This is a genomic window from Nocardia sp. NPDC020380, from assembly GCF_044386975.1.
GTDB lineage: Bacteria > Actinomycetota > Actinomycetes > Mycobacteriales > Mycobacteriaceae > Nocardia.
Genome location: NZ_JBIRVQ010000013.1, coordinates 1 through 57,671, shown reverse-complemented (window position 1 = coordinate 57,671; position 57,671 = coordinate 1). Strand labels below are relative to the sequence as shown.

Sequence of the window (57,671 nt, the reverse complement as noted above, 5' to 3'; positions counted from 1 at the left end):
CTGGGAAGTGCCGTCTTCGCCAGTGCGACCGCCGCGGCGGTGGCATTCTCGAGCGGTGTGGCGAACGCCGATCCGGCCGATACCGGCAGCGGTTCGGGCTCGGGCAGCGCGAGCTTCGCCAGCGATGCCATCGGCCCCGGCCCCGAGATGACCTCGTTCCTGGGCGCGTTCGCCTACGGCCTCGCCCATCCCGATGCCGCGCCGCCCGGCGCGAATGACTGGAATTGCAAGCCCAGCCCCGAACATCCGCAGCCCGTCGTGCTGGTGCACGGCACCTGGCTCAATACCTACGACAGTTTCGCCTACCTGTCCCCGCAGATCGCCCGCGCCGGATTCTGTGTATTCGCCTTCAATTTCGGCCGCGAGAACATTCTCAGCGGCGGGGGACTGGGCACCATCCTGCCGGGTCGCTACGGCGTCGGCCCGATGGAGGATTCCGCCGAGCAGCTCGCGCAATTCGTCGACCGCGTATTGGCGGCCACCGGCGCGCAGTCGGTGGATATCGTCGGCCATTCGCAGGGTGGCCCGGTCACGAGCCAATACCTGAAATTCGATGGCGGTCAGGGGAAGGTCGCCAAGGTCATCACCTTCGGCGCCACCAACCACGGCACCACGCTGCTGGGCATCGCCTCGCTGGGCCGGTTCATCGAGAACCTGGGCCTGGACATCATGGGCTTCGACGAACCGTTCATCGGGCAGGCCAATGTGGAGCAGGCCGTCGGCTCGCCGTTCTACGCCAAGCTGAACGCGGACGGCGACACCGTGCCCGGCGTCGACTACACCGCGGTCGGCACCGTGCACGACGAGATCTCCAATCCCTACGACTGGACCTTCCTGACCGCCGGTCCCGGCGCCACGGTCGACAACATCACCCTCCAACAGGATTGCGACCAGGACCTTTCCGACCACCTGACCATCATGTACTCGCCGCGGGCGGCCTCCATCGCCCTGCACGCCCTGGATCCGGCCGCACATCCGGATCTGCAATGCAGCTTCAACCCCTGGGTCATCGGCGGCAGCGGTCACCTCTGACCACCGCCCGGACCACCCTGTTCGAACCGTTGCGCACTGCCCGGAAAGGATCACGATGACGATCGGCGACTGCGTCGAAACCCTCGGTCTACCAGTGGATTCCGAGCCACCGAGCAGGAGGCCGCTGCTGCCGCACGACGACTCGTTCTATCACTCGCCGATCGCCCTCGAGAATGTCGAACCGGGCGCCATCCTGCGCACCCGCAGTGTGCGGCTCGGCCTGTTCGGCCTCATCCCGCAGCGGGTCCGCGCCTGGCAGCTGCTGTATCGCTCCACCGATCTGAACGGCCTGCCGGAAGCCGCGGTGACCACCGTGCTGCTGCCCTGGGACGCCGACCCCGCCGCCTCGCGCCCGCTGATCTCGTTCCAGTGCGCCATCGACGCCGTGGCCCCGAAGTGCTTCCCCTCCTACGCATTACGGCATCGCGCCCGGGCGCTGGGCGCCATTCCGCAGCTCGAACTCCCGCTCATCGCCGCCGCGCTGCGGCAGGGCTGGGCGGTCTCGGTACCCGATCACGAAGGGCTGCACGGCCATTTCGGCGCGGCCCGCGAACCCGGCTATCGCGCGCTCGACGGGCTCCGCGCGGCCCTGCGCTTCGAACCACTGGGGCTGGACCCGCGTACGAAGATCGGATTGTGGGGCTACTCCGGCGGCGGGCTGGCCACCGCCTGGGCCGCGGAGCTGGCCGCGAGCTATGCGCCGGAACTCGATATCGTCGGCGCGGTGGCGGGCTCACCGGTGGGTGATCCGGCGGCGGCGTTCGTGCGGCTCAACGGTTCTCCGTATGCGGGGTTCGCCATGGTCTTCACGGCCGGGCTGCGCCGCGCGTACCCGCGCCTGGACCATCAGCTGCGCACCCAGTTGTCCGCCGAATACATGGCGCTACTGCTGCGCGCCGAGACCACCGCGACGCTGCCGCTGCTGGCCCGCTTCGCCGGGCGGAATGCCAACCGCCACATCAAGGGTGGCGTCGGCGCCATGCTCACACGCCCGGAAATGCGGACGGTGCTCGCCGATATCGAGCCCGGCGCGCATACGCCCGCCATGCCGCTGTTCATCCTGCAGGGCGTGCACGACGAGGTGATCGCGGTGGCCGATGTGGACGCCCACGTCGAGCGCTACCTCGCGCGGGGCACGCATGTGCGGTATGTCCGGGACCGGCTCAGCACTCATCTCCCGCTGCAGTTCATCGGCATCCCCGCCATGGTCGGCTGGCTCGCCGACAGATTCGCCGATCGCCCGCTCCCGGCGGCCGGCGTCGAAACGGTGTGGTCGGTGGGATGGTCGCGCAGGGCGCTGTCCGGGCACGCCTCGTTCGCCGCACTGCTGGGATCCATGCTGTCGGGCCGGCCGATCTGCGTCCGCTCCGCGCGCCGGTAACTGCGGGCCACCAGCGCTGAACGTAAGTACCACAACCCGGACGGCTGCGCCGGATCGAATCCGGTGAGCTGTCCGATCCGCTTGAGCCGGTTGTCCACGGTATTGGTGTGCACTCCGAGCAGCCGTGCCGTGTGGCGCCGGCTCAGGTCGTTGCCGATATGGCGGCGCAGTGTTTCCAGGAGTTCCGGATGCTCCTCCAGTGGATCGAGGAGTGTCCCGAGGTATTCGCGGCCCGGTCCCGGCCGGGTCAGCTGGTATTCCATGGCCAGGTCGTCGAACCGGTAGAGGCCGGGCTCGCACTGCAGGCGCTGCACCATGTCCAGGAGTTCGTGCGCCTGCTCGGCGGCCTCGGGGATCCGCGGGGTCTCGGCGTGGATGTAGGTGGCGGTGATGAATACCTGTGCGGCCGTGGACAGTCCGTCGATCAGCTCGTCGAGGTCGGCGGCCACGGGTGCGCTCGCGGGGAGCAGCACCGTGCCGCCGTCCGCGCCGAGCAGGGACAGCGCCGCGCCGCCGCAGCGTGCGGCCAGTTCGGATTGGATGCGCCGCAGCTTGCGCCGGGCCACCACCTCGCCGTCCACGCTCGGATCGGATTCGCCCGGATGCGGTGGAACGCTCAGCGCCAGAATGTAATACGACTCGTCGATGGAAACCCCGCTGGCGCGGGCCATGGTCGCGGCCGAATGTCCGGACAGCAGAGCTGAAGTCACCGTGTGCACCGCCGTGTGATGCTCGGCCACCACGGCCCGGTGCTCGTGCACGTAGGCGACGGCGAAGGCCGAGTCCACCATGGCCAGGACCTCGAACAGGCGGCGCGCGGTCACGGCCAGCCGGGCGTAGTCCTCCGGTCCGGTCGCGTCGACGATGAGATCGAAACCGAGCGCGAACCCGTCGTGCACGGCGCGGTGGATGGTGCCGATGGGAATGCCCTCACGCGCCCAATCCGCGCCCGCGCGTTGCAGCCGTTCGATTTTCGCGGTCACATCCTGACCTTCGAGGACGCCGTGCGCGAGTTCCAGGCAGGTCCGGGTCACCGCGGTGACCTCCCCGCGCAGTGCGTCGCCGGGCAGTGTGCCGCAGCGCGCCACGTGCTCGGCGAAGTGCGCGACCAGCGTGCGCGAGAGGGTCCGGACATCTTGCAGCGGAAGGGAAATCGGAGCCGCGGTCGAGGCGGCACCCCGGATCGCCCCGGGGTTCGCGCCCGGGAGTGTCCCCGGAAGATTCTCGGATGGCGTTGATCTGATCATTGCGACTCCACCACAGCTCTCTAGGAACGCCGTAGTTCCTACTGGCCCGTAACTGTAGTGCCGGTCACGTTGCGCTGCAACAAGCTCCGATACCTTGTTCATGAATACATACGGCCGTATGCTTTATTTGTGGCCGCCATAGCGCACCCCCTGACCGAGTCCACCGACCCGCACTGCCTGCGTGAATCCGACGCCGCGGCACTGCTCTACGACGCGCCCTGGCGCCGCTTCGCTGCCATCGGCGACAGCCTGTCCCTGGGCGTGAGCGACCCCAGCCCCGGGTACGCGAACCTCGGCTGGGCCGAGCGGGTTTCGCGCATCCTGCGCCGGGTGCACCCGGATCTGGCCTACCTGAACACCGGCCGGATCGGCGCCACCACCGCCCAGGCGCTGACCGAGCAGTCGCGCGCGATTCTCGAATTCGGGCCCGACCTGCTCTATGTGCCCAGCGGGGCAAACGATCTCGTGCGACGGGAACCGGATTTCGCGGTGATCGAACACGACCTGACCCGCATGTACGAGCTCGCGGTGCGGGTCGGCGCGCAACCCCTGGCCTTCACGCTGGGCCGGGCGTACGTCGTGCCGGTCTTCCCGGATTGGCGGGACCGGGTCCGCCGCGTCAATGACATCACCCGGACCCTGGCCGCGAAGTACGACGCCGTGCTCGCGGACGTCTGGGACCACCCGCTCAACGATCGCGAGAACCTGTTGAGCGCGGACGGAATTCACTTCTCGACTTCGGGTCAAGCGGTCTTGGCGGCCGAGGTCGTCAAGCAATTGGCGTATCGGCTGGGCACGGCGTAGAGAGTACGATCGGCCGTATGGACAGTGCCGCGGGCGAGATCACCGACAAGCGCCTGCTGCGCGGCTCGCGGACCCGGCAGGCGGTGCTCACCAAGGCCGTCGACATCGCCTCCCTGGACAGCCTGGAAGGCTTGAGCTTCGGCCGCCTCGCCACCGAGACCGGACTCAGCAAGGCCGGCATCCAGACCCTGTTCCGCACCAAGGAAACCCTGCAACTGGCCACCATCGACCACGCGCGCACCGTCTTCATCGACTCGGTGACCGGGCCCGCCCGCGCGGAACCCCGTGGCGTGCAACGCTTGCGGGCCTTCATCGACCGCTGGCTCGACTATGTCGAGCAGCCGGTCTTCACCGGCGGCTGCTTCCAGGTGGCGAACCTCGCCGAATTCGACAGCCGGCCCGGGCCGGTGCGCGACGCGCTGTTCCGCAATCAGCGGGAATGGGTGGACCTGCTGGCCCGGGAACTGCGCCGCGCCGTCGAATACGGCGAGATCGCCGACCTGGACGCCGATCTCGTGGCCTTCCAGATCGACGCGGTACTGCGCTCGGGCAATACCGCCCTGCGGCTCGGGGACACCGAGGTGGTGTACAAGATCCGCAGGGTGGTGGACGGCCTCCTGGTTCCGCCGCGCGCTCAGTGAGTCAGCGCGCCGAAGAACTCGCGGATATCACCGGCCAGTAGCTCCGGCACCTCCAGCGCGGGGAAGTGGCCGCCGGAGTAGAACTCCGACCAGTGCACGATATTGTGCGCGCGCTCGGCGAAGCGGCGGATGGCGAAATCGGCCGTGGGGAACACCGCGACACCCGTCGGGACCGTACCCTTGGGCTTGGGCGCGAACATGCTCGCATCGTGGAAGCGCTCGTAGTAGTAATTTGACACGCTGCGGGCGGTATCGGTGAGCCAGTAGATGGTGACCGTGGTGAGAATCCGGTCGCGGTCGATGGCCTGCTCCGGCAGCTCGTGCGCGGCATCGGTCCATTCCTTGTACTTCTCCACGATCCAACCGAGCTGTCCCACCGGCGAATCCGCCAGCAACTGCGCCAGGGTGTCCGGGCGGGAACCGGCCAGCTGCATATACGCCGAACCGTTGTCCTGGAACTCCTTCATGGCCGCCAGCCGGCGGTGATCGGACTCGGAGAGCGCGGCCATATCGGCCGGATCGCCGGTCGGGAAGGTGACCAGGGCATTGGCGTGGACACCGATCACATGCTCGGCGTGCTCACGCGCCAGGCGCGGGCCGATGAACGCCCCGTGGTCGCCGCCCTGCACGCCGTAGCGGTCGTAGCCCAGGCGGGCCATGAGCTCGGCCAGCGCGCCCGCGACCTTGCCGTCGTGCCAGCCGGTTTCGGTCAAGGGACCGGAGAAACCGTGGCCCGGCAGGGTCGGGATGACCAGGTGGAAGGCCGGGGCCTGGGCGTCATCCGGGGCGGTGAGCGGGGCGATCAGGTCCAGGAAATCTGCCGGGGTGCCGGGCCAGCCGTGGATCAGCAGCAGCGGCGTGGCATCGGCGCGCTCGGAACGGATGTGCAGGAAGTGGATGTGCTGCCCGTCGATCTCGGTGGTGAACTGCGGGTGCTCGTTGAGGCTCGCTTCGATTGCGCGCCAATCGAACTTCTCGGCCCAGTGCGTGGCCAGCTCGCGCAGGTACGAGGTCGGTACGCCGCGCTCCCATCCGGCGCCGGGGACCTCGTCGACCCAGCGGGCGCGGGTCAGGCGGGCGCGGAGATCGTCCAGGTCGGCCTGCGGGATGTCGATGCGGAAGGGGTGGATGGCTGTTTCGCTCATGACTTCGATACTTCTGCTGAAGCCCAGGTCAGCACATCACGAGAATTCGTTATTTAGTGGCCGTGCTGCGCGCTTTACGTGCCACCCGGCATGATTTGCGGGTGGTGAGTTTTCCCGGGAGCAGCGCCCTGGTCGGGCGGGGCGCCGACCTGGCCGTACTGGTGGACGCGGTCGATGCGCGGCAGACCCATACCGTGCTGGTGGCGGGCGAGGCGGGGATCGGGAAGTCGCGGCTGGTGGGGGAGTTCACCGGGCGACTCGATCCGAAGACGCCGGTGCTGATCGGGCGGTGTCCCGAATTCGGTACCGGCGGTGTGGCTTTCGCGCCGTTTCTCGCGGTACTGCGGGGGCTGATCCGGCAGCTCGGCGTCGAAGGGGTTGCCGCGCTGCTGCCGCCGCGGCCCGCGCTGTCGAACTGGCTACCGCAGTTGGCGGTGCATACCGGCGGCGCCGCGGTGGACGCCGATCGGCTGCGCTTGTTCGGTGAGATCCTCACGCTGCTGGAACAACTCGCCGCGACCGGGCCCGTCGTGCTGATCCTGGAAGACCTGCACTGGGCCGACGAGGCCAGCCGCGAACTGCTGACCTTCCTCGTCGCCAACCTGACCGCGGGCGAAGTGCTGCTGGTCTGCACCTACCGGCCCGGGGATGCGGGCCCGCTGCGCGGTCTGGTCGCGGAACTACGCCGCGACCCTGGCGTACAGGTGCTGGACCTGCAACCGCTCACGCGCCACGAGGTCGGCCGGCAGCTCGCCGCGATCCTCGGTCGCGAACCGGAATCCATGCTCATCACCAAGGTGCATGAGCGCAGCGGCGGGAACCCGCTGTTCGTGGAGGCCCTCGGACAAGCGCCGGAGGCCGCGCCCGCGGATCTGACCGATCTGCTGCTGGGCTTCCAGAACGGCCTGTCCGCCGATGCCCGGACGGTATTGCGCGTCGGGGCCGTCATCGGCGCCCCGATCCGCCACGACCTACTCGATGCGGCAGTCGACCTCCCGCCCGACGCTCTCCACCCGGCCCTCCGTGACCTGGTCGACCGGCGGCTCTTGCTCACCACCGACACCGGCTACGAATTCCGGCACGTCCTCATCCGCCAAGCCATCTACGACGATCTCCTCCCGGCCGAACGCGTCCGCATACACGCCCACCTGGTGGAAGTCCTGGCGGCACAGCCCGATTCGTCTCCCGCCGACCTGGCCCACCATGCCGCCGCGGCAGGCGACCTGCCCTTGGCCCTGAGCTCCTATTGGCAGGCGGCGCCAGCGGTTCCAGCGGCGCACCCGGAGCGCCTCCGCCTGCTCGACCAGGTCCTCGACCTCTGGGATCACACCCCCGAGCCCGATCGGATCATCGGCACCACGAAACTCGCACTGCTGGAACAGATCGTCGAGACGGCCATGGCCAGTGGCGCGATCGAACGCGGAATCGCGGCCGCCACCGCCGCCCTCGCCCTGGCCGGCTACCTGGACTCTCCGCCCGCGGGCCCGCACGCGCCCGCTCCCACCTCCGCGTCCGGTGATATCGAGTCGCAACGGATGTCGGAGGCGGTGGGCCCCGTCCGTAGCGGGAGTACCTCGCGCGCTGGAGGATTCGGCGCCGGAGACGGAGACGTGGTGCCGAGCGCCGGCGGTGGCGGCGCCAGCGCGACACCGGATGCGGTCGAGCTCGAGCGCGTGGCACGGTTGTATCGGCAGCGGGGGTTTCTGCGGAGCAGTACCGGGGCCGGGCCGGGAACGGATCTGGCTCGGGCGCTGGAGTTGCTGCCCGAGGGGGAGGTGAGCCTCGAGCGCGGCGAGACGCTGGTGCAGGCGGCGCAAGTCCGGATATTCGGCGGGGACACGGCTGGCACCGCGCGGTTGGCCGGAGCAGCGCTCGAAGTGGGGGAGCAGTTGGGCGCGGGCGCCGTTGTCGCCCGGGCCAGCGCGATGCTGGGATTGGTTGCGGCCGACCGGATCGATACGGCGCGTGATCATTTCACGCGGGCTCATGCGGCTGCGGCGGCCGGCGGGGATGCGCGGGTGCTCTTGGATGTGGTCACCTGGGAGTCGGCCGTGCTGCACGGCGCCGGGCGATATCGTGAGGCCATCGCGGTCATTCAGCAGGGGCTGCGGGCGGCGCATGAAAGCTTCCGGTTCACCGAGGCGGCGCCGATTCTGCTCGTGAAATGGACGCAGTCGCTGGCCGCGCTGGGCCGATGGGGCGAGGCGCGGGCGGTCGTGGACGAGACGCAGTTCGACCAGCTGCCGCCACTCAGCCGGGCCGCGCTGCTGCTGTCGTACGCGAATATCTCGGTGGCGCAGGGGAATCCGGAGTCGGCCGAGCGGGAGGCGACGGTCGCCGAACACCTGCTGGGGGACAGTCGATGGGCGCAGCAGTATCGGTTGCAGTTGTACGCGCTGCGCTCACTGCTCGCCCTCGATCAGGGCGATGCGCGCGGTGCGGCTGCCGTGCTGGGAGTGGTCGACGCCCTCGACGGCATGGCGGCAACGCTTCTCGCGCATCCGCACGAGGCATGGCCGCTGGTGGTACTGGCGGCGCGGACTCCCGGTGCGCCGGCCGGACTGCTGGCGTTGGCCGAATCGCTGTCCCAGGCTTCGCCAGTGGATGTGGCGCAGCATGCCGTCTTCGCCGCCTACCGAGAAGACTCTGTGGCGCACTGGAAGACCGCCGCGGCGGCATGGCGGGAACTGGAGCAGCCCTTCGACGAGGCGCGGTGCCTGCTCGCGGCGGCCGAATCGGCTGTGGCGGTGCGGGATCGGAACAACGCGGCTACCGATCTTCGAGCGGCCATGGAGATCGCCGTCCGCCTGGGGGCCGAACCGCTGGCCGAGGCTGCTGCGCAGTTCGGGGCTCGCGCCGGGATTCTGAAGGAAGATCCGGCACGCGAGGACCCGAAACCACAGGGGAACGGTGAATTACGCACCTACGGCCTCACCACACGGGAGCGTGAGGTCTTGGGCCTGGTCGCCAAGGGGCTGAGCAATCGGGGGCTCGCGTCCGAGTTGTTCATCAGCGTGAACACCGCCGGTGTGCACGTCTCACGCATCCTCACCAAACTCGGCGTCGCCAGCCGCACCGAGGCCGCGGCCTTCGCTCGCGACCACGGCCTCGTCTAGGTGTGAATGTCACTGTGGCAGATGCGGTTGCAGTTCGAAGAGCGCGAAGATCTCGTCGTCCCGGTAGACGGTGTTGCGACTGATCCGGTCGCCGATGACGGTGAAGATCTGCAGCGTGTGCAGGGCATAGCCGCCCGCCGGATCGGCGACGTAGGCGGCGAAGGCGGGCTGGCCGTTCGCGCCCACCGGCAGGACTCGCCAATCCTCGCCGCTGGTCTCGAAAACGCGGGCCATGAAGCCGATGTAGTCGCGCCGGCCCAGGTACCAATTGAGGAAGGGCGGCATCTCCATCACGACGTCGTCGGCCAGAAGCTTCTCCAAGGCGTTGAGATCCGCTGCGCGGAATGCCGTCATATACCGGTCGACGACACTGCGCTGGTCGGGGCCCTCGGTGACATCGTCCTCTCGGATTCCACTCTGGCTCAGGGTTTTCCGCGCCCGCTGTAATGCGCTGTTGACCGCCGCCGGTGTCAGGTCCAGCGCCTCCGCGATCTGCGCGGCGGGCCAGTCGAGTGCCTCGCGCAGGACGAGAGCAGCCCGCTCGCGCGCCGAAAGTTGTTGCATGGCAGCCACCAAGGCCAGCCGCAACCGCCCCCGGGTCGCGATCACCTCGGCCGGATCGCCGATCAGCGCATCCGGAATGGGCTGCAGCCAAGCCGCTTCGCCACCGTGGACCAGCGCCTCGCGCGGATCGTCGTACGGTTCCCCGCCCAATCCGGCGGGCAGTGGCCGCCGGTTGCGTTGTTCGAGGGCGTTCAAGCAGGCATTGGTCGCGATGCGGTACAGCCAGGTCCGCATCGACGCCCGGCTCTCGTCGTAGCCGTCGCGGGCGCGCCAGGCGCGGAGCAGGGTTTCCTGTACCAGGTCCTCGGCGTCGTGGACCGAGCCCAGCATGCGGTAGCAGTGCGCCAGCAACTCCCGCCGATACGGCGCGGTGCGTACCGCGAAATCGTCGCTCACCACCATGGACGTGCTCCTCGTTCGGGTCCTGGGAACTTTTGTACGCCCCCGCGATGAATCCGGCAGCCTCCGCCGGTAGGTACTCGTGAGCCCGCCGACCTCCGGCGGATCGGACACAGGAGTACACCATGAGCGACACCATCGTGCGCACCCCCGAGGAGACCGCCGTGCTGAACATCATCGACGGCGTGTACCGATCCTGGGTGGCCAATGACGCGGACACCTTCGTCGCCGAATACGACCCGGACGCCACCACGGTGGGTCCGGGCAACTTCACCGTCGGCAGGGAGGCCGCGCGCCTCCGGATGGCGGCGGCCTTCGCGGGCCCGCTGCACGATTCGCACGTCCTCGACGAGGTGCAGAACATCCGTTTCCCCAACCCGGACACCGCAATCGTGGTGAGCCGCAGCGCCGTTGTCATGGCCGGCGAATCCGATGTTCCGGAAGACCGTTGGGGCGTTGCCACCTGGGTCATGATCCGTCGCGACGGCCGCTGGCTGCTCACCTCGCACCAGTACACCGCGGGCTGATCCGGAAAGAGCCGGGCCCGCCCAGCTTTCGCTGGGCGGGCCCGCATCTCGCTTGCCGCAGGTGACCTGCGGTTTACGGCACGACCTCGACCACGTCGCCGGGGTTGAGGTAGTTGAAGAACTCGCGTGCCCCGTCCGGCGTCATCCGGATGCAGCCGTGCGACTTCTTGTCCACCGGTCCGATGTGGAAGGCGATGTCGCCGTTGAAGAACACCGCGTACTCCATCGGAGCGTTGTGCATGGTGCTCCAGTGAAACGGCTCCTTGAACGCCACATGGAACACGCCCGGCGGCGTCTCGAAGCCGGGCATGCCGTGCGAGATCGGCGTCGCGCCGAAGATCACCTTGCCGTTGTCCATCAGCCAGGCCTCATTGGTGCCCAGCTTCAGGCAGGCGCGCGCCTGGTTCGAGCACGGTGCGCTCACGGCGTCCGGCGTGACGGTCTGCACGATCGCGGGCGTGCCGATATCGGGCCCGCCCGGCCACAACGGTTCTGCTTGCGCGGGCGCCGTCGCGAGTCCGGCGGTGGCGACGCCGGCCAGCGCCGCCCACCCGAGGGAACGCTTGCTCATCATCGAGTTCTGACCTCTCCTAGCCTTGGCCCGCCACCCTGGTGATACCGCCTGTCAGGGCGAAGGGACATCTCGTTGGCACAAGCATCGGGACCACTATGGAGGTACCGAAGATCATTCTGGCGGGTGCGATCGCGGATTCGCGGGATCGGCTCGCGACGGGCGCGCCGTCCGTGCGGCCGGGCGTGTCGGATGGCCTGGCAAACTTCCGGAAATCACCGGACGGGCAGCATTGTGCGCGCATTCGGGTCGGCTCCGGCCGGCATCTGCGCGCCATTGTTCGGCACGTCCGGGCGCGGCGCGTTCGACGAACCGCGGATCTGCTGTCCCGGCGGCGGATTCTCGCAGTAGTGCCAGCGGCCGAAGGTGCCGTCCTGCACCACGTATTGGGCCGTGGGCTTGGTGCTGTACTGGCAGAACGGGCGCGGCCAGATGTCCACGATGGTGTAGAACTCGTTGTCGTGCGCCGGAACTCCCATGGCGGAGGTGCCGACCACCAGCGCCGGGAACAGGGCGCTGATCGCGGGCAGCCGCACCAGCGCGGCCTTCACGATCGCGTCCATGGTGGTGGCCAGCTGCTGGATCGGATCCATATTGCGGTTGAGGATCCGGTCGAAGAGGGCGAGCTGGCCGGGCGCGCGGTCGAGTAGTTGCCGGAGCTCGGAATTGGCGGCGTCGGCCTGCTCGATGAGGGTCTGCGAATTGCGGGTCAGCGTGCCGAGATCGGGCTGGGCCATCGATGTGGTGCCGGCGATGGATTCCAGGCTGTGGATCAGGTTCACGGTCTGCGGCAGCAGATGATCCAGGCCCGCGGCGGCAATGCTGAGGCCGTTGATGAGGCCGCGCAATTGGTCTGGTCCGCCGCTCAGCGCGGTGTCGAGATTGCTGAGGATGGACTGGAACTTGTTGGGATCGATCTGTGCGATGAGGTCGTTCGTATTGGCCAGAGTGTCCCAGATCTGGGTGGGCGTGGTGATTTTGTCCGGATTGAACGGGATCACCTGGCCGTCACGCAGATACGGAGGCCGGTCGGTATTGGGCCGGAAGTCGAGGTACTGCTCACCGGCGGCCGACAGATTGCCGACATGCACGAGCGTATCGGCCGGGATCCGGTATTGATCATCGATCTGGGTGACCGCCTGGATCGCGGAGCCGTCGCCGGTGATCTGGATGGATTTGATCGCGCCGACCCGGAAACCGCGCCAGGTCACGTCATTACCCGGCTGCAGCCCGCCGGATTGGTCCAGTTGCACGGTCACCGTATAGGTGCCCGAGAACGGTTTCACGCGCGCCACATCCACCAGCAGATAGGCCGCGCCGACCAATAACAGAACAATGAGAGTGAGATTCGCGAACAGCGTCTTGTGCTCCCGCAAAATGCTCAAAAGGCCCGCCTTCACCGCCGATCACGGACAACAGATTCGAGGCATAGCAAACTCTTGGCGAAACTGCGGGCTATCTAACCACAGCCGTGATCGGGACGGCCGTCAGAGCTCGCGGGCGCGTCCCAGCAGACCGAGTTCGGCTGCGCGCATCCCGATTTGGAACCGGGTCTGCACGCCGAGCCGATCCATGAGATCGGCGACGTGCCGGCGGTAGGTGCGCAGCGACATGCCGAGGCGGCGGGCGGCGGCCTCATCGATGAGGCCGAGTTCGAGCGTGCGGAGCACCTTCCGGCCGGTCTCACCGAGCTCGGCGCGCAGCGGATTCAGGTGATCGGTGAGTCCGCCCGCGGACTGCCAGGCGAGTACGGCGAACTGGTGCAGTGCTCGTAGGAGTGCGGGATCGCGGATGAGATAGGCGTACGGCTGTTCGGCGCCGGCCCCGCTCCACAGCACCGCCACCCGGCGATCCAGGATCAGCGCATTGTGGAAGTCGTTGTCGGTGATCCGGATCTGCGCGCCCAGCGATGAATGCCGCAGCAGCGGTTGGCGATCCCGCGTCTCCAAGTAGCCGGGGGAGTACAACAGCCGCACCCGCTTGCCGTGCGCGAGCAGATCACCGACCACCAGCTGGCCGAGCCGCAGATGATCATCCGATCGGGTCGGATTCGAAACAGCCACGACCGCTTCGCTTCTCACATGTTGCAGCAGGACCTGCACGTCGCGGTCCCAGTGTCCGTCCTGGCTGAACCGTACGATGCCGTCTTGCCTCATCATGTTCCCCTGATCGTGACTGCGCCCCCGAGTGTCAGGCTGTTCTGCCCGCCTTGCGTTCGGCGGCGGCGCGGCGGCGGGCCAGTTCCTCGCGATCCAGCACCGTGGCCCGTTCCGGAGTCGGTGCGCTGCCGCCGAGTCGCGCGGGCACCCAGGGGGCGCCGGGCGGCAGTTCGTAGCCCTGCTGGGCGAGGGTCAGCAGATCCGCCATGCGCGTGTGCAGTTCGGCGGTCAGGGCATCGGCCGCGGGGGTGGTGACCTCGGCGGCGGGTACCGCGATGGGCTCGCCGATGCGGATGTGGATCGGGAAGTGATTGCGGCCGAGCTGTTTCGGGATGTCCTTGGTCCAGATGCGCTGGGCGCCCCAGATCGTCATGGGGACGATCGGCGCACCCGATTCGATGGCCATGCGGGCCGCGCCGGACTTGAATTCCTTGAGTTCGAAGCTGCGGCTGATGGTCGCCTCCGGGTAGACCACCACGATCTCGCCGTCGCGCAGGGCCGTCACCGCGCGCTCATAGGATTCCGCGCCGTGGCGGCGGTCCACGCCGATCGCCTTGCAGTGCTTCATGAGCCAGCCGACGATGCCGTGCTCGAGCTCGGCCTTCATCATGTAGCGGACGTTGCGGCCGGAGCGGCGGCCCACCAGGCCGACCTCCATGAAATCCAGGTACGCGGTGTGGTTCACGGCCAGCACGGCGCCGCCGGTGCGCGGAATATGCTCCTGCCCGGCGATATCGACCCGCAGGCCCTGCGCCCGGAAGACGCCGTGGACCAGCCCGGTCAGCACATCGAATACGGGTTCGCGCACCATGCTCACAACACTCCTGTAGATCCGCCTGCCGCAGCCGGAGCCTATCGCACCGATTGTCCGCATCGAGAGGATCGGTCGGTGGCTAGGCTCGATTACATGATCGAAACTCCTCGCCTTCCCGGACTCACGCTGGCCGATGCGGATCGGCTGGTGGCCTCCGCGCTGGAGGTTGCCGCCGAACGCCAGTTCCCGCCGCTGGCGGTGGCGGTGACCGATGTGAGCGGCGCGGTGATCGTGCTGCGCCGCGCGGACGGGGGGATGCCGATGACGAGCCGGATCGCGGTGGCCAAGGCGCGCAGCGCATTACTGACTCTGCGGCCATCCGGTGATCTCAAACTTCCCGGCCCGATCGTCGACAGCATCCAGCACCTGTACGACGGTGATTTCATTCCGTTCGCCGGCGGGGTCCTGGTCACCGAGAACGGGGTGATCCTCGGCGCGGCGGGGGCCTCCGGGGCTCACGCGCTCGAAGACGAGGAGGCCGTGCAGACCGCCGTGGATCGGTGGCGCGAAAGCCGTTCTCGCGCAGAGTGAACCGGCGTTACTCGGGCTCGATGAGGATCGCGACGCGTTCCGCCTCCCGCGAATACGGTCCGCCGATGTACTTCTCCGCGATCCGGTCGACGATCGCCCACCCCGCATCGCCGTCGATCCATTCGACGACCTTGCCCCGGATCATGATCGGCTGGAACGGATTGTCGGGCGCCACCAGCGACAAGGCGACCCGCGGATCCCGCCGCAGATTCCGCGCCTTCCGCGACTGCGGCCCGGTCAGCATCACAATTACCGCCACCACACCTGCAACCAAATCTCCACCCCCACCCTCCACTGCACTCATTGCCACCACCCCATGCACGCCACCAACATCGACCCCCTCCCCGGCCCCGGCGCCGCCCGCACCGCCCCCTGACGACGCCGGAGCTGTGGAGCGCGGTCAGGTCAGAGGGACTGCTACCAGGGGGGTGGTGGTGGGGGCGGGGGAGCCGCCGGTGGGTTCGACGGAGAGGGCTAGTTGGTGGGCGTTGCCTACTCGGAGGAGGAGGGGGGTGGTGGGGGTGGGGATTGTGGTGAGGAGGCCGGCGGGTTTGGGGGTGCCGTTCGGGGGGATGAGCCAGAGTTGGTAGGTGTGGGCGGTGGGGGGTTGGGGGAGGGCGGTGAAAGTTATTACGGTGGCGTCCAATTGGTGGGAGGTGTGGACTGTGATGGTGCCGCCGCCCGTCAGGGGGGTTGTTGATTCTGTGGCGTCGGCGTTTTTCAGGACCTGTTCGGCGGTGATTCCGGTGGGGTGGGATTGGTTGTGGTAGATGGCGATTCCGGCGCCGGCGCCTGCGAGGATGGCGGCCGCGGCTGCCGCCGCGAGCCAGCGGCGGGAACGGTTTGCGCCACGGGGTGCGGGGCGGGATTGGGCGGTTATGGCGCTGTCGAGTTTGGCTTCGAGGGTGGGTGGGGCGGGGACTTTGTCTACGACGGTCAGGGCGGCGAGGGTTTCTCGGAGGTCGTGGACTGTGGTGCGGAAGGCGGTGGCGGTGGGTTCGTCGGCTTGGGTGAGGAGGTGTTCGACTGCGCGGCGGTCCTGGTCGGAGAGCGCGTCGAGGGCGTAGGGGTAGGCGAGGTCGGGGAGGTCGGTGTGGGGGTGGATGTCAGGCATCGCGCATCGATCCTGTCAGGCAGTTCTGGAGTCGTTTGAGGCCGTCTCGGATGCGGGTTTTGACCGTATTGAGCGGGATGCCTAGGTGTTCGGCCACTTCGGCGTAGGTGCGGCCGCCGTAGTAGGCGAGGGCGACGGTTTCGCGCTGGGTGTCGGTGAGGGTGGCCAGGCATTCGACGACGGCGCGCTCGTCGGAGCGCTGGCCGACGGTTTCGGCGACGATGTCGTGGTCGCGGCCGAGCTGCCGGTGCCCGTAGGCGAGATCCCTGGTGATACTCGCGGAGTCGACGCGCGCCCGGTCGATGGACCGGCGATGGGTCAGCATCATGAGCCAGCCGATCGGACTGGCCAGCCGGACGTCGTACTGGGCCGCGGTATTCCACACATAGAGGTACACCTCCTGGGCGACCTCCTCCGCGCTGGCCGGCCGCCGCAGAATCCGCAGCGCCAGCCCGTACACGCGATCGTGCGTGGAGCGATAGAACTGGGTGAAGGCCTCACGATCACCCCCGGCGACGGCATGCAGCAATGCGGCGAGCCGGCGTGCCACCTCCGGGTCGGGTGTCGCCCGCTGCGCCGGACAAGCGTCCGGTTCGCCGACGCGCTCACCGCCGTGGTCGGACCCGACCGAAAGGAAGCGGCGTTCATCCGCCATAGCGCTGTGTCTCCGTAAGTAGGGGTACGAGCGGTAGCTGTGATGATCCGAATCGATGCCGGAGGCTGACTCGGAGACTAGTGCTGTTCGCCGAGTCATGAGAAGTACTTCGTGTTGCGGACGCGGGTCGGACTGCCCGAATTCGCCACTCATCTCGGCGGCCTCGGAAAGAACTGCGACGTCCGCGCCCGATACTCGCCGTACCCCGGCCGATCCCGCATCGAACGCTCGAGCAGCCGCGCCCCCGTCCCGCGAATCAGCAGATACGACATGATCAGCGGCGCGAACACGGTCAGCACCCCCGGCCAGGCGCTCGCCGCGATCAGCCACAACCCCCACCACACGCAGAAATCCCCGAAGTAGTTCGGATGCCGAGTCCATGCCCACAGCCCCCGATCCATGATGACGCCACGATTGGCTGGATCGGCCTTGAACCGAGCCAGCTGCCGATCACCCACCGATTCGAAGAGAAACCCGGTCAGCCACACCACCACGCCGGCCACGGCGGCGACCCACCCGAAGCCGCGCGTAGGCCCGGCTGCCGCCGACACCTGGATCGGCAGCGAGATCACCCACTGCGCGATCGCCTGCGTGAGGAAGATCCGCCGGATCACCACCCCCGGCGACCGCCCGTACCGATCCAGCAGCCGCGCATACCGCGGATCCTCACCGTGCCCGGCCGTCCGCCGCAGCAGATACCCGCCGAGCCGCACACCCCATACCGCCACCAGGGCGAGCAGCAGCCCGCGCCGCGCGACCGGCCCACTGCCCAGCAGCGCCGCGATCACGGCCACGAGCACGAACCCCGGACCCCACACGATGTCGACGACGTTGTACCGCCTCAGCCGCCGCCCCACCGTGAAGGTGACGCCCTGCAGCACGGCCAGCCCGCCCGCCGCCGCGAGCCAGATCTCCAGTTCCACTTGCCAATTCATGCCGATGACACCGTTCTCATTGCGCGAGGACCACGCGCTCCTCGTGACTGTGTTTCGTGACCGCGGCCCCCGGCCGCCGCAACAGGATCTGATCCACGCCCATCCGCCCCTGCTCGAAGGCGAGCGCCCCGCCCGCCAGATACAGCCGCCACGTGCGCGCCCCCTCGGCGCCGAGCAGCGCGACCGCATCGTCCCAGCGCTCTTCGAGCCGCCGCAGCCAGCCGTGCGCGGTCCACACGTAGTGCTCGCGCAGCGCCTGCACCCCGCGCAACTCCAGCCCGGCATCCTCCAATCGGGCGATGGTGTCGCCCACCGGCCGCATGGCCATATCGGGCGCGATGAACGATTCGATGAACGGCCCGCCGCCGGGATGCCGTCCGTGCCGCGACATCTGCTGGATCAGCACCGGCGCACCTGGTGCGGCGGCATCGTGCAGGGCGCGCGCATAACGGGAGTAATTGCGTTCTCCCACATGCTCACCCATCTCCAGCGAGGCGACCGCATCGAACCCCGATTCGGTGAGATCCCGATAGTCGAGCAGTTCCACCCGCACCCGATTCCCGAGCCCGCGCTGCGCGATCCGCCCGGTGATGTAGTCGCGTTGCGCCGCGGCAATAGTGATCCCGACGACCTCGGCCCCGTAATACTCCGCCGCGTGCAGACTCAGCGACCCCCACCCGCACCCGACATCCAACAGCCGTGACCCCGGCCGCAATTCGAGCTTGTCGCACACCAGATCCAGCTTGTCGCGCTGCGCCGCGGCGAGCCCGGAACCGTATTCGGCGGGCATGCCGTCCCGGAAGTAGCCGCACGAGTAAGCCATGGCCGGATCCAATAGCAGCGAGTAGAAGTCGTTGGACGTGTCGTAATGATGGCTGATGGCCGCCCGATCGCGCGGCTGTTCGTTGCGCCGTCCACGCAACCGCGCCTGGGTCACCGGCGCCGGCGGCGGCGTGCCGAGCGCACCCACCCGCGCGACGGCCAGCGCCAGCCGCGCCATATCGCGCGCCCGCACCCGCGGCAACCCGCGCTGAGACACGGTCCGCCAAGCGAGCGTCAGCGCCGCACCGAGATCGCCGTCGACATCGATCTCCCCGGTCACGTACGCCTGCGCGGCCCCGAGTTCGACCGGATGCCAAAGGATCCGGCGCAACGCCCGCGGACTGCTCAGCACGACCCGCGGCGCCTCCGCAGGCCCGGCGGTACTGCCGTCCCACGCGTCCAGCCGCACCGGTAACGGCCCGCGCAGCAGCGGCCGCAGTGCCGTCTCGAGTCGCGTCGCCACGTTCACCGCTGCTCCTCGGGCCGGTCGAGCACGATCTGCTGGACATCGAGATACCCGGACCGGAACCCGGCCTCGGAATAGGCGAGATAGAACTGCCACAGGCGCCGGAACGTCCCGTCGAACCCGAGCGCGGCGACATCGGCCGCGCGCGTGTCGAACCGTTCCCGCCAGAGCAGCAGCGTCTCGGCGTAATGCGCACCGAAGCACTGGCGTTCGCGCACCCGCAGCCGGGTCCGGCGCGCGGTCGACTCGATCGCCTCGGTGGACGGCAGGAATCCGCCGGGGAAGATGTACTTCTGAATCCAGGTGTAGGTCTTCCGTGTCGCCAGCATCCGATCGTGCGGCATCGTAATGGCCTGCAACACAATCCGGCCACGCGGCGCGAGCCGCTGATCCAGGCAGTCGAAATACACGGGCCAGTAACGATATCCGACGGCTTCGATCATCTCGATCGATACGATGGCGTCGTATTCCCCGCGCACATCGCGATAGTCGCGCAACTCGATACACACCGAATCGGCGAACCCCGCCGCCGTGACCCGCCGCCGAGCCAGTTCCAGCTGTCGGTTGGACAGCGTCACCGAATGCACGATCGCACCCCGCGCGGCCGCCCGGACACACAATTCGCCCCAGCCGGTACCGATTTCGAGTACCCGCGTGCCCGCCCGCACCCCGGCGGCGTCCAGTATCCGATCGATCTTTCGCCGCTGCGCAGCGGCCAGCACCCGCCACGAGGCGGCCGCCGGATCCTCGAACAGTGCGGCCGAGTAGGTCATGGTGTCGTCGAGGAACAGCTGGAACAGCTCGTTGGACAAGTCGTAATGATGCTCGATATTGCTGCGCGAGCTGGCCGCGGTACTGCCGTCCGCGGCAGGCGGGGCAGGCAGCATCGCACCCCGGAACCGTTGCAGCGCACCGGGAATCAGCCGGGTCACCTGCTGCGCCAGCACGGTCAGCACGGCCGTGGGATCCGGCGTTGTCCATTCTCCCGCGGTATAGGACTCACCGAACCCGATCAGCCCCTGTGACCCGACCCGCGCGAAGAACGCCTCCGGATCGCGAACGATCAAGCGCGGCAACGGCTCGGTCTCGGCGCCCGCGCCGAGAATAGTGCCGTCCGGGAGTTCGACTCGCAAGGGCAGCCGGGAAACCGCACGCCGGAACAGGAATTCGGCCCCGCCGGCGCGCCATCGCGCGCGCAGGCCGGTGGGTACGGGCGGCAGCAGGTCGCCGCCGGTGATGTCGAGGCAGGAGCTGGTCACGAGCTGATCCTTCGAGAGGTGAGGGCGTCCGGCCGTGGTTCGACGGGCATTCCCCGCGCCCACAGCGTGATTCCGTGTCTCCGGATCCGGGCCGAGGTCAGCCAGGGAGACAGTGGTGCGCGCACTTGCGCGCGCAGGACCGTACGAGCGGTGATCGGCGCGCGATGCCCGGTCACGGCGGCATGGAAGGGCGGCTGCCCGTCGCGTAGCAGGGTGATGCTCAGGTGCAGTGCGCCCGTCGGCTCGGGTAGCCGCAGCACGTACCGGCCGTCGACGCGGTTGAACGGTGACACATAGAACTCCTTGTCGACTTCGGCGCGGCCCTGATCGTCCGGCCGCACCACATAGGAGTGCCGCTCGCCGTAGGTGTTGTGCACCTCGGCGATGACGCAGCGCACCCGGCGATCGCGGCCGTGACACCAGAACACGGTGAGCGGATCGAACACGTATCCGAGGGCCCGCGCGCTCATCAGCGCGGTGACCTGCCCGCCCGCACAGTCGATCCCGTGCTGCGCGAGCAGATCGTCCACGCGCGCACGCAGATTCACGCCCGGCCCGTCGAGATGATCACCGGCGCGGAAGTACGCCAAGGGCCGCAGCGGCAGCGGCAGTCGCGGCGCCGCGTCCAGGTCGAAGAACCAGCTGTAGCCGCGATAGTCGAACTCGTGCCGCACCGGCGCCTTGCGCGCGTGATGAATCCGCGTGAAGTAGAGGTACGGCGTCATGGGTTCGCTCATCGCACCGCCACCTGCCGCGGTCCCGTGCCCGTGGGACGGGACCAGAATCCGCCGAGCCGTTCGGCGGCGCGCACCCCGGACAGCGCGCCGTCCTCGTGGAATCCCCACCCGTGGTAGGCCCCGGCGAAGGCCACCCGATCGGTATCGATGGTGGGCAGAAGTCGTTGCGCCGCCACGGATTCGGGCGTGTAGATCGGATGCTCATAGGTCATCTCCGCGATCACCCGCGCCGGATCGATCAACCGCGCACCACCCAGCGTGACGAGGAACCGCCGATCGGCTACCTGGTCCAGCCCCATCAACCGGGTGAGGTCGTAGGTGACGGTCACCCCGGTGGGCTCGCCGGTCTGCGGCGGCACCAGATAGTTCCAGGACGCGCGTGCCCGCCGCGCCCGCGGCAGCACGGTCTCATCGGTATGCAACTGCGCGTGATTCACCGAATACGGCATGGACCCGAGCACCGCGCTCGTGAGCGGATCCGGCTCGACCAGCATGGCCAGGGCCTGCCAGGGATGAGTGGCGATCACGACGGCATCGAAGCGCCGCGCACTCCCGCCCGCGGTGATCATCACCCCGTCGTCCCGCTCCGCCACCGCGAGCACTCTTGTCCCGGTGTGGATCTCGTCGATGCGAGCGGCGACTTTCTCCACATAGCGCGCGGAACCGCCGACAACGGTCCGCCAGGTCGGTGATCCGTACACGGTCAGCATCCCGTGATGCTCGAGAAACCGGAACAGATACTGCGCCGGATACTCTCCGGCCAGTCGCGCCTCACACGACCACACCGCCGCCACCAGCGGATCGAGAAAGTACTCGGTGAAGTAGTCGCTGAACCGCTGCTGCCTGCTGAATTCGGCGAGCGTGATCTCGGAGTCCGCTTCCTGCAACAGCTTTCGCGCGGCCCGGTGAAAGCGAGGGATCTCGCCCAGCATGCGCAGATACCGCGGCCGGGCCAGCATGCGCGGGGCGGGGAACAGTCCCGGCAGCCCCTTGGCTCCCGCATATTCGAGTCCGGCGGCATCGGCGCGAACCGACATCGACATATCCGTGGCCCGGGTCTGCACGCCGAGTTCCGCGAACAGCCGCAGCAGAGTGGGGTAGGTGCGGTCGTTGTGCACGATGAACCCGGCATCGACGCACACCCGTTGCCCGGGCGCGAACTCCACCTCGTGGGTGTGCGCATGCCCGCCGAGCCGCCCGTCCTGTTCGTAGAGCGTCACGTGATCGCGCATGGCCAGGACGTAGGCGGCCGTGAGCCCCGCGACGCCGCTGCCGATGACCGCGACTTCCCGTCGACCGCGTTCCATATCTCGATTTCGATGTGCCGCCGGGCCGGGTTTGGTCCCCGCGGGGTGTGAATCGAGGGGATCTTGCCGTGCCTAGGGTGGGCCCATGGCCGTTTCGATCGTGTTGTTCACGCGGGATCTGCGAGTTCACGACAATCCGGCATTGACCGGGGCGTTCCGGGAAGCCGAGCAGGTGGTGCCGCTGTTCGTCCTCGATACCGAGCTGTTGACCAAGGTCCGGCAGGCGCCCAACCGGGTGCGTTTCCTGATCGCGGCACTGAGCGAACTCGATGCCGAGCTACGGGCACGAGGTGGTCGGTTGATCATCAGGCACGGACGGGTAGCGGACGAGGTGGAACAGGTGGCGCGGCAGGCGGGCGCACAGAGCGTGCACATGGCCGCCGACGTCACCACCTACAGCTCCGGCCGCGAGTCGGCACTGCGGCAACGGCTTTCGACCCTCGATTGCCACCTGCACACCCACACCGCCTCGATCACCGCCGTGGATCCCGGCGCGGTGCTGCCCGATACCGGTCGCAGCCACTACGCGATCTTCACGCCGTACTTCCGGCGCTGGCTGGACACGCCGATGCGGCGTCCGCTGCCGCCACCCGACCGGCTGACCGTGCCGCGGGTCGACAGCCTGCCCCTGCCCGATCCGGCCGAATTGTGCGATGGTCCGGGTTCGCCCCAATTGTCGGTCGGTGGCGAGAGCACCGGCCGAAAATTGCTGGAACACTGGCTTTCCGGTCCGGTGACCCACTACGAGCGGACCAAGGACCTGCCCGCCGCCGACGGTACGTCCGGATTGTCGCCGTATCTGCACTTCGGTTGCCTGTCCCCGGCGGAGGTGGTGGCGCGCACCGATGCCTCCGATGCCGGCGGGCACGCCTTCGTCCGTCAGGTGGCCTGGCGCGATTTCTACCACCAGGTGCTGGCGGATCGGCCGGAAGTCGCCGATGTCGATTATCGGGCCGCCTACGAGCCGTGGCGGACCGATCCGCATGCCGTGGCGGCCTGGCGGGCGGGGCGCACCGGCTATCCGATGGTCGACGCGGGCATGCGGCAGTTGCTGGCGGAGGGCTGGATGCCCGGCCGGGCCCGGCTCGTTGCCGCGAGTTTCCTGGTCAAGACGCTGCGCGTGGACTGGCGCGGTGGAGCCCGGCATTTCGAGCGCTGGCTGGTGGATGCCGATATCGCGAACAATCGGATGAATTGGCAGTGGATGGCGGGCACGGGCACCGACACGCGATCGAGTCGGGTGCTGAATCCGCTGCGGCAGGCCGACCGTTTCGACCCGGAGGGCGAGTACGTGCGGCGCTGGCTGCCTGAACTCGCGGAATTGCCGGGCGCGGAAATCCATCGGCCGTGGCGGGCGGGCATGCTCGCCGGCGACTATCCGCCGCCGATAGTCGAATTTAACGGAATGTGAGGACGATTTGCGCACGGCAGCGAGAGACCCTGCCGTGCACGGATTTTGGAAATCCCCGGAAAGAACTTCGCCCCGCCACCAATCCGGCTGCCGGACCGCGACGAATCCCATTGTCCTCGACTCTGTTTCACACCCGTGTGCGACGCTCGTTTCACATAACTCTCGTTCGTCCGGGGAAACACGCCGTGTAACGTTCTAGTGGTAGTCAGTCGCTATCGGTACGGTCGAGAGCTATGGGTACGCCAACGTCGACAGGCAGGTTCGGTCCAGTTCTGTTGTGTGCGATCCGCCTTGCCGTGGAGCGGCCCGTAATCCCGGGTGCTTCGGGCGGTTCGTGCCCGGTGTAACCGTGCGGCCCGAATGGGCCAGGTGTCCCATCTGTCGAGATTGGCACGGGTGGGACCAAACCGCTCGAGGGGTCTGTTCGAAACCCTTCAAGTGCGGCCGGTGCCACCGGAACTTCTTTTTCGAGTGACCAGTTGACCGTGAAAAGTTCCAGCGTTCCAGCGTTTTCGAAGGTTTATGCCGCCTCGTCGAAACAAGCGCGGGGACGGCTGCTGGGTTCATGTCCGCATTCTGATCGGCGGACAAGGAGGGGGCCGACAGTGCATGTGAGTGGGTGCCGGTGTGAGTGATGATGACAATCGGCCGATCGTCCCGCGATTACGAGACACCGGCGCCGAAGCGGGCGCTGCGCCTTCGTGTCCGAGCGAGCGGCCGGACCGCGATGACGAGTTGACCCGTCGCCTGACCGAATTGGTGGTTGCGGTCGGTGTGGGCGATCGTGCGGCGTTCACGGAGTTGTATCGACTGACCAGTCACCGCGTTTTCGGGCTCGCGGTGCGGATGCTCGGCAATCGTTTCACCGCCGAGGAGGTCACGCAGGAGGTGTACCTGCAGACCTGGGCGCTGGCGAGCCGCTATGACGCCGGCATATCCAGTCCGATGGGGTGGCTGATGATGCTGACCCATCGTCGCGCGGTCGATCGCATCCGGATCGACCGCTCGGCCATCGATCGCGAAATCGCTTTCGGGCACCTGCATCTGGGCCAGGATCGCGATGTCGTGCTCGAGGAGGTGGAGCAGAGTCACGATGAGGCGGCGGTGCTGAACTGCCTGGATGTGCTGACGCCGTTGCAGCGGGAGACGATCGCCCTGGCCTATTACGGTGGCCGCACGTATTCGGAGGTGGCGGCCCATCTCGGGGCGCCGGTGCCCACCGTGAAGACGCGAATCAGAGACGGCCTCAAGCGCTTGGCTGACTGTTTGCTGGGGAGTGATACGCAATGACCTTCCGGGGAGTGACGCGGGATGACCAATGACGAGTCTGCCGAGGATGATCTAGGCGGCCGGACCCTGGCCGAGCTGGCCGATGCCTTTGTGCTGGACCTTCTTACCGAGCCGGAACGCCGGGCGATCGCCTCTCGGCGTGCCCGGCTCGATCCGTGCCGGGCCCGCGCCTTCGACCGCCGCGTCGCGGCGCTGTACGCCACGCTGGCCGACCTCACCTCCGGCGATTCCTGCCCGCCCCCAGCGGAATTGGAGGATAGGGTGCGGCGGGCGGTCGATATCCTCTCGCGGCTCGCCTGATGGGGCACCGGAGTTCGTGAATCGCGGCTCCGGAGGGACGTGGAACGCTCCTTAGCGTCCGTCCAGTTATCAAGATCTGGAATTAGTTCGATCACAGACCAATCCAGCCGACCAGTCTGTTCGATTTCCTACAGGAGTGTTGCAGCGATGTTGCTGCCGCGCCTGGCTAGAGAAACCACAGTCTTCTATCGGCGATTGGAGTGTCTGAATGACCGCCCTGGCCTCAGAGCCTGCAGGTCGTGACGCATCGGACAACGCTTCTTATTTCCCCTTGTCATCGGCACAGCTAGGGATCTGGAACGCGCAGCACATCGCACCCGGGGTACCACTCACCGTGGCGCAGTACGTCGATATTCGCGGGGAGTTCGATGCGGACGTCCTGAACCTGGCGATGCGCCGGTGCGCGGTCGATCTGCAGAGCATGCGGCTACGGATCGCGGAGGTGGCCGGGAGCCCCTGCCAGCTGGTCGGGCCGGACCTGCCGATCGAGGTCGCCCGCCACGACTTCCGGGACTGTGATGATCCGCGTGCGGCGGCCATGGCCTGGATGCGGCAGGACGTCACCGTGCCGATCCCGGTACAGGGGCAGCGGCTGTACGAGACGGCCATCCTGCAGGTGGGGGACCGGGAGTACCTCTGGTTCGCCAAGATGCACCACATCGCCATCGACGGGTACGGCGCCATGCTGCTCGTCGCGCGCATCGCTGAGCACTACACCGCCATCGTGGGCAATACCGCGCCGAGCCCGTCCGCGGCCTACGATCTGCACTCCATCTACGAATCCGATTGCACCTACCGCAATTCCGAGGATTTCACCCGCGACCGCGAATTCTGGCGCGACCGCCTCGGCGGACTCAGTTCCGCCACCAGCCTGAGTGACCGCTACGGCGCCGCGGGCGCGCACCGGCACATCGAGAGCGGCCCGCTGGACCCGGATTCCACGGCCGGCATGGCCGCGGTCCGTGAGCGCTTCGGCGCCTCCCGCCCCGCCCTGCTGACCGCCGGTGTGGCCGCCTATCTGGCCGCCCTGACCGGGAACCGCGAGGTCACGCTCAGCCTGCCGGTGACCGCCCGCACCACCCGCGAACTGCGTATGTCGGCCGGCTACGTCTCCAATGTGGTGCCGCTGCGCATCACCGTCGAGCCCGGCGCCAGCGTGGCCGAACTGGTCAGCCAGGTGGACGCGCGCATCCGGGAAGCGCTGCAGCACCAGCGGTACCGGCACGAGGACATGCAGCGCGACCGCGGCGGCGTCGGCAATCACCGCGACTTCTTCGGCCCCGTCGTCAATTTCATGCTGTTCCACAACGGTATTCGCTTCGGCGACTCCGACGCGACCATGCACCTGCTGTCCACCGGACCGGTCGAGGACCTGTCGATCAATGTCTACAACGCCTCCGGTGACGGCGAGCTGTTCGTGGACTTCCTCGCCAACCCGGACCGCTACACGGCCGGTGAAGTGCGCGATCACCACCGCCGCTTTCTCGGCTACCTGGGCGAATTCCTGACTGTCGCGGGTGATTCCCGGCTCTCGGAGCTGAGCGTCACCACCGCCGCCGAGCGTGCACTGCTGCTGCGGGATTGGGCGCTCACGCCCGGCGAGGCCGCCGCGCCGCAGCGGACGCTGGCCGAGATGTTCACCGACGCGGCCACGGCACACGCCGATGCGAAGGCCGTGAGCTGCAACGGGGAAGCGCTGAGCTACCGCGAACTGAACACGCGCGTGGATCTGCTCGCCCACCGGCTGGTCGCGCACGGCGTCGGCCCCGAAACGCTGGTCGCCGTGGCGCTCGAGCGGTCGATCGACCTGGTGGTCGCCCTGCTGGCGGTGATCAAGGCCGGTGGCGGGTATCTCCCGATCGATCCGAGCTATCCGCTCGATCGCATCGAGTACATGCTCGAAGACGCGCGCCCGTCGTGCGTGATCACCTCGGCCGCGCTGAAGCTGGCCCTGCCGCAGCAGCTTCCGGTGGTCGACATCGAATCCGTCGACTGGACCGCATCGGCGCGGGCGTTCACCGCCGCCGACCGGCTCGCGGTGCTGGAGCCGCACAATATCGCCTACGTCATCTACACCTCGGGCTCGACCGGCCGCCCGAAGGGCGTGCAGATCCCGCACCGCAATGTCGCGCTGCTGTTTGCGAACACGGCCTCGCACTTCGGCTTCGGATCCGGCGATGTCTGGACCCTGTTCCACTCCTACGCCTTCGACTTCTCGGTCTGGGAGCTGTGGGGGCCGCTGCTGCACGGCGGCACCCTGGTCGTCGTCGACTACGAGACCTCCCGCGCGCCGGAGCTGTTCCTGGAGATGCTGCGCCGGGAACGAGTGACGGTACTGAACCAGACCCCGTCGGCGTTCTACCAGCTCATCGACGCCGATCGGGTGGCCGCGGCCGAGCTGCCGCCACTGGCGCTGCGGTACATCGTCTTCGGTGGTGAGGCGCTGGATCCGCGCCGACTACAGGACTGGTACGGCCGGCACGACGATGCCGCGCCGCGCCTGATCAATATGTACGGCATCACCGAGACCACGGTGCACGTCAGCTATCGGGCGCTCGACCGGTCGGCGGCGGAAGTCGGCGGCGGTGGCATCGGCCGGGCCATTCCGGGGCTCGGAATTCTCGTGCTGGACAACCGGTTGCGTCCCGCGCCGATCGGCGTGACCGGTGAAATCTATGTCTGTGGTGAACAGCTCGCACGCGGTTACCTGGGCCGTCCCGGCCTGACCTCGGCCCGCTTCGTGGCCGACCCGTTCGGCCAGGACGGCGAAAGGCTGTACCGCTCGGGCGATCTGGGCCGCTGGACGGCCGCCGGCGAACTCGAGTACTTCGGCCGCGCCGACGATCAGGTCAAGATTCGCGGCTTCCGCATCGAGTTGGGCGAGATCGAGGCCGCACTGCTCGCTGCCGGCCCCGTCCGGCAGGTCGCGGTGATCACCCGCGACAGCGCCGCGGGCGAATCCCGACTGGTGGCCTACCTGGTCGCCGAAGCCGGAGCAGCGCTGGACACCGCGGCTTTGCGTGCCGTGGTGGCGCAGCGGCTCCCGGAGTACATGGTGCCCGCGGCCTTCGTCGTGCTCGACGCGCTGCCGCTGACCGTCAACGGCAAACTGGACCGCCGCGCCCTGCCCGAGCCGATCGCGGAGACCGCCGTGTACCGCGCACCGGGTAGCCCGGTCGAATGCGCTGTGGCACAGGCCGTTGCCGAGGTGCTCGAGCTGCCGCGGGTCGGCCTGGACGACGGCTTCTTCGCCCTGGGCGGCGACTCCCTGAGCGCCACCCGCGTGGCGGCCCGCATCGGCGACGCACTCGACACCACGGTGCCGGTGCGCCTGGTATTCGAGGAGCCGACCGTGGCTGGGCTGGCCGGCCGGGTGGCCGCGCTGGTACCGGAATCCGGTCGCCCCCGCCTGACGGCGCGGCCGCGCACGAACCGAATCCCGTTGTCCCCGGCCCAGCTCCGGCTGTGGTTCATCAACCGCTACGACCACAGCGCCGCCACTTACAACATTCCGTTCGCCGTGCACATGCGCGGCGACCTCGACACCGCGGCCCTGCGCGCCGCCGTCGCCGATATCGTCGCCCGGCACGAACCGTTGCGCACCGTCTTCCCGGACGGGATCGACGGACCGCATCAGCACATCCTGGACCCGGAGACGGCCACACCCGCCCTGGACCCGATCGACGTCCCGGCCGCCGATCTCGCGGCCCGCCTGCACGGCGTGGCCGCCGGCGGTTTCGAGCTGACGACCGAGACCCCGCTGCGAATGGCGCTGCTGCGCACCGATTCCCAGCATCATGTCCTGGCCGTGGTCATCCACCACATCGCCGCGGACGGCTGGTCGCTCGTGCCGCTGTTGCGTGATCTCTCGCAGGCGTATCAGGCCCGCCGCACCGGGCAGGCTCCCGCGTGGGGCGAACTGCCCGTGCAGTACGCCGATTACAGCTGGTGGCAGACCGAACTGCTCGGTGAGGCAGCCGATCCCGGCAGTGTGCTGGCCGGGGAGCTGTCGTACTGGCGCGACCGGCTGGCGGACCTGCCGGAGGAACTCCCGCTGCCCTACGACCGGAAACGTCCGGCGGTGCAGTCCTTCCGCGGCGCCAAGGTCGGCGTCGCGATCGAAGCCGGGGTGCACGCGCGACTGCTGGGCGTCGCCCGCTCGGCGGACGCCACGCTGTTCATGGCCGTGCACGCGGCCTTCGCGACCCTGCTGGCCCGGCTGTCCGGCGAATCCGATATCGCCGTCGGCACCCCGGTGGCGGGCCGCGGTGAGCGTGAGCTCGACGACCTGATCGGCATGTTCGTCAATACCGTCGTCTTCCGCGCCCGCGTCGACGGCGGGGAATCCTTCCGCGCCTTGCTCGCGGCCCAGCGCGAACACGACCTGGCGGCCTTCGCCCATGGGAGACTGCCGTTCGAGCGACTGGTGGAAGAGCTGAACCCGGCGCGCTCCACCGCCCGGCATCCGCTGGTGCAGATCGGCTTCTCGTTCCAGAACCTGGTCCAGCCCGAGGTCGAGCTGCCCGGTCTGACCGTGTCCGGCAGTGAGATCGAGACCGGCGTGGCCCAGTTCGACCTGCAACTGGTGCTCACCGACCACTACGACGCGACAGGCGCGCCCGCCGGCATCACCGGCCATTTCGTCTATGCGACAGATCTTTTCGACGAGCAGACCGTCACGAGCCTCGCGGATCGCTTCACCCGCGTACTGCGTGACGCCGCCCAGCGACCGGAGGTTCCGGTCGGCGATCTCGCCGTGCTGGACGCTGCCGAACTGACCCGAATCCTGCACGACTGGAACGACACCCGTCATCCGATCGACGGACAGCCGACCCTGGCGAGCCTGTTCACCGCGCAGGCCGCGCGGACCCCGTCGGCGGTAGCGGTGGTGGCCGACTCGGCCGCCGGTGTACTGGAACTGACCTACCAGGAGTTCGCCGAGCGCGTGAACCGCCTGGCCCGGCACCTGATCCGGCTCGGCGTGGGCCCGGAGGTCCGGGTCGCGCTGGCCATGCGCCGCTCGCCGCAGCTGCTGGTGGGCATGTACGCGGTCACCGTCGCGGGCGGCGTCTACATCCCGCTCGACCCGGAACAGCCCGCCGAGCGCCTGGCCCACATCCTGGGCACCGCCGCACCCTGCTGCGTCCTCACCACGGACGCGGATGCGGCCGCGGTGCCCGCGGTATCCGTCCCGGTGGTGGACATCGACGCGCTGGATGCGAATCTGCCGTCCGCCCCGGTACTCGACAGCGAGCGGCTCGCCCCGCTCGATCCCGGGCACACCGCCTACATCATCTTCACCTCCGGCTCCACCGGCCGCCCCAAGGGCGTGGCGGTGCCGCATCGCGCCGTGGTGAACCAATTGCTCTGGAAGACGGCGGCGTTCGGTCTCGGTAGCGAGGACGCCGTGCTGTTGAAGACGGCGGCCACCTTCGACCTGTCGGTCTGGGAGTTCTATTCGGCCATGCTGAGCGGCGGCCGCACCGTGGTGGCCACGCCCGACGGCCACCGGGATCCCGCCTATCTCGCGAATCTCATTGCCGAGCAGCGAGTCTCGGTGCTGCACCTGGTGCCCTCGATGCTCACCGCCCTGCTCGCCGAGCGGGCGGAGCTGTCGCGCAGCCTGCGCCTGGTGCTCGCCATCGGTGAGGCACTGCCGGTGGCCACCGCGCAGCGCTTCCGGCGGGCCAACCCGGCCGCGGAGCTGTGGAACCTCTACGGCCCCACCGAGGCCGCGGTCTCGGCGACAGCACACCGGGTCGACGCCGCGGATGCTGTCTCCAATCCCATCGGCAAGCCCGAATGGAACACCCGGGCCTACGTGCTGGACGCGCGATTGCAGCCCGTCGCGCCCGGCGTAGTGGGCGAGCTCTACCTCTCGGGAACCCAGCTGGCCCGCGGCTATTTCGCGAACCCCGCGCTCACCGCGGACCGTTTCGTGGCCGACCCGTTCGACCCGGCCGGCGCGCGCATGTACCGCAGCGGTGACCTCGCCACCTGGAACACGACCGGGGAACTGGAATACCACGGGCGCACCGACTTCCAGGTCAAGATGCGCGGCTTCCGCATCGAGCTCGGCGATATCGAATACGCGCTGCTCGCCCACGAGAATGTGGAGACGGCCGTGGTGGTCGCGTCCGGCGACGACGGGCGTGGTGACCGGCTGGTCGGCTATGTGGTGCCCGCACCCGGACGGACCATCGACGCGGATGCCCTGCGCGCGTGGCTGTTCGGCGCGATCCCCGCGTACATGGTGCCGGCCGTTCTCATGGTGCTGCCCGAACTGCCGACCACCGCGACCGGCAAGGTGGACCGCCGGGCGCTGCCCGAGCCGGTCTTCCAGGCCGGCGTCTACCGCGAACCGGTGACCCAGACCGAACGCGTCGTCGCGGAGATCTTCGCCGAGGTGCTCGGCGTGGACCGGGTCGGCTTGGACGACGATTTCTTTGCCCGCGGCGGCAATTCGCTGCTCGCGGCCAAGGTGGCGACCCGCTTGGGCGCCGCCCTGGACACCCAGGTCGGGGTGCGGGCGCTGTTCGAGGCGGGGACGGTGGCCGGGCTCGCGCGCCTGGCCGATCCGCTCGCCGGCGCGGGCGCGCTGCCCGCCCTGGTGGCGGCGCCGCGTCCCGCGCGGATTCCGTTGTCGGTGGCCCAGCAGCGGCTGTGGTTCCTGAACCGCCTGGATGTGAACTCCGCCGCCTACAACATCGCCATCGGCCTGCGCATGTCGGGCACCTTGGATCGGGAGGCCTTGCGGGCGGCCCTGTCCGATGTGGTCGCCCGCCACGAGGTGCTGCGCACGGTCTTCCCCGAGGATGCCGACGGCCCGGAACAGCGAGTGGTGCCGGAAGCCGCGGCGCACGTGCCGTTCATCGATATCGTCTCGGGCCCGTCGACGGCCGAGACCGATGCCGCCGACTTCGCCTGCAGCGGTTTCGATCTCACCGCGGAGCTGCCGATCCGGGTGGCGCTGCTGCGCATCACCGCAGAGGAACACCTGCTGGTCCTGGTGATCCACCACATCGCCGCGGACGGCTGGTCGCTGACGCCGCTGGCCCGCGACCTCACCGTGGCCTACGAATCCCGGTGCACCGGTGCGGCTCCCGCGTGGACGCCGCTCCCGGTGCAGTACGCCGACTTCAGCCTGTGGCAGCACGATGTGCTCGGCCGGGAATCGGATCCGTCCAGCGTCGCCGCCCGGCAGCTGGCATATTGGACCGAGCAGCTGGCGGATCTGCCGGAATGCCTCGAGCTGCCGACCGATCGGCCGCGACCGGTGACCGCCTCGCATCGTGGCGCGACCGTGCGCACCCGCGTGCCGGCCGCCTCGCACTCGGCCGTCACCGCACTCGCACAACGGCACGGCGCCACCGTCTTCATGGTGCTGCACACCGTGCTCGCCGGTGTACTGGCCCGCCTGGCGACCACCGCGGACGTGGCGATCGGCACGCCCATCGCCGGGCGTTCGGAACAGCGCCTCGACGATCTCGTCGGCATGTTCGTGGGCACGCTCGTGCTGCGCACGGCGGTCGACGGGAACACCCCGTTCGACGCACTGCTGTGCGCGGTGCGCGATACCGACCTCGACGCCTTCGCGCACGCCGATCTGCCGTTCGAGCGGCTGGTCGATGTGCTGCGGCCGATCCGCTCGGCCGCGCATCACCCGCTCTACCAGGTGATGATGTCGGTGCACAACGAAGTCCCCGCGGCCGTCGCGCTGCCGGGCCTGCGCACCGCCGAGGCGACCGCGCTCGACACCGGGGTGGCGCGCTGGGATCTGCAGTTCACCTTCATCGAAACCCGCTCGGGCGCAGGCGATCCGGACGGCATCGAGCTGAGCCTGACCTACGCCACCGAGCTGTTCGAGGAATCGACGGCCACCGCGCTGCTGGGACGGTTCGTGGGCCTGCTCACCGCCGCGCTGGCCGAACCGGCTGCCGCACTGGGCGATCTGCCGCTGCTGACCGCCGCCGAGCTCGCCGAGCACGCGGCGACGACCGGTGCGATCGGCGGCCCGGCCGCCACGTTGCCGGAGATCTTCGCCGCCGCGGCCGTCGATCCGGAGCGCCCCGCATTGCGTTTCCGCGGCCGTGCGCTCACCTACGGGGAGCTGGACAGCTCCGGCAACCGGCTGGCCCGCCTGCTCATCGAGGAGGGTGTGGGCCCGGAGTCGGTTGTCGCACTGGGCATCCCGCGTTCGATCGAATCGGTGAGCGCGGTGGTCGCGGTCGCCAAGACCGGTGCGGCCTTCCTGCCGGTCGATCCGGCTTACCCCGAGCATCGCAAACGGCAGATGCTCGCCGATTCCGGTGTGCTGGTTGGCCTTACCGTGCGCGCCTGTGTGCGGGATCTGCCGCAGGACGTGCGGTGGATCTGCCTCGATGATCCGGCTGTGGGGGAGCAGTGTGCCCGCTTCCCGGACGGTCCGGTGACCGATGCGGATCGGCGTGCGCCACTCTCGCTCGCGCATCCGGCCTACCTCATCTACACCTCCGGCTCGACCGGCGTCCCCAAGGGCGTCACGGTGACCCAACGCGGTCTGGCGGATTTCGCCCGGGAACTCACCCGCCGGGTCGGCCCGGGAAGCGATTCCCGTACCTTGCATTTCGCCTCGCCGAGCTTCGACGCGTCGGTGCTGGAGCTGCTGCTCACCTGGCAGTCCGGCGCCACCATGGTGATTGCTCCGGCCGATGTCTTCGGCGGTGACGAACTGGCCGAGCTCATCGAACGCGAACGGGTGACCCATGCGTTCCTGACCCCGGCCGCAGTGGCCAGCATCGATGCGCGCCGCTGGCCGTTGCCGGGGTTGAAGGGGCTCGCCGTGGGTGGTGAGGCGCTCGGCGCCGACCTGCTCGAGCGATGGGCAGCAGGACGCGTGCTGTGCAATGCCTACGGTCCCTCGGAAGCGACTGTCGCCGTGGCCATCTCGGATGCCCTGGCACCGGAAGGCCCGGTGGTGCTCGGCCGCCCGATTCGCGGCGCGAGCCTGGCCGTGCTGGACGGCCGATTGCGTCCCGTCCCGACCGGCGTGGTCGGCGAGCTCTACATCGCGGGTCCCGGTGTGGCCCGCGGTTATCGCGGGCGCCCGGGCCTCACGGCGGAGCGATTCCTCGCCGCCCCCTTCGGCGGCGTGGGTGCCCGCATGTACCGCACCGGTGACCTGGTGCGCTGGAACGCAGATGGTGAACTCGTCTTCGTCGGCCGCGGCGATGATCAGGTCAAGGTGCGTGGCTTCCGCATCGAACTCGGCGAGATCACCGCGGTGATCTCGGCGCTGGCGGGAATCCGGTTCGTGCACAGCGAGATCCGCCGCGACGAGGCCGAGCGCGCGCAGATCGTGGCCTACGTACTGCCGGAACACAGCGGTGAACTGGACGCCTCCGCCATCCGCGCGCACGTCGCGGACCGCCTGCCGGGCTACATGGTGCCCACCGCCGTCGTCGAACTGTCCTCGATCCCGTTGACGCCCAGCGGAAAACTGGATCGCCGCGCCCTCGCGGAACCGGACTGGGCTATCGCGCGCTCCGGCCGTGAACCCGCCACTCCGACCGAGACGATGATCGCCCGCATCATGGCGGAGGTCATCGGCCTCGAGCGAGTGTGCGCGGATCACGACTTCTTCGAACTGGGCGGCAACTCCCTGCTGGCGACCCAGGTGGTATCCCGCATCGCACTCGCCTCCGGTCGCCGCCCGGCGGTGCGCGAGGTGTTCGAGCACCCGACGCCCGAACGCCTGGCCCGCCTCGTGGACGCCTCGGAGGCAGCGGAATTCGCGGCCCGCCCGGTGCTGGCCGGGACCCGGCGACCGGCCCGGGTGACGCTGTCGTCCGTGCAGCGCCGGCTGTGGTTCCTCAATCAGATGGAGCCCGCGTCCGGGGCCTACAACATCCCGGCCGTCCTGCGGCTGCGCGGTGAGCTGAATACCCGTGCGCTGCAGGCCGCGCTGACCGATGTGGTCACCCGGCACGAGATCCTGCGCACCGTGTACCCGCAGGACGCGCACGGCCCGCACCAGGTGATCGTGCCCGCCCACGAGCTGGCCTTCGACCTGTCGCAGATCGAGGTGAGCCCGCTCGAGGTGGACTACCACATCGAGGTCTCGGCGGCCGGCGGGTTCGACCTGACCTCCGAAATCCCGCTCCGCGCAGAGCTGTTGCGGACCGGGAACGAAGAGTACTTCCTGGTCCTCATCGCCCATCACATCGCCCTGGACGGCAGCTCGCTGGCCCCGCTGGCCGCCGATCTGTCCGCGGCGTACCAGGCGCGGGTACTCGGCGTCACGCCGCGGTGGACCCCGCTGCCGGTGCAGTACGCCGATTTCACCGTCTGGCAGCAGGAGCTGCTCGGCGACGAGAGCGATCCGGAAAGCCTGGCGGCCAGGGAATTGCGGTTCTGGCGCTCCCGGCTGGCCGGTCTGCCGGAATGCCTGGACCTGCCCGCGGACCGTCCGCGTCCGGCGCGTGCCTCGCATACCGGCGCCACCGTGCGGGCCCGCGTGGACGGCGAATTGCGCACGCGGCTGGCCGAATTCGCGCGCTCGCACGATGCGTCGGAGTTCATGGTGCTGCACGGCGTGCTCGCGGTCATGCTGGCCCGGCTCAGCGGCACCGGCGACATCGCCGTGGGCACCCCGCTGGCCGCCCGTTCCGAGCCCGAGCTCGAGCCGCTGGTCGGCGCCTTCGTCGGCACCCTGGTGCTGCGCACGGCCGTCGACGGTGACGCGTCGTTCACCCGATTGCTGCGGGAGGTCCGCGAGACCGATCTGGCGGCCTTCGCGCACTCGGATCTGCCCTTCGAGCGGTTGGTGGAGGTGCTGAACCCGCGTCGCTCCACCGCGCATCACCCGCTGTTCCAGGTGAGCCTGTCGCTGGACAACTTCGCCGCCCCGGCCACCGGGATCCCCGGACTGGATATCGTCATCCAGTCCTTCGATGCCGCGGTCGCGCAGTTCGATCTGCAGTTCTCCTTCGGCCGCGCACCGGCGATCCGGGACCAGGCCGACGGGCTCGAACTGTGCCTGACCTATGCGACCGATCTGTTCGACGAGTCCACCGCACTGCGGCTGGTCCGCCGCTACCTGCGGGTGCTCGATGCCGTGATCGGCGCGCCGGAAACCCAGGTGGGGGATCTCGATATCCTCACCGCCGAGGAAGCCCGGACCCTCTGCCCGGTCCGGGGCGAAGCCTGCGATCTCGTGCTCACCCTGCCTGAGCTCATTGCCCAGGCGAGCGCGCGCGGCGACCGGGTCGCGGTCGTGGCGGACGGCCGGGAACTGACCTACCGCGAACTCGACGAATGGTCGAACCGCCTGGCGCACCGGCTGATCGCCGCGGGCGCCGCACCCGGCGTGGTGGTCGCGCTCGGCATGGAACGCTCACTGGAATCGGTGGTGGCCACCGCGGCCATCGCCAAGACCGGCGCGGCCTTCCTGCCCATCGACGTCCGGCATCCGGCCGATCGCATCCGGCACATGCTGACCGACTCGGGCGCCTGCCTGGGCGTCACCACGGCCGGTGACCGCGATCGGCTGCCCGCCGACCTGGCGGTGGAATGGCATCTGGCAGATGCGCCGGGTGTCACGGAATCCACTGCCGCCGTGCGTGATTCGGATCGCTTGCGCGCGCTGCACGTCGATGATGTCGCTTACGTCATCTACACCTCCGGCTCCACCGGCGTGCCGAAGGGCGTCGCGGCCACCCATCGCGGCCTCGCCGCGTTCGCGGTGGAACAGCGCATCCGCTACGGCATCGACGCCGAGTGCCGCACACTGCATTTCGCCTCGCCGAGCTTCGACGCCTCGGTGCTGGAACTGCTGCTGGCCTGGAGCTGCGGCGCCCGCATGGTGGTCGTCTCGCCGGAGGTCTACGGCGGCGACGAACTGGCCGCGGTGATCGAGAACGAACACATCACCCACGCCTTCCTCACCCCCGCCGCCCTGGCCAGCATCGACAGCGAACGCTGGCCGCTGCCCCGGGTCCGGTGCCTGATCGTCGGCGGTGAGGCGGTGAGCACCGACCTGGTGGCCCGCTGGGCCGTCGGACGCCGGATGCACAATGCCTACGGACCCTCGGAAGCGACTGTCGCACCGGTGATCTCGCAGGCGCTGACCGCTACCGGCCCGGTGGTGCTGGGCCGCCCGATCCGCGGCGCGGCCGTCATGGTCCTGGATGCCCGGCTGCGTCCGGTGCCCATGGGCGTGGCGGGCGAACTGTACGTGGCCGGTGCGGGTCTGGCGCGCGGCTATGTCGACCGCATCGGCCTGACCGCACAGCGATTCGTCGCGGACCCGCACGGCGACCGGCCCGGTGAGCGCATGTACCGCACCGGTGACCTGGTGCGGTGGACCGCGAACGGCGAGCTCATGTTCGTCGGCCGCAGTGACGATCAGGTCAAGGTGCGCGGTTTCCGCATCGAACCGGGCGAGATCACCGCGGTGATCACCGGCCTGGCCGGAATTCGCTTCGCGCACACCGAGATCCGGCACGACACCGCCGGAACCGCCCGCATCGTCAGCTATGTGGTGCCCGCCGACGGCGCCGAAGTAGAGCAGCGGGCGATCTGCGAGTACGCCGCCACCCGCCTGCCCGCGTACATGGTGCCCAGCGCCGTGGTGGCGCTGACCGAGATCCCGCTCTCGCCCAGCGGCAAACTGGATCGGCGGGCCCTGCCCGAACCGGTCTGGGGGCCGTCCGAGGGCGGCCGCGAACCCGAGACCGCCGGCGAGATCCTGGTGGCCGCGGCCATGGCCGAGGTCATCGGCTGCGAACGGGTCGGGGCCGATCACGACTTCTTCGAACTGGGCGGCACCTCCCTGGCCGCCACCCGGCTGGTCGCACACCTCGCGGCCGCGACCGGTCATCAGCTGGGCGTGCGCGCGGTCTTCGAACAGCCCACCCCGGAGGGCTTGGCGCGACTGCTGGATGTCGCACTGGCCCAGGGCGATTCCGATCGCCCCGAACTGGTGACGGGCCGCCGGCCGCAGCGGGTGCCGCTCTCGCCCGCACAGCAGCGACTGTGGTTCCTGAACCGCTTCGATGCCGGATCCGGCGCGTACAACATCCCGATCGCGCTGCGCCTGCGCGGTGAACTCGACATCGACGCGCTGCGCACGGCGCTCGCCGATGTCATCGCCAGGCACGAAGTCCTGCACACGATCTTCCCGCAGGACGCCACGGGACCGCACCAGGTGATCGTCGGCCTCGACGCCGCCACGCCCACCATGCCGCTCATCACGGTGACCGAGACCGAACTGGGGGAGCGGCTGCGGAACCTGGCCGCCGCCGGGTTCGACCTCGCGGTCGATCCGCCGTTGCGGGCGGAACTGCTGCGCCTGCACCGCGACGATCATGTGCTCGCGGTGGTCGTGCACCACATTGCCGCCGACGGCGGCTCGGCCGGGCCGCTGGCCGCGGATCTCGCCGCCGCCTATGCCGCCCGCTGCACCGGCAAGCGCCCGCACTGGGCCGAATTGCCGGTCCAGTACGCCGATTTCAGCGTCTGGCAGCAACGCCTGCTCGGCGATGAGACCGATCCGGAGAGCATGGCCGCGCGGCAACTGGCCTACTGGCGCGAGACCCTCGCCGGTCTGCCGGAATGCCTGGAACTGCCCGCCGATCGCCCGCGCCCCGAGGTGCGCTCGCACGAAGGCGGCACGGTCGCACTGCAATTGGACGCGGCCTCGCACGCGGCCCTGAACCGGCTCGCCCGCGAGCACGATTCGTCCCTGTTCATGGTGCTGCACGCCGTGCTCGCCGTACTGCTGGCCCGATTGAGCAGCACCGGTGACGTGGCCGTGGGCACCCCGATCTCCGGGCGCGGCGATGCCCGGCTGCACGCGCTGATCGGAATGTTCGCGGGGACACTGGTATTGCGCACCGAGGTGGATCGGTCCCGCTCGTTCACCGAGCTGCTGACCGCCGTGCGGGAAGGCGATCTGGATGCCTTCGCCAATGCCGATGTGCCCTTCGAACGCCTGGTGGAGGCGCTGTCACCGCAACGGTCGACCGCGCATCACCCGCTGTTCCAGGTCATGCTCTCGGTGCACGACTCGGCGCCGCGGCCGCCCGCACTGGACGGCCTGGCGGTATCGGTGCAGGACATCGGATCCGAGGTCGCCAAGTTCGACCTGCAGTTCACCTTCACCGAATGCCATTCCGCGCAGGGCGATCCCGACGGTCTCGCCATGGTCCTGACCTACGCCACCGATATGTTCGACGCCGGTACGGCCGAACGCCTGGCCGCACGGTTCGGACGCCTGCTGGCCGGACTGTCCGGGCACCCGCACCTGCCGGTCGGCGACGCGGATCTGCTCACCGAACCCGAGCGCGCGGCGCTGGCCCCGGCCCGCGGACCGGTCGGCTCGGTGCCCGCCACCCTGTCCGAACTGTTCGCCGCCGCCGTGGTGGAACCCGAACGGATCGCACTGGTTTCGGCGGGTGGCTCGCTCACCTACGGTGAACTCGACGAACGGTCGAACCGGGTGGCACGGGCGCTCATGGACGCGGGCGTCGGCCCCGGCGATACGGTCGCGCTGGGTCTCGCTCGCTCCCTGGAATCCGTGCTCGCCACGGTGGCGGTGACCAAGACCGGCGCCGCCTTCGTCCCGGTCGATCTGCGCTACCCGGCCGAACGGATCCGGCACATCGTCGCGGATTCCGGTGCGCGCATGGGCATCAGCCTGCCCGCCGAGATCCCGGCGCTGCCCGAGAATCTGGACTGGCTCGCGCTGCCGGACCTCGAGCTGTTCGAATCCGATGCGGCGGTGACCGATTCGGATCGGACCCGGCCGCTCTCGCCGGATCAGGTGGCCTACCTGATCTACACCTCGGGCTCGACGGGCCTGCCCAAGGGCGTGTCCGTCACCCATCGCGGCCTGGCCGGCTTCGCCGCCGATCAGCGCACCCGCTACCGGGGGGATTCCAGCAGCCGCACCTTGCATTTCGCCTCACCCAGCTTCGACGCGGCGGTGCTGGAACTGCTGCTGGCCTGGGGGTCCGGTGCGACCATGGTGATCGTGCCGCCGGACGTCTACGGCGGTGACGAGCTCGCGAGCCTGCTCGAACGCGAGCGCGTGAGCCATGCGTTCGTGACCCCGGCCGCACTGGCCACCATCGACGTGCAACGCCGGCCGCTGCCCGCACTGCAATACCTGTCGGTGGGCGGTGAGGCGGTGGGCGCGGAACTGGTGGCGCGCTGGGCTCCCGGCCGCAACCTCTTCATCGGCTACGGGCCGACCGAGACGACGATCATGAGCGCCATCTCGGAACGGCTCACCGAACACGGGCCGGTGGTGCTCGGCGGACCCATCCGCGGCACCTCCGTCGTCGTCCTCGACGAACGGCTGCAACCCGTCCCGACCGGAGTGGACGGCGACCTGTACATCGGCGGCGACGGCCTGGCCCGCGGCTACCACCGCCGGCCCGGCCTGACCTCGCATCGCTTCGTGGCCAACCCCTTCGGCACCGGCGCCGGCGAACGCATGTACCGCACCGGCGATGTGGTGCGCTGGAACCCGGCCGGTGAACTGGTGTTCGTCGGCCGCAGCGACGATCAGGTGAAGGTGCGCGGCTTCCGCATCGAACTGGGCGAGATCACCGCGGTGGTCTCCGCACAGCCGGGAATCCGCTTCGCGCACACCGAAGTTCGCAACGATCCGGGCGATCGGGCGGCACTGGTCTGCTACGTGCTGGCCGAAGCCGGTGACTCGGCCCCGCTGGCCGGCCTGAGGTCCGCGGTGGCGGCCCGGGTGCCCGCGCACATGGTGCCCTCGGTCTTCGTGCCACTGGACTCGATCCCGTTGACGCCCAATGGCAAGCTGGATCGCCGGGCACTGCCGGAACCCGTCTGGGCGAGCGAAACCGTCGGGCGCGCACCCGCCACACCCAATGAGAAGCTCGTCGCCACCGTCATGGCCGAGGTGCTCGGGCGCGAGATCGGCGCCGAGGACGGGTTCTTCGAATGCGGCGGCACCTCGCTGACCGCCACCCAGGTGGTGGCCCGCATTGCCGAGGCCTCCGGTCAGGACCTGCCGGTGCGCGCGGTGTTCGAACACCCGACACCCGAGGGAATCGCCCTGCTGCTGGATCGTTCCCAGGGCACGGCGGCCACCCGCGCGCCGCTGGTGGCCGGGCCGCGCCCGGATCGCATTCCGCTCTCGCTCGCGCAGCAGCGGTTGTGGTTCCTCAACCGGTTCGACACCGCCTCGGGCGCATACAACATCGCCATCGGCCTGAAGCTGTCCGGGCGTCTGTACCCGGAGGCGGTGGAGGCCGCGCTCGGCGATGTCGTCGCCCGGCACGAGGTGCTGCGCACCGTATTCGCCGAGGACGCGGCGGGACCGCATCAGGTGGTGCGGCCCGAGTCCGGCGCGGTGGTGCCGTTCGTGCGGATCGTCTCCAGCACGGCCTCCCTGCACGCGGACGCGGCCGATTTCGCCGGTACCGGATTCGATCTCACCGCGGAGCTACCCCTGCGGGCGGCGCTGCTGGCCGTGACGCCGGAAGAGCACGTGCTGGTGATCGTCATCCACCACATCGCGGCCGACGGCTGGTCCATGACCCCGCTCGCCCGGGATTTCGTGACCGCCTACGAGGCGCGGCGCACCGGCCTCGCCCCCGGCTGGGCGGCACTGCCGGTCCAGTACGCGGATTTCAGTGTGTGGCAACGGGATCTGCTCGGCGACGAGCACGATGCGGACAGTGTCGCGGCACAACAGCTCGACTACTGGCGCACCCGCCTGGCGGGCCTGCCGGAATGCCTCGAACTGCCCGCGGACCATCCGCGCCCGGCGGTGGCCACCCACCGGGCGGCCTCGGACCCCGTGCGCATCGAGCCCGAACTGCACCGGCGGCTCGCGGAATTCGCGCGATCCCGGGATGTCAGCGTGTTCATGGTGCTGCACGCCGTGCTGGCCGTGCTCACCGCGCGCATCACCGGAACGGGCGATATCGCGATCGGCACCGCCGTCGCCGGGCGCGGTGCGAGCGCGCTCGACGACCTGGTCGGCATGTTCGTGGGAACCCTGGTGCTGCGCACCGGAATCGACGGCGACGCGAGCTTCGCGCAGCTGCTCGACGAGGTGCGCGATACCGATCTGAATGCCTTCGCCAATGCCGACCTGCCGTTCGAGCGGCTGGTGGAGGTGCTCAACCCAGTCCGATCCACCGCGCATCACCCGCTGTTCCAGGTGAGCATGTCGCTGACGAATATGGGCCAGCCCACCATCCGGCTGCCCGAGCTGACGGTCGAGAACTTCCCGGTCGATCCCGGCCTGGCCAAGTGCGATCTGCAGTTCACCTTCACCGAAACGCAGACCGCGCACGGTGATCCGGCGGGCGTCGAGATGTCCCTCACCTACGCCCTGGACCTGTTCGAGGCGCGGACCGCGGAGCTCATGAGCCGCCGGTTCGTGCGCTTGCTGGACGGCCTGCTCGCCGATCCGCAGGCGCCGGTGGGCGATGCCGAACTGCTCAGCGGCTGGGAGCGTTCGGTATTGGCTCCGGCGCGGGGCACGCTGGCGGCGCCGGCCATCACCTTGCCGGAGCTGTTCGTCTGTGCCGCCGCGACTCCGGGGCATCCGGCCCTGATGTCGGGGACGCGGGTGCTGACCTATCGCGAGCTCGACGCGTGGTCGAATCGGCTGGCGCGCAGGCTGATCGGTCAGGGTGTCGGCCCCGGCACGGTGGTCGCGCTGGGGCTGTCGCGTTCGGTGGAGTCCGTGGTGGGCACCATCGCCATCGCCAAGACCGGCGCCGCCTTCCTGCCGGTGGACATCCGTCACCCCGCAGACCGCATCCGGCACATGCTCAGTGATTCCGGAGCGCGGCTCGGGCTGACCGACGATCGCGACAGCGCCGCGCTGCCGGCCGATCTCGGGATCGACTGGATGCCGGTGGCGTGCGCCGACACCGAGTGCGCGGACCCGATCCGGGACGCCGATCGGACTCGCACGTTGCGCGTGGACGATCTCGCGTACGTCATCTACACCTCCGGATCGACCGGCATCCCCAAGGGCGTGGCCGTCACGCACCGCGGGCTGCTGAATTGCGCCGAGGTGCAACGCATTCGATTCGCGGTCGGCGCGGCCTGCCGCACCCTGCACCTGGCGTCGCCGAGCTTCGACGTGTCGGTGCTGGAACTGCTGCTCACCTGGAGTGCGGGCACGACCATGGTCATCGTGCCCACCGAGATCTACGGTGGCGACGAGCTCGCGGAACTCATCGATCGGCACGAGGTGACGCACGCGATCATCACCCCCGCGGCGCTCGCCAGCATCGATGCGTCCCGTTGGCCGCTGCCGCGCCTGCGCACCCTGATCGTCGGCGGTGAAGCCTTCGACCGGGAACTGGTCGAACAGTGGAGCCGCGGCCACTCCATCGTGAACGGCTACGGTCCCTCCGAGGGGACGATCGCGACGACGTTCTCCGAACCCATGGATCCGGAGCGGCCGATCGTGCTGGGCCGTCCGATGCGCGGCGTCACGTCGGTCGTGCTGGACGCGCGCCTGCGCCCGGTTCCGGCCGGTGTGGTCGGCGAACTCTATGTCGGCGGAATCGGTCTCGCGCAGGGTTATCACAACCGGCCCGCCATGACGACCGGCCGCTTCATCGCCAACCCGTTCGGCGGCCCCGGGGAGCGGATGTACCGGACCGGCGACCTGGTGCGCTGGAACGCCGACGGCGACCTCGTCTTCGTCGGCCGCGTCGACGATCAGGTGAAGCTGCGCGGCTTCCGTATCGAGCTGGGCGAGATCTCGGCCGTGGTGTCGGCGTGCGCGGGAGTTCGGTTCGCGCACACCGAGATCCGCAATGACACCGCGGGCAGCGGCCGGATCGTCTGCTACGTGGTGGCCGATGACGGCGCGGGCTTCCGGGAAGCGGACCTGCGCGAGACCGCGGGACAGCGACTGCCCTCGCACATGGTGCCGTCGATCTTCGTCACGCTGGAATCGATTCCCTTGACGCCCAACGGCAAACTGGATCGGCGCGCACTGCCGGAACCGGCGTGGCCCGCACCCGGCAGCGGCCGGGCGCCGAGCACACCGTCCGAGCAGCTGGTGGCGGCGGCCATGGCCGAGGTGGTCGGGCTCGATCAGGTGTTCGCCGACCACAGTTTCTTCGAACTGGGCGGCAACTCGCTCTCGGCCACCCGGCTCATCGGGCGTATCAATGCCGCGGCCGGCTGCCGGTTGCAGGTTCGTGCGGTGTTCGAGCACCCGACGCCGGAAAGTCTGGCCGTGGAACTCGATCGGGAACTCTCCGAGGGCCGGCCGCACCGGCCCGCGCTGCTGGCGCGGACCCGGCCGGAACGAATTCCGTTGTCCGCGGCGCAACAGCGGCTGTGGCTGCTGAACCGCTTCGACACCGCGAGCGGGGTGTACAACATCCCGATGGTGCTGCGCCTGCGCGGCGAACTGGATGTCACCGCGTTGCGGGCGGCGTTCAGCGATGTGGTGGCCCGGCACGAATCCCTGCGCACCGTGTTCCCGTACGATGCCGAGGGACCGCATCAGGTGATCTCGGCGCCGGATTCGGCGGTGCTGCCGCTGGTCGAGCTGACCGCGGCCGACGGCGCCGAATACATCCGGAGCTTCGCGACCGAGGGATTCGATGTGGCACAGGAGATTCCGGTGCGTGCCCGGCTGCTGCGGCTCGACGCGCAGGAGCATGTGCTCGCGCTGGTCGTGCACCACATCATCGCGGACGGGGCGTCGGTGGCGCCGCTGGCCGCCGATATCGCGGTCGCCTATGCGGCACGTTGCGCCGGGGCCGCGCCCGAATGGTCGCCGCTGCCGGTCCAGTACGCCGACTTCAGCGTCTGGCAGCACGATGTGCTGGGCAGCGATACCGATCCCGACAGCATCGCCGCACGCCAATTGAGTTACTGGACAGAGAAATTGGCGGCGCTGCCGGATGTGCTGTCACTGCCGTCCGATCGGCCGCGCCCGGCGGTGCCCTCGCATCGCGGTGCCACGGTCCAGCACTCGATCTCCGCCGAATCGGTTGCGGCACTGGGCGAACTGGCCCGCAGCCGCGGCGTCAGCACGTTCATGGTGTTGCATGCCGTGCTGGCGGTGCTGCTGGCCCGGCTGAGCGGGGTCACCGATATCGCCATCGGCACGCCGATCGGCGGCCGGACAGACCCGCAGCTGGAGCGACTGGTCGGCATGTTCGTCGGCACCCTGGTGCTGCGCACGCCGGTCCTGCCCGGAAGTTCGTTCGCCGAGCTGCTGGACGCGGTCCGGGAGACGGATCTGGATGCCTTCGCGCACTCCGACATTCCGTTCGAGCGGCTCGTGGACGTGCTGGAACCGGCCCGCTCGGCGGCGTATCACCCGCTGTTCCAGGTGATGCTGTCCGTGCACGGCTCGGTGCCGCAGCTGCCCGGCCTGGCCGGGCTGGAAGTGATCGCCGAGGACGCCGAGGTCCCGGTCGCGAAGTTCGATCTGCAGTTCACGCTCAGCGAAACCACCGGGCCGCACGGTGATCCGGCGGGCATGGAGCTGTCGGTCACCTATGCGACCGACCTCTTCGACGCCACGTCCGCCGAACAGCTCGGACAGCGATTCGTGCGCATTCTCGAGGCCGTCGTGGCCCGGCCGGCCGTACCGGTCGGCGATATCGAATTGCTCGACGCCGCCGAACTGCGCACGCTCGCCCCGGTGCGCGGACCGGAATCGGTGCCGACGGCCACCTTCCCCGAGGTGTTCGCCGCCGCCGTGGCCACCGCGCCGGACGGGATCGCGGTCCGGGACTCGGTGGTGGAGATGAGCTACGACCAGCTCGACCGGGTCACCAACCGCTTGGCCCGGGCCCTGCTGGAACTCGGAGTCGGACCGGAATCGACCGTGGCGGTGAGTATTCCGCGATCGGTCAACTCGGTCCGGGCGGTGCTGGCGGTGCTCAAGACCGGCGCGGCCTTCGTGCCGGTCGACCCGGGATATCCCGCCGACCGGCAGCGGCACATGCTCAGTGATTCGGGCGCCGCGGTCGGCCTCACGCTGACCGCCTGCCGGTCCGCATTGCCGGACGGTCAGCCGTGGCTGTCCCTCGACGATGTGGAGTTCGCGGCACAGGTGCGGACACTCGCGGATACTCCGATCCGTGAAGACGAGCGGGGCCGGGTGTCACCGGCACAACCGGCGTATCTGATCTACACCTCGGGTTCCACCGGTCTGCCCAAGGGCGTCACCGTCACCCACGCGGGTCTCGCGAACTTCACCGCGGAGCTCGTCGCACGATGCGGCGTCACCACGCGCTCGCGCGTATTGCATTTCGCCTCACCGAGTTTCGACGCGGCGATCCTGGAACTGCTGATGGGTCTCGGCGCCGCCGCGACCGCGGTGCTCGCCGACACCTCGGTGTACGGCGGCGATGCCCTGCGCGATCTGCTGCGCCGGGAACGGATCACCCACGCCTTCGTGACGCCGGCCGCGCTCGCGACCGTCGCCCCCGGCGGGCTCGGGGATCTCGAGGTGATCATGGTCGGCGGTGACCGGACCGGGCCGGAATTGGTGCGGCGCTGGGCCGGAACCGCGGACGCCCCGCAGCGGACCATGCTCAATGCGTACGGTCCGTCCGAGGCCACGGTAGCCGCCACCATCAGTTCGCCGCTGCGGTCCGGGCTGCCGGTCACGATCGGCGCGCCGTTGCGCGGATTCGCGGTGGCGGTGCTGGATTCGCGGCTGCGGCCGGTACCGGTGGGCGTGCCCGGCGAGCTGTACCTGGCGGGCGCGGCGCTGGCGCGCGGCTATCACCGCCGGGCCGGGCTCACCGCCGAACGGTTCGTGGCGAATCCGCTCGGCGGGCCGGGGGAGTGCATGTACCGCACCGGTGACCTGGTGCGCTGGGTGCGGCGCGAGGCGCGGCTGGAACTGGAATACCTGGGCCGCGGCGATACCCAGGTGAAGATCCGCGGTTTCCGGATCGAGCTCAGCGAGATCGACGCGGCGCTGGTCTCGCATCCGGAGGTGACGGCAGCGACGACCACCGGTCACGAGATGGACAGCGGGGCAACGATTCTCGCCTCGTATGTGTGCTGCTCGGACGGCGCCGTGACCTCGGCGTCCGACCTGCGGCAGCATGTGGCCGCGCGGGTGCCGGGCTATATGGTGCCGCAGTCGATCACGGTGCTGGACGAGTGGCCACTGACCCCCGCGGGCAAGCTGGACCGGGCCGCGCTGCCCGCTCCCGCGCTGCTGCCCGCGGCCCGGCGCCGGGCGCCCGCCAACCCGATCGAGGCCGCGGTGTGCGCGGTGTTCGCCGAGGTGCTCGGGCTCGAATCGGTCGGTGCGGACGACAGTTTCTTCGAGCTCGGCGGCAATTCGCTGCTGGCCACGAAACTGGTTGCCGGACTGCGGGACCAGCACGGCGTCGACGTCCCCATGCAGGCGCTGTTCCTGGACCCGACGCCCGCCGGGGTCGCCGCCCGGCTCGCGGACACCTCCGGGGACAAGAGCGTCATCGAGTCGGCCTTCGACACGGTGCTGCCGATCCGCCCGCAGGGCAGCCTGGCGCCGCTGTTCTGCGTGCACTCGGTAAGTGGCGTGGCATGGAGTTACACCGGGCTGCTGCCGTATCTCGAACCGGAACGACCGGTGTACGGTCTGCAATTGCCGCACCTGACCGAGGACACCACCGGGCTCGGCACCATCGAGCAGCTCGCCGGGCGCTACATCAGCGAGCTGAAAGCTGTTCAGCCGCAAGGGCCTTACCATCTGCTGGGCTGGTCGCTGGGCGGGCTCATCGCCTACGAGATGGCGGCACAGCTGACCCGGGCGGGGGAGCGGGTGGACCTGCTGGCCATGCTGGACAGCCGGATCCTCGCCGACGAACCCGAGCTCGCCGACGCCAGCACCGGTGAACTGCTGGCCGCGCTGCTGGGCGATGCCGCGCTGGCCGCCGAGAACGTCTCCGCGGCCCGGGCAGCCGAACTGCTGCACGAACACCAGGGACCGTTCGGCGCGCTGACCGCGGCCCACGTGGAGCGGTTGTACGCCGGATATCTGGCGGGCACCAGCATGGGTTACCGGTTCCGGCCCGGGAAGTACGCGGGTGACCTGCTGTACTTCACCGCCACCGTGCAGGACACCCCCGCCCAGGCGAGCGCGCGGCCGCAACCCATTCCGGGCGCCGGCCCGTGGCGGCGCTGCGTGCTCGGCGAGGTGCAGGAACGCTTCGTCGCCTGCTCGCACGTGGATATGGGCTCACCCGAGGCGCTGGCCGAGATCGCCGTCGTGCTGCGCGGATATCTGGACCGGTCGGCCCGCCGCGGCAAGGCCGATGCGCACGTCCACCGCTCGAACACCTCCACCACAACAGGAAGGACCAAGCAGTGAGCAGCACCAACCCGTTCGACGATGAGGACGGCCGCTTCAAGGTGCTCGTCAACGACGAGGGCCAGCATTCGCTGTGGCCCGATTTCGCACCCGTCCCCGGCGGGTGGCATATGGTCTTCGAAGGCGCCAAGCCGAGCTGTCTCGACTACGTCGAACGGCACTGGGTGGACATGCGTCCACAGAGCCTGATCGAGCAGACCGCCACGGGCGCGACACGCCGGGGTCGGCTTGCCGCGGAGTAGTCGTGGCGGCACTGTAATCCGTTCGGGCGCAAGGGACTACGGCAGCTGGAACGCCGTGGTCCCGGGGCGCCGCCGGATGTCCGATGGTCTCGCCCCCGTGTCTTGTATTGTCTGTCCAGATCGACTTCTTTCCGGCTCACCGGTTCCACCAGCCGAATCCGCACGTCTCCCCTTCAAACACCATGTGACCTGCTGGACAGGAAGTGACCAACGGATGACCACCGACGAGGAGCCCGCCGAAGATCTGCTCGAATCCGCATATCTGTATGCCATGGATGCCGTCACCGAGCTGGAGCGGGCTGTCATCGAGCAGCGGCGGGAGCGGGCGGACCCCGCCACCGCCGGTGCGTTCGACACGATCGTGGCGCGAGTCCGGGCCGTGCTGGCCCTGGTCGGGCGCTTCGATTCGTGCCCGCCGCCACCCGAACTGGAGGACCGGATCCTCCAGGCCATCGACGAGACCCCCGAACCGGGCGATACCGAGCCCGGCGGGCCGTCGAACCGGCCGAGAAACTTCGGCTGGCTGTGCGCTGTGTGAGCGTTGTGTAGTTGCGTGAATGATCGCGGCCGGGGCCGAGCCCCGGCTGCATCGAAGAATTCCTCCGGGTAACCAAACCGATCGCCGCCGCTGTGCGAAGCCCTATTCGTGCCCCTCCGAGAGGTTCGGGCACGCGGGCGTCGCACCCCGGCCGATTCGCCGGTACGTCCTGCCGATACTGCGAATCCCTTTCGGGCCCAACGGATGCGGAGGAATGCAGGTGAAAGCATAATGGACGACGACCATCCGCCGGTGCTCCGCCTGACGCGGGATCCGGCCGAGCTCGCGGACGCGGCGCCCGCCGCCTGTCCGGTCCGTCCGGAGCGTGACGCGGACGCACGGAAACTCGCCGCGCTGATCGCGGCGATAGCGCGTGCCGACCGGGCCGCTTTCACCGAAATGTATCGAATGACCAGCCATCGCGTCTTCGGGCTGGCGTTGCGCATGCTGCAGAACCGCGCGACCGCCGAGGAGATCACCCAGGAGGTCTACCTCCAGGTGTGGTCGCTGTCGGGACGCTACGACAAGCAACTCTCCAGCCCGATGGGCTGGCTGATGATGCTGACCCATCGGCGGGCGGTGGACCGGCTGCGCACCGACCAATCCGCCATAGGTCGCGAAATGCACTATGGCAGAACGATTGTGGACAGAGATCACGACGTCGTCTTCGAATCGGTGGAACAACGGGCCGATCGGCGTGCGGTACTGCACTGCCTGGACACCCTCACCGAACTCCAACGCGAGAGCATCACCCTGGCCTACTACGGCGGCTTGACGTACCCGGATGTCGCCGCCCGGCTGAACGCGCCGCTCGCGACGGTGAAGACCCGGATCCGCGATGGACTCAAGCGCCTCGGAGCGTGCCTGACAGGGAGTGATCACAGATGAGCACCGCCGGAAAACCGGATGTCGAATTACTCGATCTCGCATACGCCTACGCGATGGACTCCGTCACCGAGTGGGAACGCCACGCCATCGAACGCCGCCGCGAAGGCGCCGACCGCCTCACCGCCGCCGAATTCGATTCCACCGTCGCGACCCTGCACGACACCCTCGCCGAGCTCAGCGCCGTCGACATCTGCGCTCCGCCACCGGAATTGGAGGCCGGGCTACTCCACGCACTCGACCGCGCGATCCGCGCCGCCGGCCCCGGAGCCATCGGCCCACGCCGAATGAACCTCGTCGCGGGATGGCGACTGGACCGCATCGCCGCCGCAGCGGTACTACTACCCATCGTCCTCGGAGTAGGCATCGCGGTCGGCATGCATCGCGCCGACGGCGAACGAGCCCCCTCACCCCTGACCGAAGCGGTCATCGCCGCCCAGCCCGACGCCGTCACCCGCACCGCCCCGATCACCGGCGGCGGCACCCTCCGCATCGAAACGTCCTCCGCACTATCAGCGGTCGCAGTCGCCTTCGACAACCTGTCCGCCCCACCCCCCGGCAGCGCCTACCAAGTGTGGCTCGTCCCCGCCGGCGGCACCCCCCGCTCCACCGCCATCCTCGACACCTCCCCGAACCGCCCCCTGATCACCAAGTTCACCTCGACCGACACCCTGGCGATCACCGTGGAACCGGCCGGTGGTTCCCCCCTCCCCACCACCACACCGATCGCCGCCATCAGCCTCGGATAGGGAGGCCGTCGATGCGGGAATCGTTGCTGCGGCAGACTCGGCGGCCGTCTTCGTATTTGACCTTGCCGCCTCGGGAGGCGTTGCAGTCCTGGGTGGTGATGGTTGAGGGGCGGGCGCCGGCGGGGGCCGCGAGCGCGGGGATCGCGGTGATCACTGCCGCCACAATGAGAATGGGAAGGATGCGGAATACGGTCAATTCTGGCCTCCGATAACCAATTGGTGTTCGAGGTCGAGACCTGGCTAGCAGCACGAACCGATCGGTCTTATTGTGCCGCAAGCCAACTATGCCACAGCCTGTCCCATTCGGGTGCGCCGCCCGCGCCGGGCCAGGCGAGGGTGCGTTCGGTGTCGTGCGGCACGCTTGCTGCGAGCTTGGTGAGTTGCTGGGCGAAGGCTTCTCGGACCTTGTCCTCCCGTTGGTGTGTGCCGGTGAGGATTTGCTCCTGATGTTCGGCCACCGCGTCGATCACAGCTGCCTGGGCCGAGAGGCTCGAGCCGCGTGCGAGCACGACGGTCACCGGTTCCTGTCCCTCGGTCAGGGCGGCCACTACGCGATCGTGCCCGTCCAGCAGCAGCCATCCATCGAGACCGGAAACCTGCCACAACAGCACCGGTGGCAGAGTTCCCTCCCGAAGCCGCCGCCGATAAGCCTTGACGCGCGGTGCTTCCGGATCGGACAGCGGGCGTAATGGCACGATCGGCGTGCAGCCTTCCCACCAGTCCACGTAGCAGGCGGGCCAGTCGCGCTGGAAATCTCCAGTCCAGGTGTAAGGCGGCAGTGCGGTTCGCAGGCTGAACAGCCAGCGGCCGGTATGCAGTGGGCCGCAATCCGAATCACCCAGCCGATCGGCGAAGAGCCGGGGCCAGTCGGTGTTTCGCCGCGACTCGTCTGCGCGCAGTGGTGCCACCGGTGATCGATAACCGGGTAGGCGCCGGACCCGCACTCCGCCCCGATCTTCGTCGACACGCGCCAGTAGTACCGGCTCGCCGCACTGCCGCACCATCATTCGCCCGTCATCGGCAAGCTCCACCCGCAGCGGCGGTGGCCGCAGCCCGCCGCTGACGGTGTCGGCCACCGCTCCGTCCAGACTCTCTCGAACCCCCATGGGAACAGGATCCTGCCCGGCCGCCCGTCCGAGGTCCACCGAGAATCGCAGCAACTCTACGATTCACCTACGACCAGTAAGGAGGCCGGACGCGCATGAGGATCGAGGAAGAAAGCACGAGCCGGCTCGTGCTGTGGGCGGTAGCCGCCTGGGGAGCCATTGCCGCAGTCCTTTCCACGCCCCTCACCGCGGCCCTGATGGGTCTCGCCTACCGGTTCCCGATCCCCTTCGACGGCACGGCCACCGGCCTGGCCGAAGCCGGCAATGCGGGGCTGGCCTCCATCTACTACCTCGTCATGGGTGAAGGCTTCCTCCTCGCAGCGCTGGGCGCGGCGGCCGGTTACTTCATTGCCCGAGCCCTCACCCCCTACCTCCTGCGACCTCTGATCCTCGCCATCCTCGCCTCCGCCGCCCTGTCCCTCCTCAGCGCCCTCATCCTCGCCATATTCGCCTGACCGGCGGCCTGTCACGCGAGGCGTGGCACAGTGGATTGTCATGGGGCGGAATGACAATGACGTGCAGGCACTACGCCGGATGGCGGGGCTGGTGACGCCGATGGCGTTGCGGGTCGCGGTGACGCTGGGGGTGCCGGATCGATTGCTGGGGCGGGCGGCATTGGTCGAGGAACTCGCGGTGGAACTCGATGTCGCTCCGGCGGCGCTGGAGCTGCTGCTGGGGCACCTCGAGACCCTCGGGATCGTCGAACGCACTCCGGTGGGTTTCGAGACGACCGACTTCGGGGCGAACCTCCGCGTCGACGCCGGCAATGGGCTTGACGATCTCCTGCATCTCGAAACCGCCGGTGGCCGAGCCGAGCTGGCGTTCGTCGAACTCGCGCACAGCATCAGAACCGGCCGAACCGCCTACCCGCAGCGCTACGGCCAGGACTTCTGGGCGGATCTGGCCGAACACCCCGCACTCCGGGCGGCATTCGATCGGCAGATGACCTACCGCTTCCACGCGCAGCTTCCGCAGATCGTCGACGGTTACGACTGGTCGAGGTACTCGACTCTCGTCGATGTCGGTGGCGGCCAAGGAAGTCTGCTCGCTGCGATCCTCACTGCGCATCCGGGGATGCACGGGCATCTCGTCGATCTCGAAGCGACCGCCGCAGACGCTCGCCGGACCTTCGACGCGGCGGAACTGGGGGAGCGGGCACAGGTCACGGCGGGCAGCTTCTTCGATCCGCTCCCGACGGGAGCCGATGCCTACCTACTGTTCGACATCCTGCACAACTGGGACGACGAGCACGCGCACCGCATCGTGCGCCGTTGTACCGAGGCGGTGCGGCCGGATGGGCGCGTGCTGGTCATCGAGGGAATCGGCGGGATGCGGGCGGGGAGTGAGAGCGACCTCCAGATGCTCGTGATCTTCGGCGGGCGGGAGCGGCGGATCGACGAGTTCCGTGCGCTCACCGCGCCGCATGGTCTGGTCCTCGATACCGTGATCGAGCTGACCGATCAACGATGCCTGCTCGAATTCCGGCTCACGGCAAGCTGATCGGATGTCAGCCCAGGAGTCCGGCGTCGAGCTGTCCCGGCGAGATCGGGGTGAGGCGGTGGTCGGTCGGGGGTTCGACGCCATGCAGATGGCGGATCAGGAAATCCCAGCGGCGGCGGATCACGTAGGGATGCGCGTTGATGAAGTGATCCGTCCCGGGAACGATGATCAGGTCGAAGTCCTTGTCGGCGGCGATGAGGCGGTCCACCAGGCGCAGCGTGTGCTGCGGGGTGACATTGTTGTCGAGTTCGCCGTGCATCAGCAGCAGTTTGCCGCGTAACCGGTCCGCGATATCGAGGTTCACGCTCTGCCGATACATCTCGTCGTCGTAAGGGCCGTCGTAGCTTTCGCCGAAGAACTGGTGGTAGATGCGCGGATCGTGGTCGCCGGACTCGGCGACGCCGACGGTATAGAAGTCGGGATGGGCGCACAGGGCGCGCACCGTGGCGTACCCGCCGCCTGAGTGGCCGGTCGCGCCGACGCGGTCCAGATCCAGCCAGGGTCTGGTCCGCGCGAGTTCCCGGATGGCGGCAAGGTGATCGTCGAGACCGCCTGCGTCGCCGAGGTGTCCGTAGGAGGCGTCGTGAAAGGCCTTGTCCCGACCGGGCGTTCCGCGTCCGTCGATGGCGACGACGGCGAAACCGAGCGCCGCGAGCGCTTCCGCCTCCGGGCCGGACATGCCCTGCGCGAAACCCGGTGAGACGCGGGTGGTGTGCGGACCCGGATAGAGATGGTCGATGACCGGGTAGCGCCGCCGCGGATCGAAATCGTGTGGCAGATAGAGCAGGCCGTAGATGTCGGTGCTGCCGTCGGCGGCGGTGGCGCGGAAACGTTCCGGCGGCCGCCAGCCGAGCTCACGCAGCCGGGAGACATCGGCCCGCTCCAATTCCACGAGCAGCTTGCCGTCCCAATCGCGCACGGTGATCACCGGTGGCGTATCGGTGGCCGAGGCGGAGTCCACGAAGTACTCCTCGTGCCCGGGCACATTCACCTCGTGATCGAGGTCGTCATCGCTGATGCGGGTGAATCCGGTGCCGTCCAGCGCGATTCGGCACACCTGGCGGCGGTACGGATCCGCGGCGACCGAACCCGCTGCCAGGAAATGGACCACCCGCTCGTCCTCGTCGACCCGGAGGATCTGCTCGACGACGTACCGGCCGCTGGTGACCTGCACCGGCGCCGCGTCGGTATCGGTGCGGTAGTGATAGAGGTGGCCCCAGCCATCGCGCTGCGAGTACCAGAGTGTGGATTGCCCGTTGTCGAACACCCGGACCATCGGTCTGCGCATCATCCACTGCGTGGGCTCGACCCGGGTCGCACCGTGCTCCTCGATCAGCGTGCGCACCTCCCCGGTGCCCGGATCGATCCGATTCAGCCGCAGGGTGCGGAGATCGGGCGCGGACTCGAGGTAATAGACGGCCGAACCATCACGCTCCCACCACACCCGCGCGGTGAGAATCGGCGAAACATGCGTGCCCGCGCGGGGATCGACGAGGAAGTTCCGGACCCCGTCCGGGCTCTGTTTCGAATACCGGAAGCGGTGGTCGCCGGTGAGCCACGCAGGGCGTACGGTGTCACCGAACACGAGTTGGGAGCGGTTGTGCCGCAACAACTGCTCCGCTGTGCGATAGGACAGCACGAGAGGTGAGTCGGTCATACGTCGAGCCTGGTCCTCCGCGGTGGGTTCGTCGACTCATTTTGCGAACGGATCTGGTTGCAGCGCAGGACATCTGGGATCGGCGTTATTCGGCTTGACGAATCGTCGCGTGGGATGGCATTATTGATGTGGGAAGACACGGAATTTGAGTGTCTATTTTCTTGCGCCTCTCGACTTCTGTTGACTATGGGTGTAATTTGAGACTTCGCGCCTGAACCGGGTGCTGTCCGACTCTCGAAATGCGAATGACCGTGGAAGGTCGCATTGTCTGCATGCGGTTTTTCTCCCGTTGTTGTCGAGTCATGTTCTGGACGGTGACCGGTGGGTGCGGCGTAGGAAATTACGGCCACAGGACAGGCAGATACCGTGCCGGTCGCGCGTGCGCGCGGTCGGCACGAGGTGCTGGAAGGACGCATCTTGGCTTTCTCGACTAGGCGGGTCTCGTTCGCCAAACTCCGTGAGCCCCTGGAGGTTCCGGGACTTTTGCAGGTTCAGACCGACTCGTTCGACTGGCTGATCGGGGCCCCGGGCTGGGCGGAACGGGCAGCCGCGCGCGGGGATGTGCGCATGAGTGGGCTGGAGGAAGCGCTCGCGGAGCTCAGCCCGATCGAGGACTACGCCGGCACCATGTCGCTGACGTTGTCCGAACCTCGATTCGAGGAGCACAAGTCCTCGATCGAGGAGTGCAAGGACAAGGACATGACCTACGCGGCGCCGCTGTTCGTCACCGCGGAGTTCATCAACAACACCACGGGGGAGATCAAGTCCCAGACCGTCTTCATGGGTGACTTCCCGATGATGACCGATATGGGCACCTTCATCATCAATGGCACCGAGCGCGTGGTCATTTCGCAGCTCATCCGCTCGCCCGGCGTCTATTTCAACGAGAGCATCGACAAGACCACCGAGAAAACCCTCTACGACGCGCGCGTCATCCCCTCCCGGGGCGCCTGGCTGGAGTTCGACGTCGACAAGCGCGACACCGTCGGCGTGCGCATCGACCGCAAGCGCCGGCAACCGGTCACCGTGCTGCTCAAGGCCCTCGGCTGGACCACCGAGCAGATCACCGAACGCTTCGGCTTCTCCGAAGTCATGATGACCTCCCTGGCGAAGGACAACACCCCCGGCACCGACGAGGCGCTGCTCGACATCCACCGCAAGCTGCGCCCGGGCGAACCGCCGACCAAGGAATCCGCGCAGCACCTGCTGGAGAACCTGTTCTTCAAGGAGAAGCGCTACGACCTGGCCCGCGTCGGCCGCTACAAGGTCAACAAGAAACTCGGCATCCACACCGCCGAAGCCGTCGGTTCCCCGGTCCTCACCGAGGAGGACCTCGCCACCATCATCGAATACCTGCTGCACCTGCACGCCGGTGATCGCATGATGACCGCGCCCGGCGGCATCGAGGTCCCGGTCGAGGCCGACGATATCGACCACTTCGGCAATCGCCGGGTGCGCACCGTCGGCGAGCTCATCCAGAATCAGTTGCGGCTGGGCCTGTCCCGCATGGAACGCGTGGTGCGCGAGCGCATGACGACCCAGGACATCGAGGCCATCACCCCGCAGACGCTGATGAACATCCGCCCGGTGGTGGCGGCCATGAAGGAGTTCTTCGGCACCTCGCAGCTGTCGCAGTTCATGGATCACCGCAATCCGCTGTCGGGCCTGACCCACAAGCGCCGGCTCTCGGCGCTGGGCCCGGGCGGCCTGAACCGGGAACGCGCCAGCCTCGAGGTCCGCGATGTGCACTACAGCCACTACGGCCGCATGTGCCCGATCGAGACGCCCGAGGGCCCGACCATCGGCCTCATGGGTTATCTGTCGGTGTATGCGCGGGTCAACCCGTTCGGCTTCCTGGAGACGCCGTACCGGCGGGTGGTCGACGGCATCGTCACCGACGAGGTCGACTACCTGTCCGCGGACGAGGAGGACCTGCACGTCGTGGCGCAGGCCAATGAGCCGCTGACCGCCGCGGGCCGCTTCGCCGCCGATCGGATCACGGTGCGGCGCAAGAACTCCGAGCTCGAGATCGTCGACGCCGCCGATATCGACTACATGGACGTGTCACCGCGCCAGATGGTGTCGGTGGCCACCGCCATGATCCCGTTCCTCGAGCACGACGACGCCAACCGCGCCCTCATGGGCGCGAACATGCAGAAGCAGGCCGTGCCGCTCATCCGCTCGGAGTCCCCGCTGGTCGGCACCGGGATGGAACTACGCGCCGCGGTCGATTCCGGTGATGTCGTGGTCAACGAGAAAGACGGTGTGGTGGAGGAGGTTTCGGCCGATTTCATCACCGTCATGGCGGACGACGGGACGCGGAAGTCCTACCGGCTCCGCAAGTTCGAGCGTTCGAACCAGGGCACGTGTGCCAACCAGCGTCCGATCGTGGACGAGGGCACGCGGGTGGAGGCCGGTCATGTGCTGGCCGA

Annotated in this window: 35 protein-coding genes and 1 pseudogene (1 of these 36 running past the window's edge); 18 read left to right on the top strand and 18 right to left on the bottom strand. The window is 68.8% G+C overall.

The annotated features are described in order from the left end of the window. Both ACH438_RS32440 and ACH438_RS32435 read left to right on the top strand, forming a co-directional pair. Window positions 1-1,032, top strand: the 3' portion of a protein-coding gene (locus tag ACH438_RS32440; RefSeq protein ID WP_397012198.1) for an esterase/lipase family protein. 21 nt of this gene lie to the left of the window's left edge; only the last 1,032 of its 1,053 coding nucleotides appear in the window; its start codon lies off the left edge, out of view; its stop codon occupies window positions 1,030-1,032. A 55-nt stretch (window positions 1,033-1,087) separates the two neighbouring features. Next, window positions 1,088-2,215 (top strand): annotated as a pseudogene (locus tag ACH438_RS32435) (lipase family protein); the annotation flags it as partial. On the opposite strand, the gene ACH438_RS32430 reads toward ACH438_RS32435, so the two are convergent. Further along, entirely contained in the window at window positions 2,203-3,660 is a 1,458-nt protein-coding gene (locus ACH438_RS32430) for a PucR family transcriptional regulator (protein ID WP_397012196.1), read from the bottom strand. The pseudogene ACH438_RS32435 and the gene ACH438_RS32430 overlap by 13 nt on opposite strands. 129 nt (window positions 3,661-3,789) lie before the next feature. On the opposite strand from ACH438_RS32430, the gene ACH438_RS32425 reads away from it, so the two are divergent. Continuing rightward, window positions 3,790-4,464 (top strand): SGNH/GDSL hydrolase family protein, encoded by a 675-nt coding sequence (locus ACH438_RS32425; RefSeq protein ID WP_397012194.1) that lies wholly within the window; start codon window positions 3,790-3,792, stop codon window positions 4,462-4,464. Between the two features lie 17 nt (window positions 4,465-4,481). After that, window positions 4,482-5,105: a TetR/AcrR family transcriptional regulator gene (locus tag ACH438_RS32420; RefSeq protein ID WP_397012192.1), complete on the top strand. Its 624-nt coding sequence runs from the start codon at window positions 4,482-4,484 to the stop codon at window positions 5,103-5,105. On the opposite strand, the gene ACH438_RS32415 is transcribed toward ACH438_RS32420, so the two are convergent. Continuing rightward, the gene (locus ACH438_RS32415; protein ID WP_397012190.1) at window positions 5,099-6,250 is read right to left on the bottom strand and encodes an epoxide hydrolase family protein; all 1,152 of its coding nucleotides are present in this window, start codon (window positions 6,248-6,250) and stop codon (window positions 5,099-5,101) included. The genes ACH438_RS32420 and ACH438_RS32415 overlap by 7 nt on opposite strands. Before the next feature lie 101 nt (window positions 6,251-6,351). Here ACH438_RS32415 and ACH438_RS32410 point away from each other — a divergent pair, with 101 nt between their 5' ends. Further along, a complete protein-coding gene (locus ACH438_RS32410; protein ID WP_397012188.1) occupies window positions 6,352-9,366 on the top strand; it encodes an AAA family ATPase in 3,015 nt (1,004 codons plus the stop codon). A gap of 9 nt (window positions 9,367-9,375) precedes the next feature. Here ACH438_RS32410 and ACH438_RS32405 read toward each other — a convergent pair whose 3' ends face one another. Continuing rightward, window positions 9,376-10,392 (bottom strand): sigma-70 family RNA polymerase sigma factor, encoded by a 1,017-nt coding sequence (locus tag ACH438_RS32405; RefSeq protein ID WP_397012694.1) that lies wholly within the window; start codon window positions 10,390-10,392, stop codon window positions 9,376-9,378. A 62-nt stretch (window positions 10,393-10,454) separates the two neighbouring features. On the opposite strand from ACH438_RS32405, the gene ACH438_RS32400 reads away from it, so the two are divergent. Next, entirely contained in the window at window positions 10,455-10,856 is a 402-nt protein-coding gene (locus tag ACH438_RS32400) for an SgcJ/EcaC family oxidoreductase (RefSeq protein WP_397012186.1), read from the top strand. Window positions 10,857-10,929: 73 nt separating this feature from the next. Here the strand turns inward: ACH438_RS32400 and ACH438_RS32395 are convergent, their stop codons facing one another. From ACH438_RS32395 to ACH438_RS32380, 4 genes are all read right to left on the bottom strand, one after another. Next, a complete protein-coding gene (locus ACH438_RS32395; RefSeq protein WP_397012184.1) occupies window positions 10,930-11,430 on the bottom strand; it encodes a L,D-transpeptidase in 501 nt (166 codons plus the stop codon). 212 nt (window positions 11,431-11,642) lie between these two features. Further along, window positions 11,643-12,812, bottom strand: coding sequence for an MlaD family protein (locus ACH438_RS32390; RefSeq protein ID WP_397012182.1), 1,170 nt, complete (start codon window positions 12,810-12,812; stop codon window positions 11,643-11,645). A gap of 102 nt (window positions 12,813-12,914) precedes the next feature. After that, window positions 12,915-13,490 carry a hypothetical protein gene (locus ACH438_RS32385; protein ID WP_397012180.1) on the bottom strand — a complete coding sequence of 192 codons (576 nt, stop codon included), beginning with the start codon at window positions 13,488-13,490 and terminating at the stop codon, window positions 12,915-12,917. A gap of 127 nt (window positions 13,491-13,617) precedes the next feature. Continuing rightward, window positions 13,618-14,397, bottom strand: coding sequence for a lysophospholipid acyltransferase family protein (locus tag ACH438_RS32380; RefSeq protein WP_397012178.1), 780 nt, complete (start codon window positions 14,395-14,397; stop codon window positions 13,618-13,620). A gap of 96 nt (window positions 14,398-14,493) precedes the next feature. Between ACH438_RS32380 and ACH438_RS32375 the strand changes: the two genes are divergently transcribed. Beyond that, a complete protein-coding gene (locus ACH438_RS32375) occupies window positions 14,494-14,931 on the top strand; it encodes a heme-binding protein (protein ID WP_397012176.1) in 438 nt (145 codons plus the stop codon). A gap of 7 nt (window positions 14,932-14,938) precedes the next feature. Here the strand turns inward: ACH438_RS32375 and ACH438_RS32370 are convergent, their stop codons facing one another. The 8 genes from ACH438_RS32370 to ACH438_RS32335 form a co-directional block, all read right to left on the bottom strand. Next, window positions 14,939-15,235: a pyridoxamine 5'-phosphate oxidase family protein gene (locus tag ACH438_RS32370; RefSeq protein ID WP_397012174.1), complete on the bottom strand. Its 297-nt coding sequence runs from the start codon at window positions 15,233-15,235 to the stop codon at window positions 14,939-14,941. Between the two features lie 96 nt (window positions 15,236-15,331). Beyond that, window positions 15,332-16,045 (bottom strand): anti-sigma factor domain-containing protein, encoded by a 714-nt coding sequence (locus tag ACH438_RS32365; protein WP_397012172.1) that lies wholly within the window; start codon window positions 16,043-16,045, stop codon window positions 15,332-15,334. Then, on the bottom strand, window positions 16,038-16,700 hold the full coding sequence (gene sigK, locus ACH438_RS32360) for an ECF RNA polymerase sigma factor SigK (protein WP_397012170.1): 663 nt from the start codon (window positions 16,698-16,700) through the stop codon (window positions 16,038-16,040). The genes ACH438_RS32365 and sigK (ACH438_RS32360) overlap by 8 nt, the downstream gene beginning before the upstream one ends. A gap of 149 nt (window positions 16,701-16,849) precedes the next feature. Continuing rightward, a complete protein-coding gene (locus tag ACH438_RS32355; protein ID WP_397012168.1) occupies window positions 16,850-17,635 on the bottom strand; it encodes a DUF1295 domain-containing protein in 786 nt (261 codons plus the stop codon). A gap of 16 nt (window positions 17,636-17,651) precedes the next feature. Beyond that, entirely contained in the window at window positions 17,652-18,926 is a 1,275-nt protein-coding gene (locus tag ACH438_RS32350; RefSeq protein ID WP_397012166.1) for a class I SAM-dependent methyltransferase, read from the bottom strand. After that, the gene (locus ACH438_RS32345; protein WP_397012164.1) at window positions 18,923-20,182 is read right to left on the bottom strand and encodes a class I SAM-dependent methyltransferase; all 1,260 of its coding nucleotides are present in this window, start codon (window positions 20,180-20,182) and stop codon (window positions 18,923-18,925) included. Before ACH438_RS32345 ends, ACH438_RS32350 begins: the two co-directional genes overlap by 4 nt. Next, the gene (locus tag ACH438_RS32340) at window positions 20,179-20,919 is read right to left on the bottom strand and encodes a DUF1365 domain-containing protein (protein WP_397012162.1); all 741 of its coding nucleotides are present in this window, start codon (window positions 20,917-20,919) and stop codon (window positions 20,179-20,181) included. The genes ACH438_RS32345 and ACH438_RS32340 overlap by 4 nt, the downstream gene beginning before the upstream one ends. Further along, on the bottom strand, window positions 20,916-22,226 hold the full coding sequence (locus ACH438_RS32335; protein ID WP_397012160.1) for an NAD(P)/FAD-dependent oxidoreductase: 1,311 nt from the start codon (window positions 22,224-22,226) through the stop codon (window positions 20,916-20,918). Before ACH438_RS32335 ends, ACH438_RS32340 begins: the two co-directional genes overlap by 4 nt. A gap of 85 nt (window positions 22,227-22,311) precedes the next feature. On the opposite strand from ACH438_RS32335, the gene ACH438_RS32330 reads away from it, so the two are divergent. The 8 genes from ACH438_RS32330 to ACH438_RS32295 all read left to right on the top strand — a co-directional run bounded on the left by ACH438_RS32330 (window position 22,312) and on the right by ACH438_RS32295 (window position 50,976). Then, the gene (locus tag ACH438_RS32330) at window positions 22,312-23,637 is read left to right on the top strand and encodes a cryptochrome/photolyase family protein (RefSeq protein WP_397012158.1); all 1,326 of its coding nucleotides are present in this window, start codon (window positions 22,312-22,314) and stop codon (window positions 23,635-23,637) included. Between the two features lie 759 nt (window positions 23,638-24,396). Continuing rightward, the gene (locus tag ACH438_RS32325) at window positions 24,397-24,927 is read left to right on the top strand and encodes a sigma-70 family RNA polymerase sigma factor (protein ID WP_397012692.1); all 531 of its coding nucleotides are present in this window, start codon (window positions 24,397-24,399) and stop codon (window positions 24,925-24,927) included. A gap of 21 nt (window positions 24,928-24,948) precedes the next feature. Continuing rightward, window positions 24,949-25,227 carry a hypothetical protein gene (locus ACH438_RS32320; RefSeq protein ID WP_397012155.1) on the top strand — a complete coding sequence of 93 codons (279 nt, stop codon included), beginning with the start codon at window positions 24,949-24,951 and terminating at the stop codon, window positions 25,225-25,227. 208 nt (window positions 25,228-25,435) lie between these two features. Next, window positions 25,436-48,562: a non-ribosomal peptide synthase/polyketide synthase gene (locus ACH438_RS32315; RefSeq protein WP_397012153.1), complete on the top strand. Its 23,127-nt coding sequence runs from the start codon at window positions 25,436-25,438 to the stop codon at window positions 48,560-48,562. After that, window positions 48,559-48,804, top strand: coding sequence for an MbtH family protein (locus ACH438_RS32310; RefSeq protein WP_397012151.1), 246 nt, complete (start codon window positions 48,559-48,561; stop codon window positions 48,802-48,804). Before ACH438_RS32315 ends, ACH438_RS32310 begins: the two co-directional genes overlap by 4 nt. Before the next feature lie 214 nt (window positions 48,805-49,018). Next, the gene (locus ACH438_RS32305; protein WP_397012149.1) at window positions 49,019-49,342 is read left to right on the top strand and encodes a hypothetical protein; all 324 of its coding nucleotides are present in this window, start codon (window positions 49,019-49,021) and stop codon (window positions 49,340-49,342) included. 231 nt (window positions 49,343-49,573) lie between these two features. Then, the gene (gene sigK, locus ACH438_RS32300) at window positions 49,574-50,230 is read left to right on the top strand and encodes an ECF RNA polymerase sigma factor SigK (protein WP_397012147.1); all 657 of its coding nucleotides are present in this window, start codon (window positions 49,574-49,576) and stop codon (window positions 50,228-50,230) included. Then, window positions 50,227-50,976: an anti-sigma factor domain-containing protein gene (locus ACH438_RS32295; RefSeq protein WP_397012145.1), complete on the top strand. Its 750-nt coding sequence runs from the start codon at window positions 50,227-50,229 to the stop codon at window positions 50,974-50,976. The genes sigK (ACH438_RS32300) and ACH438_RS32295 overlap by 4 nt, the downstream gene beginning before the upstream one ends. Here ACH438_RS32295 and ACH438_RS32290 read toward each other — a convergent pair. Both ACH438_RS32290 and ACH438_RS32285 read right to left on the bottom strand, forming a co-directional pair. Then, window positions 50,963-51,139 (bottom strand): hypothetical protein, encoded by a 177-nt coding sequence (locus tag ACH438_RS32290; RefSeq protein ID WP_397012143.1) that lies wholly within the window; start codon window positions 51,137-51,139, stop codon window positions 50,963-50,965. The genes ACH438_RS32295 and ACH438_RS32290 overlap by 14 nt on opposite strands. 100 nt (window positions 51,140-51,239) lie before the next feature. After that, window positions 51,240-52,082, bottom strand: a complete 843-nt coding sequence (locus ACH438_RS32285; RefSeq protein WP_397012141.1) for a hypothetical protein — start codon at window positions 52,080-52,082, stop codon at window positions 51,240-51,242. Between the two features lie 95 nt (window positions 52,083-52,177). Between ACH438_RS32285 and ACH438_RS32280 the strand changes: the two genes are divergently transcribed. Beyond that, the gene (locus ACH438_RS32280; protein WP_397012139.1) at window positions 52,178-52,537 is read left to right on the top strand and encodes a hypothetical protein; all 360 of its coding nucleotides are present in this window, start codon (window positions 52,178-52,180) and stop codon (window positions 52,535-52,537) included. A gap of 40 nt (window positions 52,538-52,577) precedes the next feature. Next, window positions 52,578-53,582 carry a methyltransferase gene (locus ACH438_RS32275; RefSeq protein ID WP_397012137.1) on the top strand — a complete coding sequence of 335 codons (1,005 nt, stop codon included), beginning with the start codon at window positions 52,578-52,580 and terminating at the stop codon, window positions 53,580-53,582. Window positions 53,583-53,589: 7 nt separating this feature from the next. On the opposite strand, the gene ACH438_RS32270 is transcribed toward ACH438_RS32275, so the two are convergent. After that, a complete protein-coding gene (locus ACH438_RS32270) occupies window positions 53,590-55,239 on the bottom strand; it encodes a prolyl oligopeptidase family serine peptidase (protein ID WP_397012135.1) in 1,650 nt (549 codons plus the stop codon). Window positions 55,240-55,638: 399 nt separating this feature from the next. On the opposite strand from ACH438_RS32270, the gene ACH438_RS32265 reads away from it, so the two are divergent. Further along, window positions 55,639-57,671, top strand: a 2,033-nt coding sequence (locus ACH438_RS32265) for a DNA-directed RNA polymerase subunit beta (RefSeq protein ID WP_397012690.1), incomplete at its 3' end; no start/stop codon positions are given.

What these genes read in the sequence shown, in the direction of transcription:
- ACH438_RS32275 (WP_397012137.1), top strand. Translation starts at nt 52,578, where the DNA reads ATGGGGCGGAATGACAATGACGTGCAGGCACTACGCCGGATGGCGGGG.
- ACH438_RS32400 (WP_397012186.1), top strand. Translation starts at nt 10,455, where the DNA reads ATGAGCGACACCATCGTGCGCACCCCCGAGGAGACCGCCGTGCTGAAC.
- ACH438_RS32295 (WP_397012145.1), top strand. Translation starts at nt 50,227, where the DNA reads ATGAGCACCGCCGGAAAACCGGATGTCGAATTACTCGATCTCGCATAC.
- ACH438_RS32315 (WP_397012153.1), top strand. Translation starts at nt 25,436, where the DNA reads ATGACCGCCCTGGCCTCAGAGCCTGCAGGTCGTGACGCATCGGACAAC.
- ACH438_RS32370 (WP_397012174.1), bottom strand. Translation starts at nt 15,235, where the DNA reads ATGAGTGCAGTGGAGGGTGGGGGTGGAGATTTGGTTGCAGGTGTGGTG.
- ACH438_RS32340 (WP_397012162.1), bottom strand. Translation starts at nt 20,919, where the DNA reads ATGAGCGAACCCATGACGCCGTACCTCTACTTCACGCGGATTCATCAC.
- ACH438_RS32420 (WP_397012192.1), top strand. Translation starts at nt 4,482, where the DNA reads ATGGACAGTGCCGCGGGCGAGATCACCGACAAGCGCCTGCTGCGCGGC.
- ACH438_RS32320 (WP_397012155.1), top strand. Translation starts at nt 24,949, where the DNA reads ATGACCAATGACGAGTCTGCCGAGGATGATCTAGGCGGCCGGACCCTG.
- ACH438_RS32415 (WP_397012190.1), bottom strand. Translation starts at nt 6,250, where the DNA reads ATGAGCGAAACAGCCATCCACCCCTTCCGCATCGACATCCCGCAGGCC.
- ACH438_RS32365 (WP_397012172.1), bottom strand. Translation starts at nt 16,045, where the DNA reads ATGCCTGACATCCACCCCCACACCGACCTCCCCGACCTCGCCTACCCC.
- ACH438_RS32355 (WP_397012168.1), bottom strand. Translation starts at nt 17,635, where the DNA reads ATGAATTGGCAAGTGGAACTGGAGATCTGGCTCGCGGCGGCGGGCGGG.
- sigK (WP_397012170.1), bottom strand. Translation starts at nt 16,700, where the DNA reads ATGGCGGATGAACGCCGCTTCCTTTCGGTCGGGTCCGACCACGGCGGT.
- ACH438_RS32430 (WP_397012196.1), bottom strand. Translation starts at nt 3,660, where the DNA reads ATGATCAGATCAACGCCATCCGAGAATCTTCCGGGGACACTCCCGGGC.
- ACH438_RS32270 (WP_397012135.1), bottom strand. Translation starts at nt 55,239, where the DNA reads ATGACCGACTCACCTCTCGTGCTGTCCTATCGCACAGCGGAGCAGTTG.
- sigK (WP_397012147.1), top strand. Translation starts at nt 49,574, where the DNA reads ATGGACGACGACCATCCGCCGGTGCTCCGCCTGACGCGGGATCCGGCC.
- ACH438_RS32380 (WP_397012178.1), bottom strand. Translation starts at nt 14,397, where the DNA reads ATGGTGCGCGAACCCGTATTCGATGTGCTGACCGGGCTGGTCCACGGC.
- ACH438_RS32335 (WP_397012160.1), bottom strand. Translation starts at nt 22,226, where the DNA reads ATGGAACGCGGTCGACGGGAAGTCGCGGTCATCGGCAGCGGCGTCGCG.
- ACH438_RS32305 (WP_397012149.1), top strand. Translation starts at nt 49,019, where the DNA reads ATGACCACCGACGAGGAGCCCGCCGAAGATCTGCTCGAATCCGCATAT.
- ACH438_RS32280 (WP_397012139.1), top strand. Translation starts at nt 52,178, where the DNA reads ATGAGGATCGAGGAAGAAAGCACGAGCCGGCTCGTGCTGTGGGCGGTA.
- ACH438_RS32375 (WP_397012176.1), top strand. Translation starts at nt 14,494, where the DNA reads ATGATCGAAACTCCTCGCCTTCCCGGACTCACGCTGGCCGATGCGGAT.
- ACH438_RS32330 (WP_397012158.1), top strand. Translation starts at nt 22,312, where the DNA reads ATGGCCGTTTCGATCGTGTTGTTCACGCGGGATCTGCGAGTTCACGAC.
- ACH438_RS32285 (WP_397012141.1), bottom strand. Translation starts at nt 52,082, where the DNA reads ATGGGGGTTCGAGAGAGTCTGGACGGAGCGGTGGCCGACACCGTCAGC.
- ACH438_RS32395 (WP_397012184.1), bottom strand. Translation starts at nt 11,430, where the DNA reads ATGATGAGCAAGCGTTCCCTCGGGTGGGCGGCGCTGGCCGGCGTCGCC.